The 57,118-nt window shown below is 44.6% G+C and carries 59 protein-coding genes, 1 pseudogene and 1 riboswitch (2 of these 61 only partly in view); of the genes and pseudogenes, 16 read left to right on the top strand and 44 right to left on the bottom strand.

Going from position 1 to position 57,118, the window contains the following annotated elements:
• The 3 genes from QOZ98_RS04425 to QOZ98_RS04415 form a co-directional block, all read right to left on the bottom strand.
• Positions 1-1,320, bottom strand: the 5' portion of a protein-coding gene (locus QOZ98_RS04425) for an MmgE/PrpD family protein (RefSeq protein ID WP_308786294.1). The gene continues 21 nt to the left of window position 1, outside the view; 1,320 of the gene's 1,341 nt are visible here — the first part of the coding sequence; its start codon is at positions 1,318-1,320; its stop codon lies off the left edge, out of view.
• 45 nt (positions 1,321-1,365) lie between these two features.
• Complete coding sequence (locus tag QOZ98_RS04420) at positions 1,366-2,160, bottom strand: enoyl-CoA hydratase/isomerase family protein (protein ID WP_308786293.1); 795 nt, start codon at positions 2,158-2,160, stop codon at positions 1,366-1,368.
• 61 nt (positions 2,161-2,221) lie between these two features.
• Entirely contained in the window at positions 2,222-3,151 is a 930-nt protein-coding gene (locus QOZ98_RS04415) for a hydroxymethylglutaryl-CoA lyase (RefSeq protein WP_308786292.1), read from the bottom strand.
• Between the two features lie 110 nt (positions 3,152-3,261).
• Between QOZ98_RS04415 and QOZ98_RS04410 the strand changes: the two genes are divergently transcribed.
• Positions 3,262-4,185, top strand: coding sequence for an AEC family transporter (locus QOZ98_RS04410; protein WP_308786291.1), 924 nt, complete (start codon positions 3,262-3,264; stop codon positions 4,183-4,185).
• Positions 4,186-4,195: 10 nt separating this feature from the next.
• Here the strand turns inward: QOZ98_RS04410 and pcaC are convergent, their stop codons facing one another.
• Complete coding sequence (gene pcaC / locus QOZ98_RS04405) at positions 4,196-4,579, bottom strand: 4-carboxymuconolactone decarboxylase (RefSeq protein ID WP_308786290.1); 384 nt, start codon at positions 4,577-4,579, stop codon at positions 4,196-4,198.
• A gap of 125 nt (positions 4,580-4,704) precedes the next feature.
• Positions 4,705-5,733 carry a DctP family TRAP transporter solute-binding subunit gene (locus QOZ98_RS04400; RefSeq protein WP_308786289.1) on the bottom strand — a complete coding sequence of 343 codons (1,029 nt, stop codon included), beginning with the start codon at positions 5,731-5,733 and terminating at the stop codon, positions 4,705-4,707.
• A gap of 419 nt (positions 5,734-6,152) precedes the next feature.
• Between QOZ98_RS04400 and QOZ98_RS04395 the strand changes: the two genes are divergently transcribed.
• Positions 6,153-6,653, top strand: coding sequence for a TRAP transporter small permease (locus QOZ98_RS04395; RefSeq protein ID WP_142826901.1), 501 nt, complete (start codon positions 6,153-6,155; stop codon positions 6,651-6,653).
• Complete coding sequence (locus QOZ98_RS04390; RefSeq protein WP_142826900.1) at positions 6,638-7,903, top strand: TRAP transporter large permease; 1,266 nt, start codon at positions 6,638-6,640, stop codon at positions 7,901-7,903. Before QOZ98_RS04395 ends, QOZ98_RS04390 begins: the two co-directional genes overlap by 16 nt.
• A gap of 78 nt (positions 7,904-7,981) precedes the next feature.
• Here QOZ98_RS04390 and QOZ98_RS04385 read toward each other — a convergent pair whose 3' ends face one another.
• From QOZ98_RS04385 to QOZ98_RS04375, 3 genes are all read right to left on the bottom strand, one after another.
• Positions 7,982-9,280: an amidohydrolase gene (locus QOZ98_RS04385; RefSeq protein ID WP_308786288.1), complete on the bottom strand. Its 1,299-nt coding sequence runs from the start codon at positions 9,278-9,280 to the stop codon at positions 7,982-7,984.
• Positions 9,281-9,378: 98 nt separating this feature from the next.
• Positions 9,379-10,908: an AbgT family transporter gene (locus QOZ98_RS04380; protein WP_308786287.1), complete on the bottom strand. Its 1,530-nt coding sequence runs from the start codon at positions 10,906-10,908 to the stop codon at positions 9,379-9,381.
• A 126-nt stretch (positions 10,909-11,034) separates the two neighbouring features.
• Positions 11,035-12,201 carry a M20 metallopeptidase family protein gene (locus QOZ98_RS04375; RefSeq protein WP_308786286.1) on the bottom strand — a complete coding sequence of 389 codons (1,167 nt, stop codon included), beginning with the start codon at positions 12,199-12,201 and terminating at the stop codon, positions 11,035-11,037.
• Between the two features lie 134 nt (positions 12,202-12,335).
• Here QOZ98_RS04375 and QOZ98_RS04370 point away from each other — a divergent pair, with 134 nt between their 5' ends.
• The gene (locus tag QOZ98_RS04370) at positions 12,336-13,568 is read left to right on the top strand and encodes a Zn-dependent hydrolase (RefSeq protein WP_308786285.1); all 1,233 of its coding nucleotides are present in this window, start codon (positions 12,336-12,338) and stop codon (positions 13,566-13,568) included.
• A gap of 79 nt (positions 13,569-13,647) precedes the next feature.
• Here QOZ98_RS04370 and QOZ98_RS04365 read toward each other — a convergent pair whose 3' ends face one another.
• The 9 genes from QOZ98_RS04365 to QOZ98_RS04325 form a co-directional block, all read right to left on the bottom strand.
• A complete protein-coding gene (locus tag QOZ98_RS04365; protein ID WP_308786284.1) occupies positions 13,648-14,226 on the bottom strand; it encodes a TerD family protein in 579 nt (192 codons plus the stop codon).
• 18 nt (positions 14,227-14,244) lie between these two features.
• Entirely contained in the window at positions 14,245-15,327 is a 1,083-nt protein-coding gene (locus QOZ98_RS04360; protein WP_308786283.1) for a toxic anion resistance protein, read from the bottom strand.
• 20 nt (positions 15,328-15,347) lie between these two features.
• Entirely contained in the window at positions 15,348-16,961 is a 1,614-nt protein-coding gene (locus QOZ98_RS04355; RefSeq protein WP_308786282.1) for a YceG family protein, read from the bottom strand.
• Between the two features lie 24 nt (positions 16,962-16,985).
• Entirely contained in the window at positions 16,986-17,801 is an 816-nt protein-coding gene (locus QOZ98_RS04350; protein WP_308786281.1) for a hypothetical protein, read from the bottom strand.
• Positions 17,798-18,907: a cysteine protease StiP family protein gene (locus tag QOZ98_RS04345; protein WP_308786280.1), complete on the bottom strand. Its 1,110-nt coding sequence runs from the start codon at positions 18,905-18,907 to the stop codon at positions 17,798-17,800. The genes QOZ98_RS04350 and QOZ98_RS04345 overlap by 4 nt, the downstream gene beginning before the upstream one ends.
• Complete coding sequence (locus QOZ98_RS04340; RefSeq protein WP_308786279.1) at positions 18,907-20,274, bottom strand: phosphoribosyltransferase family protein; 1,368 nt, start codon at positions 20,272-20,274, stop codon at positions 18,907-18,909. The genes QOZ98_RS04345 and QOZ98_RS04340 overlap by 1 nt, the downstream gene beginning before the upstream one ends.
• Entirely contained in the window at positions 20,207-21,352 is a 1,146-nt protein-coding gene (locus QOZ98_RS04335; protein ID WP_308786278.1) for an HpcH/HpaI aldolase/citrate lyase family protein, read from the bottom strand. The genes QOZ98_RS04340 and QOZ98_RS04335 overlap by 68 nt, the downstream gene beginning before the upstream one ends.
• Before the next feature lie 107 nt (positions 21,353-21,459).
• Positions 21,460-22,038, bottom strand: a complete 579-nt coding sequence (locus tag QOZ98_RS04330; RefSeq protein ID WP_308786277.1) for a TerD family protein — start codon at positions 22,036-22,038, stop codon at positions 21,460-21,462.
• A gap of 15 nt (positions 22,039-22,053) precedes the next feature.
• Positions 22,054-22,665, bottom strand: coding sequence for a TerD family protein (locus QOZ98_RS04325; protein WP_308786276.1), 612 nt, complete (start codon positions 22,663-22,665; stop codon positions 22,054-22,056).
• 314 nt (positions 22,666-22,979) lie between these two features.
• Here QOZ98_RS04325 and QOZ98_RS04320 point away from each other — a divergent pair, with 314 nt between their 5' ends.
• The 6 genes from QOZ98_RS04320 (at position 22,980) to QOZ98_RS04295 (ending at position 29,339) form a co-directional block, all read left to right on the top strand.
• Positions 22,980-23,918, top strand: coding sequence for a glycosyltransferase family 2 protein (locus QOZ98_RS04320; RefSeq protein WP_308786275.1), 939 nt, complete (start codon positions 22,980-22,982; stop codon positions 23,916-23,918).
• Positions 23,908-24,303 carry a GtrA family protein gene (locus QOZ98_RS04315; protein ID WP_308786274.1) on the top strand — a complete coding sequence of 132 codons (396 nt, stop codon included), beginning with the start codon at positions 23,908-23,910 and terminating at the stop codon, positions 24,301-24,303. Before QOZ98_RS04320 ends, QOZ98_RS04315 begins: the two co-directional genes overlap by 11 nt.
• 20 nt (positions 24,304-24,323) lie before the next feature.
• Positions 24,324-26,903, top strand: a complete 2,580-nt coding sequence (locus QOZ98_RS04310) for a YfhO family protein (RefSeq protein WP_308786273.1) — start codon at positions 24,324-24,326, stop codon at positions 26,901-26,903.
• Between the two features lie 100 nt (positions 26,904-27,003).
• On the top strand, positions 27,004-27,654 hold the full coding sequence (locus tag QOZ98_RS04305) for a superoxide dismutase family protein (RefSeq protein WP_308786272.1): 651 nt from the start codon (positions 27,004-27,006) through the stop codon (positions 27,652-27,654).
• 284 nt (positions 27,655-27,938) lie between these two features.
• Complete coding sequence (locus QOZ98_RS04300) at positions 27,939-28,814, top strand: SDR family oxidoreductase (RefSeq protein WP_308786271.1); 876 nt, start codon at positions 27,939-27,941, stop codon at positions 28,812-28,814.
• 132 nt (positions 28,815-28,946) lie between these two features.
• On the top strand, positions 28,947-29,339 hold the full coding sequence (locus QOZ98_RS04295) for a DUF2512 family protein (RefSeq protein ID WP_308786270.1): 393 nt from the start codon (positions 28,947-28,949) through the stop codon (positions 29,337-29,339).
• Positions 29,340-29,403: 64 nt separating this feature from the next.
• Here QOZ98_RS04295 and QOZ98_RS04290 read toward each other — a convergent pair whose 3' ends face one another.
• From QOZ98_RS04290 to QOZ98_RS04270, 5 genes are all read right to left on the bottom strand, one after another.
• A complete protein-coding gene (locus QOZ98_RS04290) occupies positions 29,404-30,099 on the bottom strand; it encodes a YqjF family protein (protein ID WP_308786269.1) in 696 nt (231 codons plus the stop codon).
• Positions 30,100-30,174: 75 nt separating this feature from the next.
• Positions 30,175-30,993 (bottom strand): manganese catalase family protein, encoded by an 819-nt coding sequence (locus QOZ98_RS04285; RefSeq protein WP_142826880.1) that lies wholly within the window; start codon positions 30,991-30,993, stop codon positions 30,175-30,177.
• A 43-nt stretch (positions 30,994-31,036) separates the two neighbouring features.
• Positions 31,037-31,306: a hypothetical protein gene (locus QOZ98_RS04280; protein ID WP_308786268.1), complete on the bottom strand. Its 270-nt coding sequence runs from the start codon at positions 31,304-31,306 to the stop codon at positions 31,037-31,039.
• A gap of 169 nt (positions 31,307-31,475) precedes the next feature.
• On the bottom strand, positions 31,476-31,895 hold the full coding sequence (locus tag QOZ98_RS04275; RefSeq protein ID WP_142826878.1) for an organic hydroperoxide resistance protein: 420 nt from the start codon (positions 31,893-31,895) through the stop codon (positions 31,476-31,478).
• Positions 31,896-31,958: 63 nt separating this feature from the next.
• A complete protein-coding gene (locus QOZ98_RS04270) occupies positions 31,959-32,771 on the bottom strand; it encodes a PAS domain-containing protein (protein WP_308786590.1) in 813 nt (270 codons plus the stop codon).
• A 138-nt stretch (positions 32,772-32,909) separates the two neighbouring features.
• Here QOZ98_RS04270 and QOZ98_RS04265 point away from each other — a divergent pair, with 138 nt between their 5' ends.
• The gene (locus QOZ98_RS04265; protein ID WP_308786267.1) at positions 32,910-33,614 is read left to right on the top strand and encodes a type 1 glutamine amidotransferase domain-containing protein; all 705 of its coding nucleotides are present in this window, start codon (positions 32,910-32,912) and stop codon (positions 33,612-33,614) included.
• A 55-nt stretch (positions 33,615-33,669) separates the two neighbouring features.
• Positions 33,670-33,873 (top strand): hypothetical protein, encoded by a 204-nt coding sequence (locus QOZ98_RS04260; RefSeq protein ID WP_308786266.1) that lies wholly within the window; start codon positions 33,670-33,672, stop codon positions 33,871-33,873.
• Between the two features lie 155 nt (positions 33,874-34,028).
• Here QOZ98_RS04260 and QOZ98_RS04255 read toward each other — a convergent pair whose 3' ends face one another.
• The 7 genes from QOZ98_RS04255 to QOZ98_RS04225 all read right to left on the bottom strand — a co-directional run bounded on the left by QOZ98_RS04255 (position 34,029) and on the right by QOZ98_RS04225 (position 41,631).
• A complete protein-coding gene (locus QOZ98_RS04255; protein WP_308786265.1) occupies positions 34,029-34,265 on the bottom strand; it encodes a hypothetical protein in 237 nt (78 codons plus the stop codon).
• Positions 34,266-34,352: 87 nt separating this feature from the next.
• The gene (locus QOZ98_RS04250; protein WP_308786264.1) at positions 34,353-35,552 is read right to left on the bottom strand and encodes a S1C family serine protease; all 1,200 of its coding nucleotides are present in this window, start codon (positions 35,550-35,552) and stop codon (positions 34,353-34,355) included.
• A 14-nt stretch (positions 35,553-35,566) separates the two neighbouring features.
• Positions 35,567-36,433, bottom strand: a complete 867-nt coding sequence (locus tag QOZ98_RS04245) for a peptidylprolyl isomerase (protein ID WP_308786263.1) — start codon at positions 36,431-36,433, stop codon at positions 35,567-35,569.
• A gap of 129 nt (positions 36,434-36,562) precedes the next feature.
• Positions 36,563-37,966, bottom strand: a complete 1,404-nt coding sequence (locus QOZ98_RS04240) for a HAMP domain-containing sensor histidine kinase (RefSeq protein WP_308786262.1) — start codon at positions 37,964-37,966, stop codon at positions 36,563-36,565.
• Complete coding sequence (locus tag QOZ98_RS04235) at positions 37,947-38,627, bottom strand: response regulator transcription factor (RefSeq protein WP_308786261.1); 681 nt, start codon at positions 38,625-38,627, stop codon at positions 37,947-37,949. Before QOZ98_RS04235 ends, QOZ98_RS04240 begins: the two co-directional genes overlap by 20 nt.
• 104 nt (positions 38,628-38,731) lie before the next feature.
• Positions 38,732-39,745 carry a YcjF family protein gene (locus tag QOZ98_RS04230; protein ID WP_308786260.1) on the bottom strand — a complete coding sequence of 338 codons (1,014 nt, stop codon included), beginning with the start codon at positions 39,743-39,745 and terminating at the stop codon, positions 38,732-38,734.
• Between the two features lie 65 nt (positions 39,746-39,810).
• A complete protein-coding gene (locus QOZ98_RS04225) occupies positions 39,811-41,631 on the bottom strand; it encodes an LTA synthase family protein (protein ID WP_308786259.1) in 1,821 nt (606 codons plus the stop codon).
• 266 nt (positions 41,632-41,897) lie between these two features.
• Between QOZ98_RS04225 and QOZ98_RS04220 the strand changes: the two genes are divergently transcribed.
• Complete coding sequence (locus QOZ98_RS04220; protein ID WP_308786258.1) at positions 41,898-42,521, top strand: flavodoxin family protein; 624 nt, start codon at positions 41,898-41,900, stop codon at positions 42,519-42,521.
• A 54-nt stretch (positions 42,522-42,575) separates the two neighbouring features.
• Here QOZ98_RS04220 and QOZ98_RS04215 read toward each other — a convergent pair whose 3' ends face one another.
• The 4 genes and pseudogenes from QOZ98_RS04215 to ribE form a co-directional block, all read right to left on the bottom strand.
• Positions 42,576-43,106 carry a histidine phosphatase family protein gene (locus QOZ98_RS04215; protein WP_308786257.1) on the bottom strand — a complete coding sequence of 177 codons (531 nt, stop codon included), beginning with the start codon at positions 43,104-43,106 and terminating at the stop codon, positions 42,576-42,578.
• A gap of 187 nt (positions 43,107-43,293) precedes the next feature.
• Positions 43,294-43,758, bottom strand: coding sequence for a 6,7-dimethyl-8-ribityllumazine synthase (ribH, locus tag QOZ98_RS04210; protein ID WP_142826867.1), 465 nt, complete (start codon positions 43,756-43,758; stop codon positions 43,294-43,296).
• Between the two features lie 41 nt (positions 43,759-43,799).
• Positions 43,800-44,402, bottom strand: a pseudogene (gene ribB, locus QOZ98_RS04205) (3,4-dihydroxy-2-butanone-4-phosphate synthase); the annotation flags it as partial.
• A 17-nt stretch (positions 44,403-44,419) separates the two neighbouring features.
• Complete coding sequence (gene ribE, locus QOZ98_RS04200; RefSeq protein ID WP_308786255.1) at positions 44,420-45,049, bottom strand: riboflavin synthase; 630 nt, start codon at positions 45,047-45,049, stop codon at positions 44,420-44,422.
• 338 nt (positions 45,050-45,387) lie between these two features.
• Positions 45,388-45,558, bottom strand: a riboswitch (FMN riboswitch).
• 102 nt (positions 45,559-45,660) lie between these two features.
• Between ribE and QOZ98_RS04195 the strand changes: the two genes are divergently transcribed.
• The gene (locus QOZ98_RS04195; RefSeq protein WP_308786254.1) at positions 45,661-45,984 is read left to right on the top strand and encodes a CHY zinc finger protein; all 324 of its coding nucleotides are present in this window, start codon (positions 45,661-45,663) and stop codon (positions 45,982-45,984) included.
• A gap of 34 nt (positions 45,985-46,018) precedes the next feature.
• Here the strand turns inward: QOZ98_RS04195 and QOZ98_RS04190 are convergent, their stop codons facing one another.
• The 7 genes from QOZ98_RS04190 to msrA form a co-directional block, all read right to left on the bottom strand.
• On the bottom strand, positions 46,019-46,507 hold the full coding sequence (locus QOZ98_RS04190; protein ID WP_308786253.1) for a GNAT family N-acetyltransferase: 489 nt from the start codon (positions 46,505-46,507) through the stop codon (positions 46,019-46,021).
• An 89-nt stretch (positions 46,508-46,596) separates the two neighbouring features.
• Complete coding sequence (locus QOZ98_RS04185) at positions 46,597-47,421, bottom strand: metallophosphoesterase (protein ID WP_308786252.1); 825 nt, start codon at positions 47,419-47,421, stop codon at positions 46,597-46,599.
• A 123-nt stretch (positions 47,422-47,544) separates the two neighbouring features.
• Positions 47,545-47,940, bottom strand: coding sequence for a VOC family protein (locus QOZ98_RS04180; RefSeq protein ID WP_308786251.1), 396 nt, complete (start codon positions 47,938-47,940; stop codon positions 47,545-47,547).
• 135 nt (positions 47,941-48,075) lie between these two features.
• On the bottom strand, positions 48,076-48,861 hold the full coding sequence (locus QOZ98_RS04175) for an ABC transporter permease (RefSeq protein ID WP_308786250.1): 786 nt from the start codon (positions 48,859-48,861) through the stop codon (positions 48,076-48,078).
• Positions 48,858-49,739, bottom strand: a complete 882-nt coding sequence (locus tag QOZ98_RS04170) for an ABC transporter ATP-binding protein (protein ID WP_308786249.1) — start codon at positions 49,737-49,739, stop codon at positions 48,858-48,860. The genes QOZ98_RS04175 and QOZ98_RS04170 overlap by 4 nt, the downstream gene beginning before the upstream one ends.
• Positions 49,736-49,930, bottom strand: a complete 195-nt coding sequence (locus tag QOZ98_RS04165) for a PLD nuclease N-terminal domain-containing protein (RefSeq protein WP_308786248.1) — start codon at positions 49,928-49,930, stop codon at positions 49,736-49,738. The genes QOZ98_RS04170 and QOZ98_RS04165 overlap by 4 nt, the downstream gene beginning before the upstream one ends.
• Before the next feature lie 170 nt (positions 49,931-50,100).
• Positions 50,101-50,781: a peptide-methionine (S)-S-oxide reductase MsrA gene (gene msrA / locus QOZ98_RS04160; RefSeq protein ID WP_308786247.1), complete on the bottom strand. Its 681-nt coding sequence runs from the start codon at positions 50,779-50,781 to the stop codon at positions 50,101-50,103.
• Positions 50,782-50,937: 156 nt separating this feature from the next.
• On the opposite strand from msrA, the gene QOZ98_RS04155 reads away from it, so the two are divergent.
• Positions 50,938-51,522: a protein-L-isoaspartate(D-aspartate) O-methyltransferase gene (locus QOZ98_RS04155; RefSeq protein ID WP_308786246.1), complete on the top strand. Its 585-nt coding sequence runs from the start codon at positions 50,938-50,940 to the stop codon at positions 51,520-51,522.
• A gap of 54 nt (positions 51,523-51,576) precedes the next feature.
• On the opposite strand, the gene QOZ98_RS04150 is transcribed toward QOZ98_RS04155, so the two are convergent.
• Positions 51,577-52,095: a DUF2243 domain-containing protein gene (locus QOZ98_RS04150; protein WP_308786245.1), complete on the bottom strand. Its 519-nt coding sequence runs from the start codon at positions 52,093-52,095 to the stop codon at positions 51,577-51,579.
• 406 nt (positions 52,096-52,501) lie between these two features.
• On the opposite strand from QOZ98_RS04150, the gene QOZ98_RS04145 reads away from it, so the two are divergent.
• Positions 52,502-53,197 carry a DUF2294 domain-containing protein gene (locus tag QOZ98_RS04145; protein ID WP_308786244.1) on the top strand — a complete coding sequence of 232 codons (696 nt, stop codon included), beginning with the start codon at positions 52,502-52,504 and terminating at the stop codon, positions 53,195-53,197.
• An 87-nt stretch (positions 53,198-53,284) separates the two neighbouring features.
• Here the strand turns inward: QOZ98_RS04145 and QOZ98_RS04140 are convergent, their stop codons facing one another.
• The 3 genes from QOZ98_RS04140 to QOZ98_RS04130 all read right to left on the bottom strand — a co-directional run.
• Complete coding sequence (locus QOZ98_RS04140) at positions 53,285-53,476, bottom strand: hypothetical protein (protein ID WP_308786243.1); 192 nt, start codon at positions 53,474-53,476, stop codon at positions 53,285-53,287.
• A 302-nt stretch (positions 53,477-53,778) separates the two neighbouring features.
• Entirely contained in the window at positions 53,779-54,990 is a 1,212-nt protein-coding gene (locus tag QOZ98_RS04135) for a MalY/PatB family protein (RefSeq protein ID WP_308786242.1), read from the bottom strand.
• Positions 54,991-55,128: 138 nt separating this feature from the next.
• Positions 55,129-57,118 carry the 3' portion of a type IA DNA topoisomerase gene (locus QOZ98_RS04130; RefSeq protein WP_308786241.1) on the bottom strand. The gene runs 119 nt beyond the window's last position, so only the last 1,990 of its 2,109 coding nucleotides appear in the window; its start codon lies beyond the right edge, outside the window; the stop codon is at positions 55,129-55,131.

Raw genomic sequence — 57,118 nt, 5'->3', positions numbered from 1 at the left:
GCTGATATTCTCTGTAGATTCCAAATCCATTAAACTCTCCGCTAAAGCCTGCCGCTGTTGGGTTGGCAACTTTGTGGCCATTCCCATAAATTTTTCGAGCAGCTCTTCCGGTGTGACTGCATTTTCAGGATCGCCTTTTGGAAAATCGGTTTGCTTGTGGATCTTCTCCCCATCCTTTAACAGGACACTGACTGCCGCTCCCCATTGTTTCGGGTAGCTGCCATCAATTGCAGGGTCCACCTGCACATTTACTTTCTTTATCAATGACCGAACCCCTTCATCCCACAGCTTGTCCCCATTGAAATCTTCCAGGCTCGCGCGCCCATTCAATAAGGCTAAGGCTGAGCAAAATTGCAGGCTGAATTTCGCTGCGTATTCTGTCTGAGGATCCGCGTCATCGGTAATATTCAGTGCGACTTGATAAGAATCGACTTCCACCGATTCGATGTCTTCCAATGCCGGATGCTGCTCCTTGAATATATCAATCAATAAATCGACAGCATGATGCGTGTGACGACACGATGCATGAATTTTAAAAGAGTTCTCCAAGATCTTGAATTCTTGCCCAAGATTTTCCGTTATTCTTGAAACATCATGTTCTTCACTCATGGCGTTGAAAAAGCCGCGGTCGCCCTCGAGAATTTTCTTCGGTCCCGTAAACCCTTTTTGTGCTAACAAGGCTGCCATCGTGCCATTCATTGCCGCTTTTCCCGTGTGCAGCTGCTTGGTCATGGCGCCATCAACGATGAATTCCCATAATCCCGCTGCTTGTGATCCCGCATTTCCTAAGGCATTCACCAGCTCATCTTCCGATAAACCGAGGAGCTTTCCAGCTGCTGTTACAGCCCCAAAAGTTCCGCAGGTCGCCGTATTGTGCCAGTAATAATAGTGAGACGGCGAGACCGCTTCCCCGATTCTGAAACAGACTTCATACCCTGCCACAACAGCAGTGATCAACTCTTTTCCGCTCAGTTCTTTCCACTCGGCAATTGCCAATGCTGCAGGAATAACGACTGTGGCCGCATGAATAATCGATCCTTTATGGATATCATCCAGCTCCATAACGTGGCTTGCCGCCCCGTTTACCAAAGCCGCGTTTATTGCACTGGATTTCCCACCGGTAAACAGCTTCGCCTGTTCATGGCCACCCATTTCGTTCACAAGTTCACTGACCATTTGAACAGGCTTTTTATCTGATCCTGAAATCGCTGATCCGAAATAGTCGAGAATGCACAGTTTTGTAAACGAAACGACCTCTTCCGGCAAATCTTCATATGAAAGCTCCAAGCTATATCTAGCCAATTGCCTGCTTAACTCCATTTCGGCTCCTCCTTCCACTGAAACGTCGAATGCCTCAGCTGTTTGTCATTTCCCTTGCCAGTCCGGCTTTCGTTTTTCATTAAAGGCCAAAACACCTTCCAGGCGATCTTCTGAATTTGCACATTTATAGTATTGATCCAGTTCAATCGACAGCGCTGTGTTAATATCCGTATGGAGCCCTGTAGAAATGGATTTTTTTATGGACTGCAAGGATAACGGTGCATTTTGTGCAATTTCCTTGGCGATTTCCAGCGTTTTCGGCATTAGCTCTTCTGTGGAATAAACACCGTTCAAAATTCCAGTTTCCAACGCCTTATTCGCGTCTACCTGATTGCCTCTAAAAAGCATCTCTTTTGCCAAACCGACTGGAATGGCACGCGGCAGCAATTGCGTTCCGCCTACCCCTGGGATAATGCCCAGCTTAACTTCCGGCAAGCCCATCTTGGCGTGTTCGGCCGCGTAGCGAAGATCACAGCTCAGCAGCATCTCCATACCGCCGCCTAAAGCAAAACCGTTGACTGCGGCAATGACAGGAAACTTGAAGTTCCGCAGCAATTCATAAGCATCCTCAAAAATGTCATGCTGCTGTTTCCATTGTGCATTGGTCATTCCTTTGCGTTCTTTTAAGTCCGCTCCCGCACAAAAGCTTTTTTCTCCTTTGGCAGTAAGAATCAACACACGCAAGCTTTTTTGCTGTTCGAGTGATGTCAGACATTCAATCAATTCAACTGCCATTTTTGTATTCAGTGAATTCATCGCTTCAGGTCTGTTCAATTCAATCACATAGACATGTTCATCACTATGCTCTTCATTTAAGATCAAGGTTTCCCAGTTGGTCATAGCAGTATCCTCCAAGTTTTCTATAAGAGTTGAACTAAGAACTTTCGTTTACATAAGCTATCTATTTTGCTGCCGGAACTGGATATTTCCGGTCGTATGGCCCTGCCTTTAAGACATAGCCTGGTGTTACGTGTCCCACAAGCTGTTGAAGCTTCTGTGAAGCCTCTATCAACCCTTCCAACGACAGCCCAGTATCGATTCCCATGCTGTGCAGCATATGGACAACATCTTCTGTGCAGATATTGCCTGTTGCTCCTGGAGCAAATGGACAGCCGCCAAGACCTCCTAAAGAAGCATCAAAACGCGTGATGCCCGCCTCGATTGCTCCCAGCATATTCGCCAATCCCATTCCTCGTGTATTGTGAAAATGGAGATTGAATGATTGTTCCGGAAATTTGTTCTTCAGCTCCGAAATCAGATCGTAAACTTGCTGCGGATTTGCCATGCCTGTTGTATCTGCCAGTGTGATGGTTTCTATATGAAGCGGCGTCAACTGCTCAAGGATCCAATGGATTCTTTCCTTTTTCACTTCGCCTTCAAATGGGCAGCCAAAAGTTGTTGCAATCGACACACTCAATACCATGGCATATTCCTTGCAGTAATCGACAATCTCTTTAAGTTCCTCTAAAGATTCTTCCGTAGTTTTTTGGACGTTTTGCTGATTATGTGTATCGCTTGCCGAGAAAACAAAATTTACTTTTTTTACGCCTTTTTCCTGCGCGTTCTTTGCTCCTTTTAAATTCGGAATTAGTGCAATCAGCTTTAATTGCCCGGCTGTTTGAGAAATCAACTCAAAAAATTCACCGCTGTTAGCCATTTGCGGCACTAATTTTGGATGGACAAAAGAACCGAATTCAAGCGTCCCGATATGGGCTTTCACTAACAGATCAAACAAAGCTTTTTTCTCGTCTATCGTCAAGACCTTGTCTTCCAATTGCAAGCCGTCTCTTAATACCACTTCATTTATCTCAATGCTTTTAGGCAGATTCATTAAAATTCTCCTTAGTTTCAAAATTGATTGGTATAATTTTCTTAATGGTGTATATTGTACAGAAACAATATACACCTTTATTTACTTAACGATTGAAAGGAGAGAGTGTTTTGGAGATTTTCAATATTTTCTTGAATATCATTGTCCCCATTCTTATTTTGATTGGAATCGGAGCATTTTTGCATTTAAAGTTTCATTTTGATTTGAACACATTGGCAAAAATCAATATCTATTATTTAGTTCCTGGATTGATTTTCATCCGGCTTTACGAAACTGATTTGGCTTGGGAAATGTTTTTTAAAGTATTGGTGTTTTTTATTTTTTTGTCTTTATTATTGTATTTTGTATCCAAAATAATTAGTAAACTATTTAATTTCAGTAAAGGACTCCAAACGGCCTTTTCACATAGCACTCTTTTCTACAACTCAGGCAACTATGGCATTTCCGTAAATGATTTGGCTTTTCGCCAGGATCCGATTGCCATGGCAGTCCAGGTATTGGTGCTCACTTTCCAGAACTTGCTGGTTTATTCTTACGGAATCATCAGTTTGCAGCGGCTGGACAAATCCAAAATTAAAGCTGCCGTCCCTTATTTTAAAATGCCGGTGCTTTATGCGATGTTTTTCGGTCTGATGCTGAATGCCTTCGACCTTACACTTCCGCAGTTCCTCTACACTCCAGGTTCATACATTGCCGATGCGTTAATCGCACTGGCACTTCTGACTTTGGGTGCACAGGTTGTTCAGTTGAATTTCTCCAAAAACATGTTCACGGTTTACTTAAGTGTAGGCGTCAGGCTCATTATCAGCCCGCTTCTGGCTTTTTTCATCATTCAATTCCTCAACGTCGACGCCATTACAGCTCAAGCGATGCTTATCGCTTCGGCCGTTCCAAGTTCCGTAAACAGTGCCATTATTGCGCAGGAATACGAAAATGAAACTGCATTTGCTGCTCAAGCTGTTCTCGCCTCAACCATTTTCAGTGCCCTGTCTGTTACGATTGTCATTTTCCTATCGCGAATCCTTTTTGTTTAAACGTTTTGGATTACTGTTCTTTATCCATTTCATCAAATACTTCTTTTGCTGTCCTGAAGCTGTCAATTGCTGCCGGCACGCCGCAGTAAATGGCTGTCTGCAGGAAGACTTCTTGTATGTCGTCTCTTGTTAAGCCATTATTGATAGCTCCTCTGACATGCAGCTTCAATTCGTGCGGCCGGTTTAATGCCGTGATCATCGCGAGATTCAGCATGCTTCGTGTTTTTTTTGACAGCCCTGGGCGCGCCCAAACTTCCCCCCAGCAATACTCGGTCACCAATTCCTGCATAGGCATATTAAAATCCGTCGCATTTTGAATCGATTGATCTACGTATTCCGCACCTAGCACACTTCTGCGTATTTGGAGTCCCTGTTCAAACTTCTCTTTGTTCATATCCATTCTCCTGTCTGTAGCTTATTGGCTTTCTTAAACTGCTATACACAATGATGCTTTTTCAAAAATTTAAACTGAAAAAAGTTGGCTAAAAAACAGCCAACTTTTTTAGTTCTCTTCAACTATTATTGGCCCGCTGCTTCACGTGCTGCTTCGTATACATCCGCTCCGATTTGCTCTTCGAACTCATCATAGATCGGCTCCAATGCTGTCCGGAACTCTTCGATTTGTTCAGGCGTCAACTCAACGATTTCAACCAGCCCTCTTTCACGAATCAACTCAAGCGCTTCTTCGTTCAACGTGATTGCTTCCTCCCGTGCCACCGCTGTTCCTTCATCCAATCCGGCCTGTACAATTTCTTTAGTTGCATCATTCATGCTTTCCCAGAATTCAGTGTTAGTGAAAACAGCATAATCAACGCGTGTATGGTTCATGATCGTCATATATTCTTGAACCTCATCAAATTTCTTGGATTCGATATTGCTGAACGTATTTTCCTGGCCCTCTACTACTCCTTGATCCAGTGCTGTGTAAAGCTCTCCAAACGGAATGGATTCTGAACCGGCACCCATAGCAGAATAAATTTCCTCAAGCACTTGCCCGCCTTGTGTACGGAATTTCAGTCCCTGGAAATCATCCGGCGAGTCAATTGGCCGTTCATTGTTGGTAATATGCTTACCGCCATTCGGCCACATGGAAAGTCCAAGCACACCATCGCCTTCAAGGCTTCCTAAGATCTCCTGCCCTTTTTCGCCATCCCAAAACTCAATTGCTTGCTCATCGGTCTCAAACATGAACGGCAGTGCAGGTACGTTGAACTGTGGATTGTTTCCGACAAATTTAGTCAAATCCGGTGCAATAAATTGAACGTTATTCGATGCCAGGTTCTGATACTCGTCTTGATCCCCGAATAACGAACTGTTTGGATAAATTTCAACCTCAATGGCTCCATCAGATTCCGTTTCAATATACTCTTTCATGGCCAACGCGCCTTGGTGCTTCGGTGTGTTTTCAGCTACAACGTGAGAAAACTTAATCGTCATTTCCTGAACACCGTCGCCGCTTTCCCCACCGCTCGCTGCCTCGTCACTGCCGCAAGCAGCCAATGCAAGTACGGACATTAAAAGAGATGCGGAAAAAATGTGCTTTTTCATAATTAAAGAACCCCCTATTGGTTTTTTAAATCTGCAGCATACTTAAAACATTTTTGTAAGGGCTTTCATTTCTAACTGCACCTTCCTTTCTTCCAGCCCTGTTCACCCGGCATACAAAAAATTTTAAGCTGATCTCCTTTAAGTGAATTTTGGATACAACTCACAACAAAATTAGCATAGAAGAAAAAGAATGTAAAGAAAAATTTAAATTTTCTATTTTTTAAACAAATACATTTTTTAAATTTCTTTAGTTAAGCATTACTTCATAATAGAATATCAAAAAGCATAATTTAAACATTTTATCTGCTAATTAATTTTCTGTGAATTCAAAAATTTAACTTGTTATTGAGTTTAACTTGTATTATGATTTGACTAATTCTTCTCGTATCCAAAATACAAAATGATTAAGGGGGATTCAAATGAAATACCTGGATCGTATTGAAAGCGCTTTCTCGATTGTCCTGTTCTTAATTGGAATTGGCATCAGCCTCTACTCCGTCTTCATGCGCTATATTGTTGGCACTTCCCAGAGCTGGGCCACAGAGATTTATACCATGCTTTTAGTATGGGCCATCTTCATCGGCTTTTCTTCAGCTTTAAAAGAAGACAAGCATATTGCGATAGATGTAGTCTATGATCGGTTCGGCCCCAAAATGCAGCACTTCTCGCAAGTGGTTACGCTGTTGATCGGAGCAGCCTTCAGCATTTTCATCATTTGGACCGGAATGGACATGGTGATGACTGCTTACAGCCAGGATATCAAAACGATCGATGTCGGCTTTCCGATCTGGATTAATTACTTGATCATGCCGATTGCTGGAACTTTGTTGTTTATCCGTTTTTGTGAAAAAGCTTATCGTTACTTTGTCAAGAAAGAAAATGTTACGGGCGGAGGAGATGCAGAATGGAAGCAGCTGTAATCGTAATCGTATTACTTTTTGTCTTTGCTTTCTTGCGGGTGCCGATTGCTATCAGCTTAGCGGTTTCCAGTATTGTCGGTCTCTACATGGTAGATTTTTCATTAAACACTGTTATTCAGAGAATGTTTACAGGCGTCAACAGCACCACGTTAATGGCAATACCAGGATTTGTTTTCGCTGGGCTGATCATGGCCAAAGGCGGAATATCCAAATACTTGATTGAGTGCATCCGATCATGGGTGGGCCACACCAAAGGCGGCTTGTCCGTAGTAACTGTCATCACCTGTATGATTTTTGCAGCGATTTCTGGTTCCAGCCCTGCAACAGCTGCTGCCATCGGTGCCATAATGATTCCGATGATGGTCAAAGCAGGCTATGAAAAGAGTTATTCGATGGGTCTCGTTGCTTCGGCCGGAACTTTGGGCATTTTGATTCCCCCATCGATTCCGTTAATTCTTTACGGATCTGTTTCTGAACAGTCTACAGGAAGATTATTTTCTGCAGGTATCCTCCCAGGTCTTTTACTTGGCTTGGCTTTGATTGTCTATGCGGTAATTGTAGCGCACCGAAAAAACTACGGCGGCTTGCCGAAAGTTCCGTTAAACGAACGGTGGCGCCCTACACTAAAAGCTACTTGGGGACTCGTGATGCCAGTCCTAATTCTAGGGAGCATCTATACAGGTATTGTTACGCCGACAGAAGCATCATTTGTCGCTGCTTTATATGCAATTATCGTGTCTATAGTCATTTACAGAGAAATGACCTGGTCCCAGTTTATCGAAATTACCAAAGAGTCCATCAATACTACTTCCATGATCTTCCTGATCATTGCAGCAGCACTTGTTTTCGGAATGTTCCTGACTACTGAACAAGTTCCACAGGATTTCGCAGCCTGGGTCAGCGACAGTGGATTCAACAAATGGACATTCCTTATTATTGTCAGTTTGCTGTTCTTCGTTCTTGGAATGTTCCTGGAACCGACAGCAATCATTTTGATTACCTTGCCGATCTTGTTGCCGATTATTAGCGCGTTGGAGATTGATGTCATCCATTTCGCCATCATTATGGTTGTCAACATGGAATTGGGTATGATTACACCGCCAGTCGGCCTCAACCTCTTCGTGGTCAGTGGGATAACCGGGGAAAAGGTTGAACAAGTTATAAAAGGCGTTATCCCATTCTTTATGATATTCATCATTGTTTTAATACTGGTCATCATCTTCCCTCAGATTTCACTGTTTTTAACTTAATAACAGCTTTTTAAAAATGAGACCAATCATAAATTTATCCATAAGAAAAGACGGCAGAAAATTCCTGCCGTCTTTTCTTTATGCCTTGCTTATTTTCAATGCAGAACGGTACAGCACATCAACTGCAGACAGCATCGATGCTTCATCAAAATCAAATCGTTCATTGTGATGACCTGCCGCCAGATCGCTCCCGACGATGCAATAAGTCGCCAGTCCACCATGGGCTTTTACGTGCTCCATGTAATAAGTCGCATCTTCGGACCCCGCCGAATCGGTGGACCAATCAATGGTTTTAGTAAAGAAAGGAGAGGATTGAGCTATGCTGTGTAAAGTTTCCACCAATTCTTTGCTTGGAATGCTGCTTTTGGCTTCCCCAACTACATCGGTGCTTACTTCTACCCCGTACATTGCTGCTGCGCCTTCCAGCACTGCAAATGCCTGCGTCCGGATATAATCATTGATTTCAGAAGTTTCCCCACGTGTTTCAATTTTCATTTGAGCCGTTGCCGGAATGATATTGCGTCCCGATCCTGCGTTTAAAACACCGACATTAATTCTTGAAGCTCCTGCCGAATGGCGCGGAATTCCGTTCAACCCGAGAATCGCAGAAGAGGCAGCCATCAATGCATTGCGCCCTTCTTCCGGCTTGCCGCCTGCATGAGAAGCAACCCCTTTGAAAACTACGTCCAGTTTGGTAGTAGCCAAGAAGCCGGCATTGCCAGCCACAAATTCCCCCGTTGGCACGCCGGTTCCAAGGTGCATTGCGATAAAGACATCTACGTCATCAACGACCCCTGCCGCTACCATGGATTTCGCACCACGCGTCCCTTCTTCTGCAGGCTGGAAAATCAATTTGATTGTTCCAGCCAGTTTTTCTTTATTGCTCATCAAGGTTTCAGCAAACCCAAGCCCAATCGAAGTGTGCCCGTCGTGTGCACAGGCATGCATTTTATCTGCATTAACGGACTGGAAGCCTTGATCGAATGGTATGTGGCCTTCAGCCATTTCTTCCTGTATGTCTAATGCATCCATATCAAAGCGGTAAGCCAGTGTCGGACCTGGTCTTCCCGTTTCAAGTACAGCGACGATTCCCGTCATGCCGTCTTTGAAGTTTGGCAGCCATTCCAAGTCAGCTCCGTTCGCTTCGGCCCATTTGTAATGCGCAGCCAAAATTTCCTGGCTTGGCATACCCATCCGCTGGTCGGCTTTCATAACTTCTTCTGCCATTTTCAGCGGGTAGCCAAGTCGGGATAACCGGCCGGCAACAAGCGAAGCCGTACGCATCTCCAAAAACCCGGATTCCGCATGCTTATGCAAATCGCGGCGCCAACTGACCATTTGTATTTGCAATTCCTCATTGATTAGTTTCTCTGTCACTTGCGTCCCTCCTGATTTTCAAGTTATTAGTTAATTTTTTTTTATGGTATAGAAAGGCTCATTGATGGGTGTAAAAACCATCAATGAGCAAATCGTTTTTATAAATAAGGCGTAATTCCTGGTCCGAACTGCCACCCAGCGTAGAAGAAAATCAAGAACATGATGATCCAAACAAGCAGGAAGGATAAAGTATATGGAATCATCAATGAAATCAATGTTCCCATTCCCGCTTTTTTATCGTATTCCCTTACAAAAGACAGTACCACGATGAAATATGGATTTAAAGGAGTCACTATATTTGTCGAAGAATCCCCGATCCGATAAGCCATTTGTGTGAAAGCCGGATGATAACCCAATTGCATAAATAGCGGCACAAAAACCGGTGCTTCCAGAGCCCATTTTGCAGACCCTGAAGAAATCAGGAAGTTCAGCATAGATGTAAAAAGGATGTATCCGATAATAAGATATATACCGGTGAAATTGATCTCAGTCAGCAACTCAGCGCCATTCACTGCAATCCACGTTCCAATATTCGTCCACGTAAAGTAAGCAATAAACTGGGATGCGGCAAAAATCAACACGATAAATCCTGACATATCCTTAATGGATTCGCCCATAAAGCCTACAGCATCACGTGAAGTTTTGATTGCACCCGTCGTTTTTCCATAGGCAACTCCAAGCACCAGAAAAAGTCCCAAGATAAATGGAACAATCCCGGTCAAGAACGGAGAGGGTATCAATCCGCCTTCTTCATTGCGCAAACTTGAGCCAGGCCATGCAATCAGTACGACGATAATTGTGAGATACGCCAGTGCCGCCAATCCGGCATTCCGCAGCCCTTTGTTGGCTTTCGGATTTTCTTCTGCGCTAACATCAATTATTTTATCGCCTTCATACTTTCCAAGCTTTGGTTCGATAATTTTTTCAGTTACTAGAGCAGCAACTACGGTCAATACAAAAACAGAAACAATATTAAAGTACCAGTTATCGGCTGGCGTAACGATGATTTGATCATTAAGAATCGCAGCAGCTTCTGTCGAAATTCCTGACAGCAATGCGTCTGTCCCAACAATCAGTAAATTCGCTGTAAATCCAGCTCCGGCACTGGCAAAACCGACAGCCAATCCGGCCAGCGGATGACGGCCAATTTTATAAAAGACCATTGCAGCGAGGGGCGGTATGAGAATTTGTGCCGCATCGGATGCAATATTCCCCATGATTCCTACGAAAGCTATCGCATATGTAACGAGTGAAGCAGGTGCTTTTAAAATAGTTTTACGGATAACAACTTCCAGTAATCCCACTTTCTCAGCTAATCCAATTCCTAACATGATTGCCAAAACGGTTCCCAACGGTGCAAAACCTGTAAAATTCTCCAGCATGGAAGTTACGATATACTGCAGTCCTAAACCTGATAACAAGTTTTGAATGGCCAAAGTTTCGCCAGTACCTGGATGGACAACAGCAGCATCGAATAAACTAAAGATAAATGACGCAACTATTACTCCGAGTGCCAAATACACAAATATCATAAACGGATCTGGCAATTTGTTCCCGAGTTTTTCTACGACATTCAGGAAACGGATAAAAATCCCTTTCTTTTCTCCGTTCTGTTCCGGCTTCTTCATAATACGCCCCCCTCAACTTCTTTAAAATCTTAACTTTTTTAATATTATAGGCAAAAAAACTGCAAATAATCAAGCGATTCCGATAATTAATTCACTTCTTTTTATATTTATACGTGTTTACCAAAATTATCCTTCCAACTTTTTCAATGCATCGACTGTCACTTTCACCATGGTTTCGATTCCTACTTCTAAAGCAGATTCGTCAAAAAAGAATTCTGGATCGTGAAGGGGTTTCGGAGCTTTCTCATCCTCTTTTGAACAGCCGAGCCAATAGAAAGCTCCGGGAATGTTCTCTAGAAACCGGGAGAAATCCTCTCCTGCCATAGATGGATCCACCTCTGGCAAAGCGGCTTCTCCCAGCAATTGCGCTGCACTGCCCCTCACCAACTCTGCCCATTCTGGAGTGTTGATAGTGGCGCCATAGCCGTCCACATATTCAAAATCAATTTGCACTTCGTAAGCGATTTCAAAGCCTTTCACCAAGTTTTCCAGACGGCGTTTTACGGTGTCTTTGGCTTTCTGGCTGTATGTGCGAACAGTCCCTTTTAAAACTACTTGATCCGCTATCACGTTGTAGCGGTAGCCCCCATTGATTGTGCCAATGGTAATGACGGCAGATTCCAATGGGTTTACATTGCGGCTGACAATCGACTGCAGCGATGAGATGAACTCAGCGGTCACGACGATGGCATCTTTTCCTTGATGCGGCATGCTGGCATGCCCACCTGCACCTTTTATTGTGAAAGACAATGTATCAGAAGCGCCCATCATTTCCTTGTCGCGTATGCCAATCTGGCCGACAGGCAGATCCGGCCAAACATGCTGGCCAAAAATGACATCCGGCTTGAATTCATCAAAGAGACCATCTTCCATCATCGGTCTCGCTCCGCCGATTGGCGATGCTTCTTCATTCGGCTGAAAAACCAGCAGGACACGTCCTGGCAGCTGCTCTTTCATTTCCTGCAGTTTAAAAGCTGTTCCTAGGAGCATCGACGTATGCGCGTCATGGCCGCAAGCGTGCATTTTGCCATCCACTTTGGATTTAAAGTCGACAGCTGACTTTTCCAAAATCGGAAGTGCATCAATATCCGCGCGCAATGCTACTGTTCCACCTTCACTGTTGCCCTCAATTACACCAAGAACTCCCGTTTTGGCAAACCCGGTTTTAAATGGAATTCCCGCTTTCTGCAGCTCTTCCTGTATGCGTTTTGAAGTCTCCCATTCCTCTCCACCCAGTTCCGGATTTTGATGCAGAGCTCTCCTGATTTCTTTTACTTGGTCGATAATTGCCATCGCTTTTCATCCTTTCTGTTTTTATTTCTCTTTTCGAGGATATCATAGATAAAAAAAGCTGTGTCGAGTATTCATAATTTAATGATAATTATGTTACTATTGAAGGATAAATTCACATGAAGGGATGTGTATAAATGGAAATTAACATAGACCGTCTGATGGCAAACATTGAAGCTTATGCTACATATGGAAAGGATAAAAACGGCGGTGTAAATCGCCCCAGTTTTTCGGCCGCAGATTATGAAGTGCGCAATCTTTTCACTCAGGAATTAAAAGCGTTAGGCATGAGCGTCTCAGTAGACTCAATCGCCAATATCTGGGGAACTTTACCCGGCTCTGGGGAAAAAGATGTTCCTCTGGTAATTGGGTCTCACCTGGATACTGTACCAAACGGCGGAAAATACGATGGGGCTCTGGGTGTCTTGGCTGCAAAAGAAGTTGTTCAGACTTTAATTGATCATCATATTACATTGGCTCATCCACTTCAAATCGTCTCTTTCACCGCAGAAGAAGCCAATGAATTTAACTTTTCGACCATGGGAAGCCGTGCGATAAGCGGCAAGCTCGTCTCCCAGGAATTACTGGCGGCATCAGACAGGACAGGAAGAACTTTGGCAACGGCAATCGAAAAAGCCGGTGGCGATCTTTCCCTGATGGATGAAGAAGAAAAAGGGGCAATGGCCGCTTATTTCGAACTCCATATTGAGCAAGGAAGCAAGCTGGAGAACGAAAAGCTATCCGTTGGAATTGTCGACAGCATTGTCGGCATTTACCGCGATCTTGTAACAATAGAAGGACAGCAGAACCATTCCGGTACTACTGTCATGAAGAGCCGGAAAGATGCACTAGCTGCAGCAGGTGAAATGGTGGCAGAAGTCCAGAAGCTCACGCTTGCCCTCAATAGCGATACGGTCGCCACTGTGGGGAAGTTTGACGTGTTTCCGAATGCAGCCAATATTATCCCCGGGCGTGTCGAATTTACTCTTGAGGTAAGATCAGCCAATAAAAAAGAACGGGAAAGCCTTGTTCAGCAAATTCATGAGGCATTTCAGGCGATTAAAAACAGGCATGGCGTCAAAATGGCGGTAGCCAACAGCTATAATACACAGGAATGCGATTTTGACAGACAGCTTATAGGCATATTAGAAGAGGCAGCGGCTGAATCTGGTATTCCTTATACAATCTTGCCGAGCATGGCAGGGCATGATGCCATGAACCTGGCGCAAATGACCCCCTCAGTGATGATATTTGTTAAAAGCATCAACGGCATCAGCCATAGTCCAAAAGAATTGAGTATCCCTGAAGACATCGAAAAGAGTGCCAATCTCCTTTTGAACGGTTTGTTGAAAGCCGATCAAATATTGTAAAATAGCTGTTCTATCGTTTCTTAACCATAAAAAAACCGTTTATCAGTTTATAAACTGATAAACGGTTTTTGAATTGTGATCAACCTAAGCCATAGTCATTTACTAATGCTGCAAGACCGCCTTGGTAGCCGCTGCCAATGGCGTTAAATTTCCATTCACTGCCGTGGCGGTATAATTCACCAACCACTAAAGCCGTTTCAATCGAGAAATCTTCTCCCAGATCGTAGCGGATCAACTCTTCGTTTGAACTTTCATTTACAATGCGGATAAACGCATTTGAAACTTGGCCGAAATTTTGGCCGCGGCTTTCTGCTTCGTGGATTGTTACCGTGAAACTGATTTTATGGACATCAGCAGGAACGTTTGGCAGATCGACAATCACTTGCTCATCATCGCCTTCCCCTTCGCCTGTTAAATTATCGCCTGTATGGGTAACTGAACCATTAGCCCCTACAAGGTTGTTGTAAAAGATAAAATCTTCCGGTCCGCGTGACTTGCCGTTTTCTCCTACAAGGAATACTGATGCATCTAAGTCGAAATCTCCGCCACCGCTGTATTTATTGGTATCCCAGCCTAAACCGACGACCACTTTTGTTAGGCCCGGATTTGTTTTCGTTAAGTCGATTTTCTGTCCTTTTGAAAGGTTGATTGTTGACATATTGATTTCCTCCTCCGATTAATTCGCTTTACGTTGCGTGTCTTCGTATTTCTTCTGCAGTTCTTCGATGCGGAGACGTCCCTCTTCACGCATTTTGCGATTTTCCTGCTCAATCTCGCGCGTGTCGTTCATCCCCTGCATAATAGTCTCCCATGTTTGCTCAATGGTTTCAATCTTGATGCTCGGTTGGCCTGACATTCTGGCAATATCAACGCTTTGGCGTGAAATGTCGTTGGCATTGTTCAATAGCATTTCATTGGTACGGCGATCCAATTCGCTCATCGATTCAGCCACCAGATTTTGGCGTTTCGCCGCGATGGCATTGATCAAGCCGGTTTTAAAAATCGGAATAGTCGTAACGAAAGCTGAATTGATTTTCCCAATCAGCTTTGTATTCCCGCGCTGCAGCATGCGGATTTGAGGAGCCGACTGATAAGAAACCTGCTTTGCCATTTCAAGATCGTAGACGCGCTGCTCAAGAAGCTCAATAGCATTTTGCAGGGAATTCAATTCCATTAGTGCCATTTGATCGCCCGATTCTGCTTTTGCCCGGACATCCGGCTCCTTGGCTTTTAATTCCTCTACTTTAATATCACCTGCTGCGATGTACTTTTCCAACTCCATAAAATAATTGAAGTTTTGGTTATACAGTTCTTCCAGCGTCGTTGTTGACTTTTTCATTTCGCCTTCATACTTTGTGATTTCGACGTAAACTTTATCGATTTCACTTCCCATGGTCTGATATTTGTTAAATAATTGCTCGATCACTTTATTGCCCTTGTTGAAAATTTTACTTAGGAAGCCTTTCTTTTCAACAAAATCTTTCTTATCGAACTTATCCATGATTTTGCCGAGCTGCTTCAGCAACTCACTGGATTCCTCCATGCTGTTTGCTTGGACAGAATTCAAAACTTTCCCTGTAAAAGCGGAAATTTCATTGGCAGGCTCACGGCCGAATTCCAATAAAGCAATTTGGTTTTTCGGATCAATTTTAGCAGCCAACTGAAGAACTTCAGGATCTTTTTTCAACTGAACCTTTAATTGATTTTCATCTTTCATCACCAATTCCTGCTGTTCAATTTGATCTGGCATATTGGTCATCCGTTTTCACTCCTTTTTGGCTACAGCCATTTTTTAAATATCTTTTTTACCACTGAAGGTTCGCGGTAAGGCTCGTTAAAGCTTCGTTCATCCAGCCAGTGTGTATCAAATGATTCAGAATCTACCCAGCGCTCGATGTCCTGATGCCCTTGTGGGTTGATGATGATAACATCAAGTCCGAATATGTGGATCAAGGCGATCATATTGGCATCTGCACGGCTCAATTCGCCGTCTTTTTCTTCGTTATAAAACAGCATTGTCGGTACAAACTGCGGGTAATCGAATAACTGGATCAATTGGATTACTGAATCCGGCAGCGACATGGATTGTGAAAAAGCATAGAGCTGCAAATCTTCAATTGACTCGCTGTTTTGAGGCAACAGAATCGGCTTTTCTACATGTCTGGCAATCGCTGCTGCTATCGCAGTCTGGACGCCATCCGGCAATTTATTGTATCTCCACCAATGTGCAGCTTTCATTTTTTCCGGATCCAGACGTCCATCCCTTCCAAGAGCGGCGCGGTAATGGAATTGCTGATTGCCTTTTCGCTCATCGATAAAGGGGAAGCTTCGGATCAATTTCGTATCTTCACGCTCAGTCAAATTGTGGACATTCTCCCAAAAGCGCCGGCGGTCTTTCTCGATGCCCATAAGCTTCGAGAAAACAACTGGAATGTTGACGCTTCCACTCGCAACCGAAAATGATGGCCGAACCATTGCACGCTCTTTGGCAAGCATGAACGCTTCATCCATAGTGGTTTTGAGGCGTACCGAGTGGGTCAAATAGGATTTGAATTGGAAAGGCTTATAAAGCCCGGAATCATCGTGGTGCAGCAAACGATCCACTTCCTGGGTTGCACGGTAAGCGACCGTTCCAACGCGTTTCGGCTTTTCTTCCGGAAAAGGCAAGAGTGATGGAGCATTTACTTGGAAACTGTGGCTGTGCAGCCCTTCTTTTCCAATTGCCTGCTCAAACCAGCCGTCTCCTTTAGGATCATAGACGATAACGTGGAAGCCAAAAGCTGCTGCCAACTTCAAAAACCAGGTTTCGCTTTCTGAAGCGCTGCCGTACCACAAGAAGCCTGGCAACCCTTTTTCCAATGATAATTTTTCAATTTCAGGTTCTAAGTGATTGAACATCCACTTGACCAAGTCTGTCGTGACACGTTTGAAAGAAGAATGGGTGGTATTTCCTCCTGATTGTTCCTGAAAAGCTTTCAGGATATCAATCAGCACTACCCGGAGGCGCCTGTTCATATCCGAATCTTTTAACCTTGGCAGCAGCCCTTTGCCATCGAGAAACGCCACCATTCGGTTTGGCGACAACCCTTTTTCTTTTTTGTTCATTTCGAACAAATCCTGCAATGTCCGCAGGCGGTCCTGCTCAATATGCTTGTTCATCTTATCGGAAAGCCGAATTAATCGTCCTTCCGCTGCCTCGATAACATCATAGATGGCAGCAAAATACTCATCGCCGTCCAGGGTCATACCCTTCACCTGTCCAAGCAGCTGTGGATACGTAATCTGATTTTCTTCAATTTTGGTTTCGCTGTGATCCACAATCGGTTTTTTCAGCCACTCCCCGATCTTTTCCGGATCCCAGGTTTTTGCGGGGATCGGATGCAATTGAACCATCGGAATCTCTCCTTGCTTTGTTGCTTACTTGCGCTGCAATGAAATCTCGGCAACACGGGCCAAGATTTCTTCTCCTGCTTTAATGCCGTGCTTCTGAGTTTGGTGAATGTGCTCGGAAACCGGAACTGCACTTCTTACCGCTTCGCCATGGGAAGCAAGCATGCTGTAATCGGCGCTTTCCAATAAATCGAGATCCAGCAACGAATCTCCGGCAGCAAATACATAACTTGCTCCTAAGCGTTCTTTGACATACTCCATAGCAGCTGCTTTCGTAATGCTTTCCGGCATAAAATAAAGTTTTCGGCCTTGCAGGGACATGCCCCATCCGAGCTTTTTGAAAGTGGTCGTGTAAAAATCAAGCTTATCCTCAGGAAAACGGGCACGGTCAACGATCAGGTAGACGAACCAATCATCTGCCTCTCGTACTTTCAGCACCCAGTCTTCCGAGAAATGGCGTTCAATTTCCGGCAGCAGCTCCCGAATAATAGTTTTTCGGCTGACGCATTGCTGGCGAATCCCATCCGACCACTCTTTAATCGGCTGACCATTTTCCAAAATGACCGCTCCGTTGGATATGACTGCAAAGCGCGGCGACTGGCTTCCTTCAAAAATCCCTGTCACTCGCTCATATTGGGCCTGTGTACGTGTAGTGACCGGTAAAAAGAATGCGGATTCATTGATATTCCATAACTTTGATTGGCTTTTTTTAGTCATGAATGACAAAGGCTTGCCCTCGTAGCGCTCTACTTCGATCAGTTCGTCCTCGGTCACTTCCATACCCATTGAATTGCGGGAATAAATTAACGTCTGATCCAGATCGCTGGCGAATAGAACTGTCATATTTCTTTACCCGATCGGATCAAGCCGATTGCACGATAAAACAAATCAGGAACCACTTCAACCGGCACCTCTTTTTCTTTTGCCAGCATCAAAATATGATGGACATCCGGATTGTCCAAGCTGTTGACCAAAACTTTCCACGGGCTTCTGCGAAGCAGGACACGTGTCGTTTCTCCAACACCCGGTTTGATCAAGTGGTAGTCCGTTTCACTGTACATCTGCTGGCCGATCGCTTCGACCTCTGCCATCCCCTGCCAGGTTCTTTCGGCAGTCACCGGAGTGGAGACAGCGTCCTTCTCGACTCTATCGCGTGTCTCGGCAAAGCATTCAGTAATTTGATCGACAAAATCATTCGATAAATCTTCTTCGAGCAACTCACCGTAAAACTTCGCTCCGTGGAAATCATCTTTGCCGATATACAACTCGTTGAGAATCGTGCGGCTCACCAGTCCTGAGACGGTTGCATTCAGGCAAGCGCTTGGAATAAGGAAATCTTCACGCGTCCCGAATAATACCGCGCAGGCACCCGGGTCAGCCAACACTGCCATATCGTCATACAGGTTCATAGCTTTTTCTTCATTGAGGTTGTTGACCGATTTGGTCAATTCCTTTTGAATAGCCCCTTTGCCGGTCCAGCCGTCCACAAATTGGATGCGGCTTGCGGGATGCGCTGCGCGAATTGAATCGATCGCTTTCTCATCTATTCCTTTATCGCGCAAAATAGAGACACTGTAATGCGGCCAGTCCATATTCATCATTTGCTGCGCGTAGCGGCGAATCAGAATGCCAATTGGGCTGCCGGCACGTGCCAATGATACGAGGATAACATCATCTGTTCCTGCATTCATGAAAATCCGGCGTGTAACCAGCCCTACCAGATAGCTTAATTGCTGCTTGGTTTTTTTTACCGTTTCGTGATAAAGATTTGTGTATTCATCAGAAGGACGGTATTCCATCGGCAGCCGTTCTGCGTAATGTGCGCCAGTTTGAACCGCTTTTTCCCGTTCCTCCAACGTGCTTTCAACAAATGCATCACTGACATCTTTCAATAGGAACGTGATATCTTCTTTGGGATAACTCGTTTTCACTAAATCTGCTGCTATCATTAGATCTTTTCACTCCTTTTGGTGGCGGTCAGGGAAACCCATTCTACGGGCGCTTTTTTCTCCAGATACGCAAGCAGAGGCTGCCATTCGGATGGCTCAATGACAGATTCAGCAAGAAGGTAAATTTGGTCAATGTCCAATTCATTCAGATTGTAGATAAACTGGCTGATCCCTTCTGCATCCGGCAGCTCAAATTTGGCTTTTTCCTTGATAGGATAGCCGGTTGTTTGTGAAGCGAAAATCGGACTGCGTGTGGTGGTCTGTACAACCGGATTTCCTTCTAGCGCTAAGGCGAAACGCAAAGGCAAGTACATATTTTCTCCTACACCTATGACCAGCGCTTTATCGCTTTTCTGTGCAACCAATTTTGCGGCAGTTTCTGCCCAATCGCCTATTTCGTCATGCTCCCTGCTGGTTATGCCAAAGCGCCCTGTATAAGATATGTACTGTTGTCCGGTCTCCGAACCGACAGCCAATTTCTTCCCTGGCAATTCGATATCCGGAAGTCTCGATCCAGAACTGTCCAATGGCATCAAGTCATGTTCTTCCGGTGCTTTGCTGTGAACTAACTCAAATTGGCCGGCCATTAAGGACAGAATATTCAGACGGATATTTCGGTCGTTTGCCATTTTTTCAAATTTTTCTTTCTGGTTGTCGTTTCGCCAATCCAGGATGGACAGAGAAGCATAGTTCTTCCCGGGAAATTGATCATCCAGCGCACAAACCAGATTCAGCAAAGTGTTGCCTGTTGAAATTTCATCGTCGATCAAAACGATGGTTTCTGCCTGTTCAAGCATACCCGAAGGCGCATAAACCTTATGGGATGTTGCGTGGGAATGTTCTTCTTCAAAAACAAAAGACGGGGTGGTGCCAACAATTTCTTCACGAGTTGTGTGGATATAAGCCGCATTCTCAAAATGCTGAAAAACCGAATGCCCAAGGCCGGTTGCGGTTTCCGCCATGCCAATGAAAACTGTTTGTTGAGGCATCGCTTTTTTAAATTGCAGCGATTTGATGGTTTTCTCCTTGTCTATTTTTCCCGTTTCAATCATTTCAACAAGAGAATGTCCATCAGGATACCCTTCCAAACCAGACTCCTCCATCAGCAAGGAAGCTAACAATGTCCCTGTTCCCAGAGCCGCAGAGGGACGAACAGCCAGATGTTTGGCAATTAGATTGCTGACGAATAAAAACTGGCGCTTTTTATTGATGCGCAGAGCTACGGAAAAAAGCGATTCTGGAGAAAGCCCAGAATAAGCATTTTCTACTAAAATATTAATATCAAGGTTATCCCATAGCTTAGTATTGATTTGAAAGCTGGTTGGCCCGGATGTGGTTGAGGACATCGATTTGTTGATAGTTTTCATTCAGCACCCCATAGACTTCCGCTTGAGCGGCAATTTTTTTTGCCCAGCTCAAATGCGGTTTTACTTCGTTCATTTTATTTCGTTTAGGACTTTGCAGGACGCCGTTTCGTTTGCCGCTCTGATTGAGGATCAATTTAGCATCTTCAAAAGTTTCAAGCGATACGATATGGCCGGCATTGACGATTGAGATTTGAGACGGATGGATACAGGTTTTTCCTTTAAAACCATTGAGTACGTCCAGTTGGACTTCTTCCCACAGGGTTTGCTCCGGTTTCGAAGAAAGCCATAATCGTTCCCCACCCGAAAAATGTTCATATACAGGACCCGAAACGGTAAAGCCGTCTTCTGCACGGTTAAAGCGGTTCAAGATTGAAGTCAGGCAATCACGGATGATATGGACATCATAAATTGTCCGTTCCGCAGGACGCCGCAAGCCGTAAAGACTGGAAAAATCCGTTGCGCCTACGCGAACAGTTAACACCCGATAGGCTTCCGATTTCATGATTCCGTGCAATTCAGCTAAAGTCTGTTCACGGGATTCACTGTACAGCACTTCTTTTGTTTCGAGCAAAGGCAGTGCGTAAAGCCCTCTGCCGGCCGCTTCACTGGCACGGTCCAGCGCTTCGAAAAACAACGGCAATGTGGCAGGCAAACATTTTGGGAAAACGATGCCAGTCAATACACTTAATGCATGGCCCGCCTGTTTGATCAATTTTTCTAACTGTTCAGGCGTCCGAATCCGCAAAAATAGGGCTGGGCCGGCTGCCAATTGCTGTGTATTCGCCTTTGCCAGCTTTTTAAACTCGCCTATTACGTTTTGTTCCGCTTGTTCCAACTCTGTATCGGCTACCGCATCTTCGAGGCAGACAATTAAAGTAGTCAGGCCAGAAAATGCACCGCTGCTGTAATCTCCACTTACGATTTTTTGTGCAAAATCCACTCTGGATCCAGGTGTGTAAAGTGCTGCACCTAATGCCAGACCTAAGGTTTCCCGTTCCGTATCACGGTTAAATTCTGCCGGGTAATATTTAAAAAAAGTTTTTAAATCAGAATCTGTCAATCCGCTAAAATGTCTCATGCGTGGTCCCTCCCGGCATGCTGCTGCTACAGCCCGTTCAAATTATCATTTCATATATGAATGGAGAAAAAGCAAGGAGAAAGTCTCCTTGCTTTTCCATCGTTTACTCAGCTGTTTAAGCCAAAGTCTTTTACAAGAGACTCTAAGCCGCCTTGATAACCGCTGCCAATGGCATTAAATTTCCACTCTGACCCGTGGCGGTATAATTCACCCACGACAACCGCAGTTTCAATTGAAAAATCTTCCCCTAAATCATAGCGGATCAATTCTTCATTTGTGTCACCATTAACGATGCGGACATATGAATTGCTTACCTGCCCAAAGTTTTGGCTGCGCCCTTCCGCATCATGGATTGTGATAGCAAAAGTCGCTTTTTCGATTGAAGCTGGAATAGCGAATAGGTTAACGTTAACCTGCTCGTCATCGCCATCCCCTTCACCTGTTTTGTTATCACCAGTGTGTTCTACCGCTCCGGCAGCACCTGTTGTGTTGTTATAAAAGATAAAATCAGCTTCTGAAGCCGTTTTGCCTTCAGCGTTTAGAAGGAAGACTGAGGAATCCAAATCGAAATCCTGGCCTCCGTCATATTTATTGGTATCCCATCCCAAACCTACGATTACTTTGGATAAACCCGGATTGGTTTTCGTTAAATCTACTTTTTGTCCTTTTGATAAGTTAATTGCCATTTTCTACTTCACTCCTTAAGAATATTTGTTTGCGATAGATCCGATATCAGGTTCTGATGCGCCTTCACCGATTGCAGAAAATTTCCATTCAGCGCCTTGGCGGTAAAGTTCACCAGGAATCAGCGACATTTTGCCTGCATAGTTGTCCGTAAGATTGTAATGGACAAGTTCTTCTTTCGACTGATTGTCGACCAAGCGGATAAATGCATTTTCAATCATGCCAAAATCCTGTTTCTTTTGTTTCGCGTTATAAATGTTTACCACGAAGACCAAACGATGTACAGACGGCGAGATTCGCTTCAAGTCGATATTGATCGTTTCATCGTCGCCTTCGCCTTCACCAGTCAAGTTGTCGCCTGAGTGGACAACACTGCCATCTTTGCTTTTCTTATTGCCAAAATAAATAAGGTTTTCTTTTGCTGTCAACTTGCCGTTTTCGTCAAGCAGCAATACGGATGCGTCACAGTCAACATCAGCACCGCCGCCTCCGCCCAGTAGGCCGCTTAGAAAGCCTCCACTTTTTTTAGTTTGGACTGGGTCCCAGCCCAAACCAACCATTATGCTTGAAAGAGATGAACGTCCTTTTGTTAAATCGATTTTCTGACCTTTTACGAGATTGATCGCCATTCTTAACACTCTCCATTCATCAGTATGTATTCTATTTTAATGGTATCGGTCCAACATGTAAAATTCAACGAATAAAGCCTGGCAAAAGACTTGCAGATTCCAGACCCTGGCCATACAGCTCAGCTGGCTGGACGTTTCACAGGCAATCATTTCAAGCTGAATTTTCAGACATATGTTTTCTTAAAACACCTGTCGTATACTAATACGTATGTAATGCTAGGAAGTTTCATTTTCGCAAGGCATACTTCTTAAATGGCTCGGGTAATACAAGCTTTAGGAGACTTTTTATCAACAGCTCGAAAGGGGAAAAAAAAATGAAGCTTATCTCTATCGTTGTTCCGGCTTATAACGAAGAAGCAAACATTGCTTCCATGTACGACAGGTTGGTGCAGGAACTTGATTCGCTTCCATATCAATATGAAATTATGTTCATTAATGATGGCAGCAGCGACGGCACACTCCAGGAAATTTTAAAGCTGGCAGCAGCACATGACAGCGTAAAATATATTTCGTTGACCCGAAACTTTGGAAAAGAATCTGCAATGCTTGCCGGTTTGAAACGCATCAAAGGCGACGCTGCCATTGTTATGGACAGCGACCTGCAGCATCCGCCCACCTTGATCGGGGAAATGGTTGAGGGCTACGAGGAAGGCTTTAACCAAGTTGTTGCCAGACGTTCCCGCACCGGAGACTCTAAAGTACGTTCCTTGTTTTCTTCTCTCTACTACAAACTGATCAACTCCATTACCGATGTAGATTTGCAGGACGGCGAAGGCGATTTCCGGCTGTTAAGCCGAAAAGCCATCAATGCGATTCTGGCATTGAGTGAAAGCAACCGTTTTTCCAAAGGGCTGTTCTCTTGGATTGGCCTCAGCAAAAAAACGATCAACTACGAAAATGTTTTGCGAACTGACGGCGATTCAAAATGGTCGTTCAACAGTCTGGTCAATTATGGCATTGACGGCATCATTTCTTTTAACATGAAGCCTTTGCGCATTTGTTTTTACACAGGCTTCCTAGTCCTATTTCTGTCTCTCATCTACATTTTCTTCACTCTCTATAACATTATGCGGGAAGGCGTCGGAGCCCCGGGCTACTTTACGACAATTACGGCAATCCTTTTACTCGGAGGCATTCAATTGATCAGCCTCGGCGTTATTGGCGAATATATCGGACGCATCTACAACGAAACCAAGCAGCGGCCGCATTTTCTGGTAGATATCAGCAATGTGGATGAATACGATGAACATTAAAGCTTTGAACACGGAGTTTACCCGTTTTGTTTTTGTAGGTGTAGTCAATACCTTAAGCTACTACAGCATTTACTTGCTGCTCCACAATGTCTTTTCCTGGCCTTACCTGTTGGCGCATGTAATTGGCTTTCTGATCAGTTTGAACATTTCTTTTTTCTTGAACTGCTATGTGACGTATCGCATCAGGCCAACTTTTAAAAAATACTTGTATTTCCCTTTGACTCAGGTCGTTAATATATCTGTCTCCACAGCCCTGATTTTCATTTTCGTTGAATTTTTGCAGTTCAACAGCAATATCGCACCTTTTGCGGCAGTATTGTTTACGATTCCCGTAACCTTTGTCGTATCCGGGAAGATTCTTAAGGATACGGCTCATCCAAAATAAGCAAAAAAGACGGTGACTCTATGCACAAACTACGCCCTGTTCTTCTTCTGGGAATCATCAGTGTGCTCCTTTCGGCAATTGGCCACGCTGTTTTTCTTTATCAATGGTCACGCGGCCATTTCATGGTCGGCATTAATGACGGCCTTTCCCAAATGATGCCTTTCAAGCATCTTCTATTTGAGCAATACACTCGCGGAGAATTTTTCTACTCGTTTGATTTTGGTTTGGGGGCAGGCACGTTCAGTGAACTGTCTTATTATTTTTCTACCTCTATTGTGTTCCTCGTGTCAGTGGTGATCGTGTCCATACTCAAGGCCATAAACATTGTTCAGACAACAGATGTGCTGTTTTGGGCAAATGCCGCGGTCTTTATAAGCATCATCCGTCTGGCTGCCATCTTGTTCATCACGACGCGCCTGTTTATGTATATGAAGATTTCCAAGCCGGCAGCCTTGCTGGGCGCTTCCCTCTATGGCATCTCAGGTATGTACTTCCGCCATGTCACGTATTGGGAATTTTTTGCGGATGCTTTTTTATGGCTGCCGATTCTCCTGTTTGGTGTTGAAAAAATCTTCCGTGAACAAAAACCAGGCTGGTTTTTGGCGGCTGTCGCTGTCTCGATGATTGACAACTTCTATTTTGCTTATATCAATTTTTTATTGACTACTCTTTATATTCTTTTCCGCTTGTTCATTCCGCTTCAATCAGATGAACAGGACAGAAAAAAAGCATTTATGAGTTTTGTAATTGCCGGCCTTATCGGAGCCGGCATCAGTGCGATTTCCTTTATTCCTGCTGTATATGCATATTTGAACAATCACCGGCCAGCCTTTCAGCAGGAAATCCCATGGGTTGATGTAACGGACAACATTTTATTCGACAGCCGCTTTATCGTGTTGCCGGCAATTTTTATCCTGCTGTTATTTTGTTTCTTTTTGTATCGCAACAAAACGTTTCGTCTGTTCGCGCTGCTCGGAATCGCCGGGATCATCATGCACCATAGCCCATTGGTCGGCAGCGCCTTTAATGGCTTTTCAGCTCCACAATACCGATGGGAATATTTTTTATCCCTGGTGATTGGAGGGGCTGTTGCTGCAGCTTTCGACCAATTGCCCAAGTTCACAGTTCGGCGTTTGTTGGTTGCATCAGTTTTTGCAGTTTTTTGTTTTGCATTGTATGCATCCTGGGATGAAGATTTTGCGATCGATTCGCAGGCCTCGCTGTTCGCAATCGGTAGCCTGCTACTAACGGTCCTGCTGTTGTTTTTGTATGCCCGATTCAAAAAAACTGTGTTCAAAGGATTGCTGATGGTTTTCCTGTTTGCATGGGCTTTGCTGTTCGTCAACCTTTATCAATTGGAAAAAATTCTCGAAGACGGCGATATTGCGCAGGTCAATGAAGAGTTGATAACCGGTGCCGAATATGACGATCCCGAAATTGAAGAGCTTCTGGAGCTTATTCATGCCAAGGAAACCGGTGGGCCTTATCGAATTGAATGGATGGAAGGCGTCCGCAATAATACACCGATCGTACAGGATTTCCAGGGTTTGAGTGCCTATTCCAGCATCTTGAATAAAAATTTACTGTTCTTTTACCTATACGACCTTGAAATCGATATGGAACGTGAAAGCGTAAGCCGTTATGCGACTTTGGGCAATCGCGCCAATTTGTACAGCATGCTTCAAGGAAAATACCTTATCCGTCCAAACGGGGACCACGATATTCCATTCGGCTTTACAGAAATTCACACCTCAGAAAACTACACTGTCTATGAAAATGAATATGTGTTGCCGTTTGCACGTTCCACTTCTGCGGTTTATCAGGAACAGCAATTAGCCGAAATGCCTGTAATCATGCGTGAGCAGGCAATGTTAGAGGGCATTGTGCTCGATCAGGCTCAAGACGGTGAAAGCTTGGCCCCAAGTGATGACATTACAGTTGGTTATGAAATTGCTGAAGTAAATTCAAACTATGATGGCAGCCTCCTTGAGGTTACCGACAGATTGGGCGGTTTAACTTTAAATTTGGATACTCCGGTCGAAGACAATGCTGACTTGTTCGTCTCTTTCCATTTGGAAAGCATGGCAGCCGATGAAGGCTTTGCCCTTCAAGTCAACGGCTATGAAACGACCAGAAAATCCAATCAATCCGTCTATAAGACATTTGTCGATGATCTCACCATCCGTGTTCCCGCTGACGGACAAATTGATATCCTCCTTCCTGAAGGGACTTATGAATTATCTGGAATCGACCTTTATTCAGAGGATTACGGAAACTTATTGGAACAGGCCGAAAAGCCGGATAGATCCAGCGACCTGCTAATCGATGGCAGCAAAGTAAGTCTTGATTACGACAATGCTGAAAATGATGAATACTTGAAGCTGTCGATGCCCTATGAACAAGGGTGGCGGGCTTATGTAAATGGACAAGAAACAGAAGTGCTGAAAGCAGATTACGGTTTTGTCGCCCTTCCTTTGGAGGCAGGAAACAATAATATTTCCTTGATTTATCGACCGCCTTTTTATAAATTATCGCTTATCATCAGTGTTCTCTCAGCAATACTTGGATTGTTGTTTATCTTTTACAGGAGAAGAGCTTAAAGTTTCTTCTGCTACAAAAGAATCGATTCCAGAAAATTGTGTTTATTATGCAATGGATAAGTGTAATGTAGAATAACACGATTACGAGGGAGGAGTTCGGATGAAGCGTTGGCTTTTGCTTATTTTCATACTGGCGTTTTTATTGGTTTTGGCTGCCTGCGGAAATGAAAGTGCAGAAGATCCGCCAACAGAATCAGATGGGGCAACAGAGCAGGAACCGGAAGATGATGGAGATGACTTGCCCCAGCTGGGAGATGAGACAGACGAAGAGTCTGAAGACAGTGGCGAAGAAATTTTGATGCTGACTGTGGAGATAATGAACAGTGACGGAGATGCGATCGGGACGGCAGAATTGTCCCAGGAAGACGCTGGAGTCGGCGTTGTACTCGAAGTTGAAAACTTGGAGGAAGGCATGCATGGCATCCATTTTCATGAAGCGGGCATGTGTGAAGCTCCAGACTTTGAATCTGCCGGTGCTCATTTTAACCCAACAGACACCATGCATGGCATGGACAACCCCGACGGGCCGCACGCTGGAGATTTGCCGAATATAGAAGTAAACGATGACGGCACGGCCACACAGGAGTTTACAGCTGAAAATGTGACGCTCGCAATCGGCGAAGAAAACTCCTTGCTTAAAGAAGGCGGTACGGCGCTGGTCATTCATGAGAGTGAAGATGATCAAACTACCGACCCATCTGGAGAATCCGGTGATCGGATTGCTTGTGGAGTTGTCACGGGTGAATCCTGATCATTTTCTAAAACAGCTTTCTTATAAAAACGGAGATGCCTTTTCCATTCAGGCGTGTCCGTTTTTTGCTTTTCTGAGACCAGAGCAGAATCATTTTGATATGAAGCAAAACTGCAGAGACTCAGCAGGAAACAGAGCGACTGAGGAGGCTTGGCATTTCCTCACGGCAGGTACAACTGTTCTGCTGTGAAAGATTATTGGTTCAACCCATATAGTTGTGTTTAAGTGAAACGCCAACGGGAATAAGAACCATGAAGTTACTTACTTTCTAAGGAGGATTCAGTATGGCTAAAGATAAATTTGAAGAAATCGATGAACAGGTAGATCCACAGGAACAGTCACAACAACCCGGTTCAGAAGAGCAAATGAGCCCTGAACCGATTTATGATGATAAAGACTATAAAGGCTCCGGGAAACTGGAAGGGAAAGTTGCCCTTATTACAGGCGGCGACAGCGGAATTGGCCGTGCAGTAGCAGTGGCTTACGCTAAAGAAGGTGCCCATATTGCCATTGCTTATTTGGACGAACACGAAGATGCTGAAAAAACAATAAAAGCGATTGAAGGCTATGGCGTCAAAGGCGCAAAATTCGCCACAGATATCAGCGATGTAGAAAATTGCAATCAGCTGGTAGTGGATGTCATTTCTGAATTCGGTCAATTGAATATTTTGGTCAATAATGCTGGAAAACAATTTCCTCAGGATGACTTTTTGGCGATTAGCCCCGATCAGTTGATGGAAACTTTTTCGACCAATATCTTTAGTATGTTCTATTTGACGCAGGCGGCCCTGCCGCATCTCCAAAAAGGAGACAGCATTATTAACACATCATCCGTTACAGCGTATCGCGGTTCGCCTGAGTTGATCGATTATTCATCAACCAAAGGAGCCATTACAAGCTTTACCCGCTCCTTATCAGCCAATATCGCGGAGCAGGGAATTCGTGTAAATTCCGTTGCACCGGGCCCTATCTGGACACCTCTAATTCCAGCGACTTTCGGAGCTGAAAAAGTCGGCAAACATGGTGGAGAAACACCAATGGAGCGGCGCGGTCAGCCATCTGAAGTGGCACCTGCCTACGTATATTTAGCTTCGAAAGATTCGACTTATGTGACAGGACAGGCGATTCATATAAACGGCGGAGATTTCATCAGTTCCTGACCATCGGCAGACCCGGCAAGCTCGGGTCTGTTTTTTTATTTTCTTGAACTTTTTTATAGGTTTTTGGAATTGAAGAGCTATTACTGGGTATACGAAAAGTAAAAGCTGACGATTATTAAGGAGGTGAAATACTTGAAGTATTTAGAGGCCTTACTCATCAAGTTCGCCATGGTATTCTCAGTAGTGTTTATCATTCTTGGGCTTGTTTATGGAGTGGGGATTTTTGACATCTTCATTCTAAGTTTACTCGTTGCTGTAATCGGATTTGTCGGAGATCTGGTCATTTATCCGAAAACATCTAATAAAGTGGCGACCGGAGGCGATTTTGTCCTTGTATTTCTCATTGTCTGGCTCGGTGGATTGTGGTTTATTGAAAATCCCGATTTCTCGCTTATAATGTCAGCGCTATACACAGCAGTGCTCATTGCTGCCGGAGAATGGTTTTTCCATATCTATTTGACAAAACGTGTCTGGGCGCATAAGGAAACTTCCCACACATTAAAACAGGAGCCTAATCAGAAATAATGCTAAGCAAAGAAGCCAAGGCCGTGGCCTCGGCTTCTTTTTTTTTGGTTTTTGAATCTTCTTCCTAATGCTCTTTCACTGGTGCATAAAATCTTACTTTCTGTAATTTTGAATAATGGGCCATTGGCCGATAATGATGCAAAGAAAACGGTAGATAGGAAGCCATGGTATTTTGATAGATCTGTCCTTTCAGATAATACAGCCTCCAGGGCAAATGGGTAATATCCACCCGGTAAAGTTGATCTTTTGGTTTTGTCCACAAACAATAACGTTCCGTCAGCCACCGTTCTAATCGGCTTGGCTCAATTGAATCAGAACAAGGCTTGTAGGTCATGCAGAAAGATTCAGGGAACCGTCCCGATTCGATTCGCCTGCTGGAAAAACACCATCTTTCCACCCTTTTTGCCATGCTCATATCAGCATAGCAATAAGGCAGAAATCCTCCCTGTGAAGCGGCTTTAACTACAAGCCGATTGTTTGCGTCCAAGCTAAAAAAATAAACGCCTCTCCGTTTTCCATACTTCACGTATGTTCTAACATTCAGTTCCAGAAAAGAATGTGCTCCCGGAACAGGCGGAAGTAGCCGAGGGCGTGTTGATTTTGCCTGAAAACAGACTACACCCAGCCATGCCTGATTGCCATACAAATCGATTTCTAACTCTTCGGGTACAAATTGGCATAGCCATTCTACTTTGACAGGCCAATGCAAAAAAACAACGTCCTTCCATTCCTGCTTCATAAGCCAAGGCTTCGTAGCCATTTCTTTCTCTCCTTTCTCAATAAAAAAAGACTGTCCTGAAAGCCAATTTTCATGACTTCAGGACAGCCTCAATTTTTATTTCAATTTATCTTCAGGCAATGAATTGTGTGCTTCTGGCGGCGCTGGTTTTAGTTCAGGTTTCACGCTGAGCGGTTCAGGCTTGCCAAATGTAAATTTATGGCCATCAGGTGCAGGCTCATTCATCCACTTCAACTCTTTGCTGCTTTCGGAATTTGTGTAAAGGATATGAGAGTATTCGGTTGCTTCCCACTCAGGCGGAAGTGTTCCAGGCACGATTGGGCCTTCTTTTGCTTCCAGTTCTTTTATAGCAGCGAGCCACTGATTCTGGTGCATCGTGTCGCGCGCCAATAGGAATGAAAACAGATCTTTTACGCCTTTATCGTCTGTCATGCTGTAAAGGCGGGCTACCTGCAAACGGCCCTGTGATTCTGCATTGACGTTGGCACGGAAATCAGCCAGTAAGTTTCCGCTTGCTACGATGTAACCCGCGTTCCAAGGGACGCCGTTGCTGTCTTTTGGTGATGCTCCCAATCCATGAACGATGGCGTGCTGCGGATTCATGCCGCCCATAATTGCTCCAACAATCGGATCGCTTGCAGCTTTTTCCTGCTCGTAAACAGGTGCCCCCTCAAGGAGCCTTGCTACCATAGTTGCCAGCATTTCAATATGCCCCAACTCCTGCGTTCCTGTATCCATCAGTAAATCTCTATATTTTTCGTTTCCTCTTGTGCTCCATCCTTGGAATAAGTATTGCATGGCAACTGACATTTCACCGAATTGCCCGCCAATCAATTCCTGAACTTGTTTTGCGAATACTGGATCTGGAGCATCCGGCTTAGCGTGGTATTGAAGTTCTCCTGTGTGAAAAAACATAAATAAAACCTCCTGTTTGATTTTAGTTTTTTATCTTTGGAGCCTACTTGCCTTTGTTCTTCGGATGGACATCTTCTGGATGCCCGCCGTCGTAATCAGAGTCATTTCCGCCTGAGTTATAGGAATCATTGGTTGAATCCTCTTGCTGCATTTCATCAGGCTTGCGGTTTTGAACTGAAGCATCTTCAGGGTGCCCGCCGTCGTAATCGGAATCGTTACCGCCTACATTGAAGTGTGTCTCCTTGTTACTCGAATTCGCCGAAGCAGATTTGAGTTTCTCAGAATTCTGCTGCTCGTTTTCCTCTTTACCCATTCCTCCATCCTCCTCAAACTTTGTCATAACTCTGCACTCTCTTTTTACCCAACACTATGTTTTTAAAACCATATTTTGTATTTTCCAGCCTCTCTTTAGGTTTTCTATTTTAGTTTTAATCCATAAGAAAAAGCCGGAAAGATTTCGCTTTCCGGCTTTTTGAAAGTTCTTAAACTATTTTCAATTCCACTTCAACATTGCCTCTTGTTGCTTTAGAATACGGGCAGAATGCATGTGCTTTTTCGACAAGATCTTTTGCAGTCGCTTCATCGACGCCCTCTAAATGAGCGTTCAAAGTGACACCAATTTTGAATCCGCCATCGGCTTCATCTTTTAGGAAATGGACATCTGCTTTGATGGATGTACTGGAAACTTCCGCTTTTTCTCTTTTAATGATTAGGTTTAATGCTCCATCAAAGCAAGCAGAATAGCCTGCCGCAAATAATTGTTCAGGATTTGTACCTTCTCCTCCGGGACCGCCCAATTCTTTTGGCGAAACCAATTGAAGATCCAATACATTGTCTTCGGAAATAACTCTGCCCTCACGGCCGCCAGTGGCTGTGACTGTTGTTGTAAATAATGCTGACATTTTTCCAACCTCTTTCCTGATTTGTATTTGGGAACAGGTAAAACTTAACTCTTCTCTTATTCCTTAGTCAACTGATATGTTCTTTCCGCCTGATTGGAGTGTGATAAAATTCAATGCTTTCTCAATTGTTGAAAAAGTGGTCAACCGGCTGTCACGTTCTAAATCATTGGCAAATTGCTGGGCGGCAGCAGGTGAAATACCCGTTACATAAAGCTTGCTTCCCATAATCCGAAGTGCATCGTAAATTTGCGTAAACCAGTAGAGCGGTGATTTTTCATTCCATGACAGCCCTGTAATATCAATAATGGCATGCTCGATGCGATGTTCCTGGACATATTCACAAATTTTCACTTTCAAAGTTTCAAAGCGCTGAAAATTCATCGTACCCACCAGTGCTACCGTCGCTACATTTTCTTGCACGGACAAAATAGGCAGCATCAGTTTTTCAATTTCACTTTCATTCGCCATAATCGCTTGTTGCTGAGCGCGCTCCAGTGTAATGTCTGTTTGGGTTCCAATAAAATACAGCTTGTCTTCTATACGGACTGGTTCAATAGCCAGCCGATTCCAAAAAGGAGAGCCATCCTTGCGATAATTCAATAAAGTCAGCATGATTTTTTCTTCGTTGGCAATAGCTTTTTTCATTTTCCCAATATCTTCTTTCGCCGTATCGGGTCCTTGCAAAAAACGGCAATTGCGCCCAATCACTTCTTGCTGTGTATATCCAGTCATATCAATAAAGGTTTTGTTTGTGTAGATAATGGGATTATCTTTCTGTGACGGATCGGTAACAATCGTTCCTACTTTACTGCCATCAATCATAGCTTCAAGTAAGGTTACTTGTGTTTTTTGGGTTAACTCTTTCAAGCGGCACACCTCGTCTTTCATTTCATTTAATAAATGTAGCATAATCTTGAAGTCATTTCCAAGCCCGCACCAATTGTCACGTTTCAGGATTTTTCTTACAGGGTAAGTGAAGAAACAAGGAAGTTTTAAAAGTAGGAGGAAGATACGATGGCAAAAGTACTAGCGGTATTATCGAATGGCTATACAGATGAAGAAAATAATTATGTGACTGGTTGGTGGGCGGAAGAACTATTCGCACCGGCCTTAGAACTTGAAAAAGAAGGACATGTTGTTGGACTTGCATCCATTGATGGAGGCAAACCTGTTGTCGATCCGCTCAGCCTCAGCAAAGATTATGATCCCGATGGAATTTATAAAAAACAATATGACTCAGGCATGGCGGATAAAACAACGCCAATTGTCGATGTCAAGGCCAGTGAATATGATGCGATCATGATTGTTGGCGGACACGGAGCTATGTTTGACCTGGCGCACAATGAAGATTTGCATGCCGTGATTAATATTGTCCATGAACTGGGCGGTATCGTTTCGGCTGTGTGCCACGGCCCGGCTCCACTTGTATATACGAAAACTAAAGATGGCCGAGGAATTCTTGAGGGTCTTAAAGTCACTGGCTATCCAAACGCCAATGAACCCAAAGAAGTGGTGGATTTATTGCCATTCAGCCTCGAAGACGAATTGAAAAAAGTTGCAGACTATCATGAGGAAAAAGACCAGGATGCTTATGTGGTGTGGGGCAGCAAGCAAATTCTTACAGGCCGTGACCCACAATCTTCGCAGTTGTTTGGGCGCGAATTGGCACAGAAACTGTCTCAGCGTGAGTTGCAGTCAGAAGAAAAATTCCGGGATTGAATCTACTCCATATAGGGTAAATACAAGTAACAGCAAGTTCGAGGAGGCCATTCAAATGAGTAATAATGACAAAGATGATTACATGAAAGAAACCAAAGAAGAAGCAAAGAACCATCCGCCAGAGGAAAAAGAAGGAATACAGGAACCAAGAACCACAGGCTACAAGCCATTGCAGCTAGGCATCATCATATTTGTCGTTTTGGTTCTTATCCTTGTCGGATTTGGAATTGCAACTGACTGGTTTGGAGTTTTCAGCTAAGTATCTGACCCTATCATTTATTTTTTAAGTTTTCTACACAAAAAGGCTTCCCGAAAAATGGGAAGCCTTTTTGTGATCTACATTATGTTGAACAAAAGAAGCCAATCTTTGCCCGTCGCTCCAGGTCTAAGCCAGCCCCTCGAGTCGCTTCATCCTTACCAGCAATGGCAAAGAACGCCATTACTGGCAAGGCTTCCAGCGCTTGTCGGGGCTAAACGGCTGCTTCCGCTTTTCTTTGTCCAGACTCCAGCGCCCAGCTCCTCGAGTCGCTTCATCCTTACCAGCAATGGCAAAGAACGCCAATACTGGTAAGGCTTCCAGCGCTTGTCGGGGCTAAACGGCTGCTTCCGCTTTTCTTTGTCCAGACTCCAGCGCCCAGCTCCTCGAGTCATAAGCCAACCCAGCTGTGCGGCTGAAGATAAGCCACTTCGCTGGTCTGTCTTATGCCCGTCAGAGCTGCATGGGCGCTTCCGCTTTTCTTACTCAATACTCTCTGTCAGTGGGAGTTCGAAATCCATGAGTTCTCCATTTCTGTAGGCCTTCACTTTCAGCGTATCCCCAACTTCGGTTTCGTTGTAGAGGTATTGGCGAAGTTCGAGTACGGAATTAACTGCTTCGCCATTCATTTCGACGATAACATCATAAGCTTCCATTCCTGCCGTAGCTGCTCCAGAACCTTCAACCACCGATTCAACCACGATGCCGCCTTCCACTTCTGCCGGCAAATTCAACTGGCTGCTGCGGTATTGTGCTGGCACTTCAGCCAAATCCAAAATCGCGACGCCCATCGACGGACGGTCTACAGCCCCTCCTGTTTCCAGATCTGAAATAATTGGTATTGCTGTGTTAACAGGTATAGCCAAACCGATGCCCTCTACCGCGTCCTGGGCAATTTTCATTGAGTTGATGCCGATGACTTGTCCCTCGGCATTGATCAATGCACCCCCACTGTTTCCTGGGCTGATGGCCGCATCGGTTTGAAGAACTTCAGACTGCCAGTCTTCTATGCCGTCCTGGTTTACATCAATCGGTACCAGGCGCTCAGTTCCTGAAATGACTCCCGTAGTTACCGATCCAGAAAACTGAAGTCCTAGTGGATTCCCAATAGCAATTACCGGCTCACCTGCCTGCAATACAGACGAATCCCCAAACTCAGCTACCGTTGTAATGCTGTCTCCTGGAACTTCCAAGACAGCCAAGTCGGTCCAAATATCCGTGCCCAGCACCTTAGCGTCAAGTTCCGTGCCATCCGACAAAGTAACCATTACTTCTTCTGCGCCTTCCACAACATGGTTATTGGTGACAATGTAAGCAGTGTCGCCATCTTTTTTGTAAATAACGCCAGAGCCTACTCCAGCTTCCTGCGATTCTGCATCCTCATTAGTTTGTGAAGCAAACGGATTTTGCTGTGCTGTCTGCAAGTTGGAAACGCCGACCACAGCGTCAGTCGTTTGTTCCACAATTTCTGTTACATCTGTAGTGACAACAGTGGACGCGGTTTGCAGCCCGCTGACCGATTCAGTTGGGGAAGAAGTTGACTCAGCGCTTCCGAGCTCCATATCAGTCACACTCGGAAGAATGACCCCTACCATTAATGCCCCTGCAATGAGACCTGTAAAGCTTGAAGCGAAGTAACCCTTTTTATTCCCTTTCGGTTCGTTCGAATTATAGTAGCCCATGTTTATTTCCTCCTTTATTCTGCCAATGTGTTGACGATGTCATATGATTCGGTTTTCTCTGCCAACCATTCTGCATATTTTGTATTCAGTGCTTCGTCAAACAAGGTTTCCTTGATCTGTTCCTTGCTGTCTTCTAAGTTGGCTTCAACGGCTTCAGTTTTCCCAGTCACTTGGATGATGTGGAAACCGTAATCTGTTTGGACAGGATCACTGATTTCATCTACTTCCATACTAAATGCAGTTTCTTCAAACTCCGGCGCCATTTCCCCTGCAGCAAACGCTCCAAGTGCCCCGCCGCTCTCGGCATTAGCAGTGTCTGTAGAATACTCAGCTGCCAGTTCGGCAAAATCGCCTCCGTCATCCAGCTTCGTTTTAACTTCATCTGCTTCTTCTTGAGTGGCTACCAGGATATGGCTCGCCTCTACCTGTGAAGGCTGCTCGAATGATTCTTTGTTTTCTTCGAAATACGTATTGATTTGTTCATCCGTTATCTCGATATCCGGACCGATGATTTTTTCAACCTTTAAGTAAACTTCCATTTCCTCTTCCAGATCAGCTATCGTCATGCCACTTGATGCCAGCGCTTGTTCAAGTGCCTCTGCACCACCGTAACTTTCTTCGTAGACCGCCATTTCCGCATCAAGCTCTTCCTGCGTCACCTTGACATCTGCGTTTGACGCCTCCTGGTTGACGACTTCATTGGAAATCATAGCGTCGAGTGTTGAGGCTCCAGCAGAAGCCACCATTTTGTCATACAGCGCATCTTTTGTTATTTCTGTATCGCCTACTGTTGCGACTGTCTCGTCTTCTGAAAATGCCACCATCATAAATATTGCTGTTGCTGCCAGTACGCCAATCGCAATGTATAAAAGTTTTTTCATGGATAATTCCTCTTTTCCTAAGTTCTTATACATAGCTTATCAAGCAATTATGAATAAACTATGACCAGAGTTTTAACAAAAATAAAAAGTTTTCCAAACAAAAAATGACTCAGGATTGTTTCTCCCAAGTCATTTTTTATGCGGCAAGCGGATGATGAATTTTGTCCCTTGCCCTTTTTCGCTTTCTACATGGATCTCTCCGTCGTGCAGCGTCACTAATTGCTTGACGATCGATAAGCCCAGTCCAAACTGGCCGCTCCCGCGTGACAAATCCGCTTTGTAAAACCTGCGCCAGATCAAATCGATTTCTTCTACGTCAATTCCTGCCCCGTCATCTTCCACTGTAAGGACCATGTGATCCGTTTCAGAATGTGTCGCCAATGAGATGGTGCCCTGGTCCGTAAACTGAATGGCGTTTTTAACGATGTTCATCAAAATTTGAATCAGGCGGTCCATGTCTCCAAAGATGACATCACCTGGATTGGCATGGATGACAATAGTATCGCCTTTCTCTTCTGCCTGCAGGTAAAGCTGTTCCTGAATAATTTCCAGAAGTTCGTCTGCATCGATTTCCTCTTTCGTCAGCTCTACCTGATTAGACCTTATTTTCTCATAGTCCAGGTTTTCATTGACCAGGCGCATCAGCCGCTTTGTCTCCTCGCTTGCCAAGCGGATGCCTTTTTCCCGCTGGCCTTCTTCAATCATATTGTTTCGCAGCCCTTCTATAATACCGGCGATCGTCGTCAAAGGCGTCCGCATTTCATGCGAAACGTCCGCCATAAACTGGCGCCGGCGATTTTCAAGCCGGTCGATTTCCTCGTTGGACTGCTGCAGTTTTGCAGCCATTTTGTTAAAGTCATGCGCCAAGTCACCAAATTCGTCAAAATTCGATTCCGGCAGATTAACATCATAATGGCCTTCACTGATCATGGAGGTCGCTTTTCGCATCCGCTGAATCCGGCTGACATGCAATTTCGACAACCACAGGCTAAGCAGCAGTGCAATCGCCAGAGCGATTAAAATAGTGGTGATCAAAGTTTTATTCAATTCCGCAATCATTTCGCTGATCCCGCTGACAGGAGAGGCAAGCAACACGCCGCCAGCCAATTGGTTATTTTCAAAATACGGCATGGCTACGAATGTTACTGTAAATTCAAATCGTTCGACGTCGCGATTGACCACAAGCGTTTCTCCCTGTTCAATGACATTCCATTCTTCCTGTGTCAGCTCTACAGGGGGAAATGCACCAGCTACCGGATACAGAATACGGCTTTGCTGATCAAAAACGATAAAGTTTATATTCTGAGCTTCTAAAATGGAGACATAGGCTTGCAGGTTGGTACCCGGCCGCGGCCGTTCAAGCTCGGCAATAATCTGTTCGCCATAGGTCTCCAGCTCCTCCGCTTTTTCGTTGTAAGCAAAATCATCAACATAGCGGACGAATAAAATGCTTAAAATCAAAAAAGCGATCAGCAAAATACTCATATGGCTGGCAATCAGCTGATAGAAATACTTAAATCGCGTGTTCTTCAAATTTATAGCCAACTCCCCATACCGTATGGAACAGCTTGTCCCCGCCATCGATTTTCTTGCGAAGGCGTTTGATGTGGACGTCTACTGTCCGCTCATCGCCATAAAACTGGTAGCCCCATACTTGCTCCAATAATTGTTCACGGCTAAACACCTGCTTCGGGTGCTGCAGGAAGAATACCAGCAAATCGAATTCCTTGGGAGTCAGGCTGTCGACTTCCTGGCCGTCCTTCAAGATATCCCGTGTTTCCTTATTGACAGTAAAATGGGCGGTTTTAATAAGGTTCGAGATGGGCTCCGCCTTCTGGGTACGGCGCGTAACCGCTTTGATTCTGGCCATCAGTGTCAGTGGGCTGAACGGCTTTGTCACATAATCATCCGCCCCCATTTCAAAGCCGATGACCTGATCCGATTCGCTGTCTTTAGCCGTCAGCATGATGATCGGGACCGCATTGCCTTCTTCCCGGATTTTGCGGCACAGCGCGATGCCGTCCATTCCTGGAAGCATCCAGTCCAGTATCAGCAAATCGTGCGAGCCCTCTTTATATTTCTGGTAACCTTCCAGTCCGTCAGCTGCAAACTCGCCCTGAATGCCTTCTTTTGAGAAAAACAGTTCGAGCATGGAACTGACGCTCGGGTTATCTTCCACTACCAATATCTTCATCCCGCACCTCCGCCTATCTTTCTCCTAAAGGTAAATGACAAATCCGAAAGACGCAAGCAAATTGAAAACCGCCCTTCTATGCAAGAAGGGCGGTTCGGCAGTCGTCAGGCTTTTTTCTCGCGTTTTTTCAGTTTCTCGAACAAATCGCCGATCATGTCATAGTCAATGGCGATATTGTTTTCGTAAGCATATTTCACGCCATAGCCAAGCGCCAATGTCATGGATGAAGCGACAGTTCCACCAATAATAGAACCTGCTCCAGGAATAAACTTCAACGCCTGGCGGTAAAGGGTATGGCCGATCGTTTGTGTAGCAGTGATGACAATCATGTCTTTGGCTGCTTTTTTGGTTAACGGTTTATCATAAAGATTCGACAATTTGATAATCAAGCCAACTTGCAGCGTTGTCAGCGGCAGTACGTCTGAACCTGGGATAGGCGATGCCCCGATGACCCCGGCTGAAATGCCGGCACCAATAATCCACCGTGTAGCAGCCGAGGATTTTTCTTTCATGCTTTTGGCGAAGAGCAGGTCCTTACCCTTCTTTTCGAGCAAAAAAAGAATTTCCTTCTTTAAGGTTTCCAGGTTTTCTTCTGTTTTTGAAGAAATAGGAATGACTTTATATTTATGTCCTGTATGATCTTGGACAAATTTGATGATAGACGGAATATTTTCCGCCGCATCGATTTTATTTAAAACAATTAAGATGTCTTTATTGTGCTTTTCAATTTCATTGAACTTTTCTTTTTCACTTTCAGAAAACACTGTGCCGGCTGCATTCAGGAAAAACAATACAACATCGGATTTCTGCACAAACTCCAAGGTTTTTTTAGGATTTTCATCGTTCGGATCGTTCAATCCGGGTGTATCCATAAACTTGATGTTTTCCAGGCCACGGATATTATAGGGATCCACACTGACTGTTTCTCCGGGCATCGGGTTGGTGCTTGCAATATCCTCACCGATGATTTTATTGACGGTGGAAGACTTGCCGGCATTGACTTCGCCGATCATAGAAATCAAAAGCTCTTGATCCAGTGCATCGTTTACTTTTTTCATTTCATTTTCAAACATTTTGTCCATTGCTTGCATGACTTCTTTTTCAAATTCTTTTACCATAGACTGTTTTCCCCCTCATCTCTAGCTTACTGTCTATTATAATGGTTTCTCTTTGCCTGAGGAAATTATTCCTCTATATAGTCTTTCAATAGCAAATCCGCATAATTCATCAAGGTTTCAGTATCTTTGATATGCTTTTTAGCCTCGCTGTTTTTGCTGCGTTCCTCCATGGTTTTCAAATCGTACAAAACTTCAGGCAACTTTGCACCGGGTGCTTTATAGAATTGTTCCGACTGAATATAAGATCCGCCAGGCAAATAATAGCGCATGCCCAATAGATTTTTTTTGTATTGGAACAGGTTATGGCCCATCATCGGCTCTTCATGTTCGACTCCGAGCAAGGCCAACAGCGTCGGCATAATGTCTGTCTGTCCAGCAAGGCGTGTCATTTCTTTCTCTTCGAATAGATTTCCGCCTGTAAAAATCAGCGGAATGGTGTATTGATCTTTCAAGGAATAGTCATGCCCCAAAAAATCGCCCAATAACAATTGATCTTCTTCCGTTACCAACGTTCCGTGCATACCGGAATGATCTCCGAAAATCGCAATCAGGGATTCGTCATAAATTCCCTGGTCTTTTAATTCCTGAATAAATACACCGATCTGTTCATCTGCGTAACGGATTGACTGCAAGTAATTCCCAATATACATGTCCTGGTATTCTGAAGGCAGGTTTAAATGCTGCATGGATTCCGGCATTTCGAATGGCGTATGGCTCGTGACTGTCACAATATTGGCGTAGATGCGCTCATAAGTCTCCAATTGCCGGGGCAATTCATTTGCCGCAAAATCAAACAGCACTTCATCGGCTGGACCGAAACCGACATTTTTGATATCTGGAAGATCATCAATTGAGAAAATCTCTTCATAGCCAAGAACCGGATAAAGAACGTCGCGGTTCCAAAATGTTACATCGTCCGCATGATAAGTGGCAGAGCCGTAACCCTGCTCTTTCAATGTCCGCGCCAATGAAGGTGCTTCTTTACCGGAAAGGCTGTTTGCTGTAGGAATCATGCCTTGCGGATACAGTCCTGTATTGGTCATCCATTCGGCATCAGAAGTTGTGCCCGCTCCCACCTGCTGAAAGACATTGGAAAAATAAGCACTTTCAGTTAACAGCTTATTGAGGTTGGGCGTAATTTCCTGGCCGTTCAATGTTCGGCCAATGACAAAATTCTGCAAAGATTCCACTTGAATAACGAACAGATTGCGGCCTTCTGCAACTCCAAAACTTTCCTGTTCACTGACCTTTACAAACTCATTGCCTTTTAGCTCTTCCAGCTCTTTTGCGGAGAGTTTGCTCGAAGAGGCATGGGCAGTTTCAGTTGAACGGTTATACAATTGAACCACTTGGGACTGCAAAAAACCATTTTCTTTTGCAAAATAGGAAACGTCGATGATTGGCTGCTGAAGCGCATAGACAACCGTAACTGTGCATATTGCTGCCATGCTTACCGCCACGTACTTCATTGCAGCTGGTTTCACTGGCTGTTTCCAGCGTCGCACAAGGAATAACAGCAAAACTGCATCCAGGAAAAAAAGAAAATCCCATGGGGTCGACAGCATTGTAATCGTACCGCTGACAGAGCTTGACTGATTCAACTGCTGCAAATCGTAATAGGAAGGAATAGTAGAATAATAGCGGATATAAAGTGTGACTACGAAAAAGATGACGGAAGTGAGCAAGTTAAAAATCCAAACTGCAAGCCAAAGCTTCTTTTTAGCTAACAGCAAAACAACTGACAACAAAAAAGCCCACATCGGAAACTCAATCAACGCAATGTGTAAAATGGATTTGGTATCAAAAATAAGCACGCGAAAAACACTCACTTTGATTAACAAAAAGAGAAAAATCAATACATAAGGCAGCCCATCTGTTTTTTTCATTTGAAACACCTCTTTTCTACAGACGATTACCCATATCGGATGTTGCATAGATTTTTTAAAAAAGGGAATAGAGAATTGTACAAGTTGAACTAATGATCCCTGCCTGCCGATATTTCGGTTTTCACCATCATATCCTTTATGAAAACGGCTGGATAATCCAAGCTTGCCATTGGGACACCAGTTTTATAATAACAGCACATGCATTGTGTGGGGAGCAGATTCATTAGCTCAATTTATTAGCCTGACAAACCAGAAGGAGCGATAAGATGCAGACATTAAAAGCGATTTTTCTAAACACTTCATTAAAAAATTCAAAAGAGCCCTCTCATACAGAAGGGTTTATTCACGATGTACAAGTCCACTATAATCAGTTGGGTGTTGAATCCGAGATTATTCGTTTAGCGGATTACGACATTGCCTACGGCGTGCAGGAAGATATGGGTGAAGGGGATCAATGGCCACAGATTCTCAAAAAAATATTGGCTGCAGATATTGTCATTATTGGGACACCTCTCTGGCTTGGAGAAAAAAGCTCACTGGCCACCCAAGCAATTGAGCGCCTATATGGCAGCAGCAGTGTCACCAATGACAAAGGGCAAGCCATTTTCTATAACAAAGTCGGAGGTGTGGCCATTACCGGCAATGAAGACGGCGCCAAGCATGCTGCGGCTTCGATTCTCTATGGACTTTCACATATCGGCTTTGTCATTCCGCCTAATGTTGATGCCTATTGGGTTGGTGAAGCAGGACCCGGCGACTCCTATATGGATGCTGGACGAGACAATGAATTCACCAAATCAGCCATCCAGCGACTTGCCTACAACACCTATCATTTAGCAGGTCTGCTTAAAAACAATCCGATTCCAAATGAAGGCAATACACTTGAATAACAGAAGGCAATTCAGCCGGCAGCAATTCTACACGCTGTCGGCTTTTCTATGGAGTCAGCTCCACACTCGCTTTACAATTGGGGTGCCGTCTCTTATCTCCACTTCATAGACATCCGGGTTTGTCAGCCTTCTCCATTCTGAGAAGCCATAGCTTGCATCAATTTGCTTAAGCAGCAATCCCAATAAATTTCCATGGGTCACTGCTGCGGTCCGGTCTTCCATTTCAGTCAGTACTTCCATTGCGCGATCGGTAGCTTCTTTTCCCGATTCTCCACCAGCGAATTTCAAATCCGCATTATTGAAGGATTCCTCCAGCTTCTCCATCCAATCCGGTAAATCTTCAGAACTTAGTACACGCTCAGCCAATCGGTCATCAATTTCTATTGGCAAGTTCAGGCGATCTGCTGCCGGTTCGATAGATTGGATAGCGCGTGTAAATGGGCTCGAGATGAAATGAATCACCTGTCGATTTTGCAGGAATTCTGCCAAGTCCAGTGCCTGTTTTTTTCCTGCTTCGGTCAATTCTGCGTCGGGTGCCTGCCCAGCCGCCTGGCAATGCCTGATCAAATAAATCGTTTTGTTCATAATTCCCCACCTAACTCAATTTTGTTTCCCACTTTTCAAGTCCTATCACCCAGAAAATGTGTTAGCACTCATCTATGTTCATACTATCAATGATACGGCAGACCTAGTGCTGTTATACACCACATTCCCTTAAAACTCATTTTTTAATCTTGAAAAAACCCCTGAGCAGAAGCCCAGGAGCCGGATATTATAATTTTTTCATAAGATTCGCCATTTCAATTGCGCCTGCTGCTGACTCCCAGCCTTTGTTGCCTGCTTTTGTTCCTGCCCGCTCAATGGCTTGTTCAATAGAGTCGGTTGTCAATACACCAAAAATGACAGGAATGTCTGATTGGTCACTTGCTCTGGATACGCCTTTAGCAACTTCGCTGCAGACATAATCGAAATGAGGCGTAGCGCCTCTGATAACAGTCCCTAATGTGATGACTGCATCATAGTTTCCACTCATCGCCATTTTTTTCGCAACCAGCGGAATTTCAAAAGCTCCCGGCACCCAAGCGATTGAAACATCATTTTCTCCAACGCCATGGCGCTTTAGCGCGTCTTCCGCACCGCCCAGCAATTTGCTTGTGATAAATTCGTTAAAGCGTCCGACAACGATGCCGATCCGCAGCCCTTCACCGTTTAAATATCCTTCAAAATGTACAGTCATGCAATTCCATCTCCTCTGGTAGATTAATAGGCTGTCGTGTTTTGGTTCTCTTGCTGGTATGATACCAAGTCTTTAATGGTGAGAATTCCAAGCTCGAGCCGCTCTGCTACTTTCAGCAAATCGTCCACTCTTGCCATTGTGCCATCAGCATTCATGATTTCACAGATGACTCCTGCCGGCGGAGAGCCTGCCAGCTTCGCTAAATCAACAGCTGCTTCGGTGTGTCCCGTGCGTTCAAGCACACCGCCGTCTTTAGCAATCAATGGGAAAATATGGCCTGGACGTTTAAAATCCGCCGCTTTCGCATCCGGCTTTACCAAACTGGTGATGGTGTGGGAACGTTCATAAGCGCTGATGCCTGTCGTCGTATCTTTATGGTCAATACTGATGGTAAAAGCTGTGCCAAATTCATCCGTATTGTCATCGGTCATAAGACCAATTTCTAATTTTTGAGCGATAGATTGGGCAACGGGCACGCAAATCAGCCCTCTTCCTTCAGTCGCCATCAAATTGACGATTTTGGGTGAAGCAAACTCAGCCAGTGCGATAAAATCGCCTTCGTTTTCTCTATCTTCATCGTCAATGACGATGATGGCTTTGCCATTTTTCAAATCTTCGATGGCTTTTTCTACTGTGTAGAACATCTCTGCTGCGCCTCCCTTTAAAATCCGTTTTCAGCCAGCCAGCTTCGGCTGATTTTCGGTTCTGCTGTCTGAATGCGTTCGGTATACTTCGCCAATAAATCGCATTCAATATTGACCTTGCCGCCAATGCCTTTATCTCCTAACAACGAATCTTCCTGCGTAGTCGGAATAAGGGAAATGGCCACCGTATTATGGCCAAGTGCAAAAATGGTCAGTGAAGTCCCATCGACGGCAATCGATCCTTTCAGCATCATATACTTCATTAGCCGAGGTTCAAGCTCAATTGTTTTGGTCACGGCATTTGCTTCTTTTTTCACCGAACGGATTACGCCGACACCATCAATATGGCCGCTGACAAAATGGCCGCCAAAACGTCCGTTGGCCGGCATTGCACGTTCTAAATTTACGCGTGATCCTGCTTTTAAACCGATCATTGTCGAAGACTTGACTGTTTCCGGAATGACATCAACTGTAAAAGTGTGAGAGTTGAATGTCGACACAGTCAAACAGACGCCATTAATGGAGATGCTGTCTCCACGTTTGACGTCCTCTAGGATCAACTCGCAGGAAATGGTCAATTCCATCGCCTGCGGTTTAGAACGGACTGAGGCCACGTGGCCAACTTCTTCAACTATGCCTGTAAACATTTAGCCACACTCCTCCGTTCCGGTCGCATGAATAGATTTGATTGGGGTCGTACGGGTAATTGGGTGCTTTCCACCATGGGGCGTATGGGTGGTGAGGAAAGGAAATTTCTGTAGGTTGGTCTGTGCATGTGCCCTGCTTCTTTATCAAGATGGCCGGTTTTCCGGCAGTTTTTCGTACCTTGAAAAAGCTCTTTTTCCACAGAGGAAAGGAGCAGGATTAAAGATGGTCGCCTTGTAATTTCAGGGACTGGTCCCTCATAAAGGTTTTTGGTCATACAAATTCCTCCTTCCAATTTCAACTCAATTGAAAAGAAGAGGCACATAACGAAGCCGATCTCTAGATTCTTCTCCCATCCAGACTGTAACTGTCGGTGCCGGAATTTCACCAGCTCCACCGCTTGGACGCGCTCAGCATAGTGGCCTATGCCTGCATTCGTCTAACCGGGTCACGGACTTGCAGTTTCCTGCTCACCGCCGGTAAGGAATTTCACCTTGCCCCGAAGAATTAGATTCGTAGTTTCGTCCCTTTCATAGTAGCATAGAAAGAACGCAAACCATATAAGTTGAACCACTCAAATTATCTGATTCCGTTTCAGAAAGGGAGATTTGATATGCCACATCATCAAACTGTAAAAGGCATTAGCGTGGATGCCGAAACACGATGCGCTCATTACCATTCATCCATCGACCGGATAGCCATCAAATTTTTTTGCTGCCAGGAATATTTTCCGTGTTTTGAATGCCACGAAGCCGCTGGATGCGGCAAGCCACAGGTTTGGCCCAAGGAACAGTTTCATGAAAAAGCAGTGTTGTGCGGAACATGCGGACATGAGCTGTCAGTCGACGGCTATTTGGCCTGTGCATCTACTTGTCCAGTCTGTTCTTCGCCATTCAATCCCGGCTGCACCTTGCACAAGCATCTGTATTTCGAATAAACGCAAAAAAGCCAAGTGATAGGCATTACTGCTCTCACTTGGCTTTTTTGATGTATAAGGACATCACATACTGCTCACCTTTTGACCGCATGATCCGCCGGCCGGTATCTTTAAATCCCGCTTTTTGATACAGCCGCTGCGCCGGGATATTGCGCGCATTGACGCCCAAAACCACCTCGTCAAAATCAGGGAACTCCTCTTCCATAAATTCCGGCAATGCATAAATAGAACCTGTTGCAATGCCTCTGCCCTGAAATTTGGGATTTACAGAAAACCCTCTCAGCAGCAAAGCATGGGGATTATCAGAATACTTTTTGCGGTCTTCCGACTCGTCCAATTCAAAAAATCCTGCATCTTCGCCGCGCGCTTTAATGATGATAAAATGTTTTAACGGATCTTTCGCATCTTTTTCAATAATTTCTGTAGGCAATCGGGTAAATTCCAACTGATTTGACGGCAAATCGTAGTCAATTGACACTTTCGAGGAATACCGGTGCAATGTAACTTCCTTTTTCTTAATCACGGTGAGCAGCCTCCTTATTTACAGTAAATATCCCACTAACAATATGGATTCAACTATAGCAAACGCCTGAAAAACTGGCTGCAGCAGTGCTATTCCTTTTCCAATGTCACAACGACAATTTCCGGCAAATTGAAAATGCGCACAGGAAAAGTGCTGTTGCCAAGCCCACGGCTGACAATCATTTGAGATTGGTCTACTTCAAATATTCCTTCGGTCACTTTGGGAAACCACCCTTGTCCCGGGGAAATCAAACCGCCAAGTCCCGGTATGCGTATTTGTCCCCCGTGAGCATGTCCAGAAAAGACGACATCCACGCGATCTTCGGCGTAAATGGGAAAGTGCTCCGGACGATGGGCAAGCAGCAATGTAAAGTCATCTGTCATTTGTGCACGATCAAGGCTTTGGCGTGTTGCTTCTTCTTCATGGATATCAGGCTCCATCAATGGGTCATCGATTCCCGCAATCTGAATCGATTCTCCGTCCCTTTCCCATTCCACCGAATCGTCTGCCAAGACGTTTACGCCCCTTTGTTGCAGAGCAGCCGTAATTTCTTCCACCTGATTGGAAGCAACTTCATGGTTTCCTGTTACAAAATACACATTGCTCATCTCAACCAGTGCATCCACCAGAACCAAACTCGCCTCCAAATCATAACGATTGCTGTCAACAAGATCTCCTGTCAAAAAAATGGCATCCGGATCAGCCGCTTCCACTTTTTCTATCAATGACGATTGATTTCTTCCGAAAGTCGCATTATGCAAATCAGACACCTGAACAATTTTTGAACCGTTGAAAGCTTCTGGCAGTTCTTCAGACGCCACCGTATATTCAGTGGTTTGCACCGACTTATTGCTGTACCAGATACCACTCCATACCAATAGCACGAGCAGTATAAATACTGCGAGTTTCTTCATAACATATTACCCTCTATTCGATTCTTATTAAATCATTTGGGTCTACACGCTCCCAAACATTTTTCCTGAGCTTCCTGACGCACGTCAAGTCAAAAAAGATCCAACTTTCCTCGTCAAATATGGTCAGCCTTTTTCATCGGGTGCTGTAATCTCAATTTTTAAGCGATCAGGACTTTCCAGAAAAACCGCATAATAATCCGGACCTCCTGCAAAAGGATGGAGATCTTCATACAGCACTCGCGCTCCCCATTGTCGCATTTTTTCAGTCATCTCGTCCACTTGTGAGCGTGAAGCTGCATGAAAAGCTAAATGGTTGAGTCCTGTTCGTTTGCGGTGATATGGAATCTGAAGAAACTTTTTTTCAGTTTGTACAAATACGATATACGTGGGTCCAGACTTGTAGCTAAATCCTTGTTCCCACTCTTGAAACAATGCATAGCCAAGCGGCGGCAGCAATTCACTGTAGAAAGATCTGGATTCCCTTAAGTTTGAAACGTTCAGTTCAACATGATGGAGCATTTGATGCAACCCCTTTTTAAAATTTCAACAGCTCATAGCCTGCTTTCCTGGCTTATCGCGGGAGCCGTGCCCGAAGCGGTTAAGAAAATGATAATTCATAAGTTCAACTTATTCAGCAGTTTTCCCGCTCCTCAGCTAAACTTTAGTTTTTGCTTTATTTTTCCAAGATATCCAGCTGCCGAAAACAAGTAAGGCTAAAATGATAAGAGCAGCAATTCCAATTGCCCCTGTGAGGCTGCCGCTGTCCGGACTGTCTGCCAGCCAGGCTGCTGCATATTGGGGCAGCTTTACCGGCGAGATGGACCAAGCTGCCCCAAATAAACCGTCTGTCAGTTGAAGAATCAGGTAGATGGCAAATGCAACAGCCGCTGCAAGCCCGCCATTCGGCATAGCTGCACTCGCCGCCACTATAATGGAAACGATGAGCAGCACCCAAATGCTGTAGGTTCCAACCATTTGAAAGAGCTCCATCCCTTCAACTCGATCAAAAAATAATAAGGTATAGTAATAGCCCGCCAGAAAGCCAACCCAAACGCTCACTAAAGAAATGGCCGACGCCACTACCCATTTGCTTAGAAAATAGGCTGGAAAAGAAAGTGGGCGTACGTACAGCAAAGTAGCTGTTCCGCTTTTACGTTCTCCTGCAACGGTTCCCATGTACGCAAGAATCAGCACAGCCATCCCGATTGTTTGAAATTGTTCCATGACTGCGGCTAAAATCTGTTCGGGAGGCGGTGTTGGAAATTCAAACACAGCTCCTTCCGGCAATCCACCGGATGACTGAAGAATTTGCGGCAGAAAGAAATTTACCACGGGCTCTGTGATTCCCAAAAGAATGAAAATGGCAGGTACCCAGTAAATCTTATAGTTCCGTATATTTTCCCGCCATTCTTTTTGCATCAGAATGCTGAATTGTTTCATTTGGCAGCAACCACCTTCAGAAAAATTTCTTCCAGAGACGCTGTTTGGTAATCGACTCCCAGAATATCCTGTTTTTCAGAAGACAGAACTTCAAGCACTTGCTGCATGCTTGGTCCGTTCTTATAAACCGGGAGAAAAACAACAGCTCCTTTAAGCTCGCGCTCCCACGTCAGCCGGCCTGCGAACTCTGCCGCTTGGTTGGGGTTGGCAAAACGGATTCGGATATGCGGACTGGCATGCCGTTTCTTCACGTTATTCAGCGAGCCCTGCTCAATCAAACGCCCGTCCTTCATAAAGAGCAGCTGGTCAGTCATTTCTTCAGCATCATTTAATATATGAGTAGAATACAGGATCGTTGTATCCCGTTGCAGGGCTTTCAATAAGTCCATAATTTCCCTGCGTCCAGTCGGGTCCAGCGCTGAAATCGGTTCATCCAGCAAGAGTAGCTTGGGCTGATGGACAATTGCCTGAGCCAGGCCCAAGCGCTGCTTCATTCCACCTGAAAAAGTGCCTGTTTTTTTATTCATCGCACTCTCAAGACCTACAAATCCTAAAGTGCGTGATGCCTGCAGCCTGGCTTTCTTGGACTCGATGCCACTTAGTTTCGCAGCCATCTCTGTAAATTCAAGCGCTGTCAGCCACGGAAAGAATTGCGGATACTGAGGCAGAAAACCAATTGTCAGTCCTTCAGCCACTGTAATTTTGCCGCTCGAGGGAGACAACAGGTCAGCCAGCATCGATAAGCTCGTCGTTTTGCCTGCTCCATTTGGGCCAATCAATGCCGTGGCAGTCTCTTTCTCCAATACAAAAGAAAGGTCTTCCACTGCGCTTTCCTGTCCATAACGTTTTGTCAGTTTTTCCACTTCCAGTATGCTCAATAATTTCTCCTCCCGACAACAAAGTATAAAATAGGACCAATGATATTGATAACGACAATCAGTATGCCCCACATCCATTTGGGTCCATTTGGATTGGGATTTTTTATCAAGTCCACCAAAGCGAAAATCATTAATGCGAATTGAATGATGAGAATCGGCAGCAATGCCAAAACCAGTGTTGTTTGATCCATGAGATGTCACCTCTTTTTTTATTTCCTTGGTAAGTTCCCTACTAGATTATGTTCTCTTCATTCTCCCACATCTCCTTTATTGTCAACGCAAAAACACCGAAGCCGCTGTTCCTTCGGTGTTGGCTTTTTTCATGCCATGACAGACTGCCCCAATCAGAATCTCCTGCTATTTACCACTTTAGTTTCAAGAAAAGTTCTATCAGATAGGCCTTTTCCGCCTCTCCAATGTTCCATTGCGTGATTTCTTTCCGTACGCTGTCCTTTGTGCCAAAGCCTTTCACAAACCCGTTTAACCGGGCAGCGAAAGTTGAATCCTCCAGCAGCTCTCTTTCCGGATAAATTTTTGCCAGCTGCTCCAACGCCTTCGGATATCGCTTCAAATAATATTTTTGATGGCGTTCTTCAGCCCGGGTAAATCCGGTAAAAGGTGAAATTTCCGTTTCAATCGGCTCTTCCAATTTTGCTTCCATTTCTTTTCGAATAAGGCCGATTGTTTTGTGCTGCTGTTCTGTATGGTAATGCAATAAAGAAATATATTGTCTTCCTTTGTAATTATCACGATTCGGGTAGTGGTGTCCCCAAAATTCCCTCAGTATTTCTTCGTAACTGATTACCGATGGATCAAACTCGATTTGAACTGTTTCCGTATGGTCGCCCATCTTTCTGTAAGTAGGCGCTGGCTCCCTTCCTCCTGCAAAACCGACACGGGTTTGAAGCACACCCGGCATACCGCCAAATCTCGCCTCCGGCCCCCAAAAGCAACCCATGCCAAACGTGGCGAATTCCAATCGGTCGTCACTTTGATGGAGCCCTTCTTCAATTTGCTTGATAGCCATTTGAGGAACTTCCACTTTTATCCCCCTTTCTTTTTATCTATCGATTCCGTTTCAATTACTATACAGGGTGCTGCTATTTCCTTAAAATTAATGTAACAAGACTGCTTAGAAATTGCATGATTCCGCACTTCTATTTGCTCAAGCTAATTTAAAAGAAAGTGGGTGTGTGTGGTGAAAAGCCAAAGAAAAGAAATCATTTCCTATTTCCGGCAGATGGACCGCAGTTTTTTTATGGACTCCAACAAAGAGCTGGCCATCTTTGACCATGCCTTGCCAATCGGATTTGAACAAACCATCTCCCAGCCGTCCCTCGTTCTCGAAATGACATTGGCGCTCGACCTACAGCCAGATCAGAAAGTATTGGAGCTGGGGACAGGGTCAGGCTTTCAAACCGCTTTGCTTGCGGCTTTTTCCGGTTCTGTCTACACGATCGAGAGAATTGAAGAACTGCAGAACCGTGCACAAGAACGGCTTGGCCAATTAGGCTTTCAAAACATCCATTTCAAATTAGGCGATGGAAGTGAAGGCTGGTATGAACAAGCCCCGTTCGACCGGATCATGGTGACCGCGGCTGCATCTGAAGTACCGAAAGAGCTTTTGGAGCAGATGAATAAAGGAGGCAAGATGGTCATTCCCGTTGGCAGTTCTTTCAGCCAGGAACTGCGATTGATTGAGAAAGACAAAAGCGGCAAGCTGCATACCACTTTATTGAATGAAGTATTGTTTGTGCCATTAAAAGGTAAATATGAAAACTAAAAGATGCGCTCTACTTGGCTTCTGCCATGCTAGAGCGCATCTTTGTCCGCTGAATCAGGTGCTTTCTTCACGGTTGCCGTTGGGCTTTGCCGGTGTATTGGGAGTTTGCCACAGCAAAATCAGCCCCGTTAACAACAGCAGTACGGCTGCTATATTCCAAACGAGATCATACGGCAGCAAGTCTACTCCATACCGGATTTGGTGTAACTCCAATAGTTTATGGTGTATGATGCCATCGTACAGCTGAAAAGCTCCGGCACCGAGCAGCACACCGCCTAACCACCGTTTCGGCCACCAGGCTTTACGCCGCTGAAGATCAGCCAACAGAAACAAAGACGCTACGGTCGCAAACCAACTGAAGGCGTGAAAAAACCCATCCGAAACCAATCCCATATCCGTAGTAGAACGATCATAGAAATGATGCCAGTGCAGAAGTTGATGGAATACCGCTTCATCTATAAACGCTACTAAGCCGATGCCAAAAAGGAGTCCCGACCAGACATTTCTTTTGGAATGGACCCTTCGGTTTCTTTCTTTTGTGTAATCAGTGGTTTTGGCTGTAGGTAAAGGCATAGAATCCCCCTTTCGTGTTCGATCGGCTGGTTTAGGAGTCATATAAATCCGTTGCAGCTTTTTCCAAATAATACCCTTTCTATACTGGCACAAAACAAAAAAACTGTTGGAAAAACCTTAATTGTGATGCAATACGACTAATTTCATTGTGCAGATCTTCTATTTTTCACAAAATAAATGAAAATACCATCAAAATCCCAATATCTTTTATTCATTTCTTTATATAATTACGGAAATCCCGTATAATTAAGCCCACTAAGCTGAGTGTCTTTTACAGAAACTATTCTTGATTTCAGAGGTAAATTGATATGCTTGTTTCGAGCAGATTAAGCCTATAGAAGGGCATGCACTACTATAAGCTAACAGGCTACACAGGCCGCAGCTATAGACTAAAGGAGACCTAATCATGTCTAATGAAAAAGCAATACATACAGAAGTCGGCAGTTATATTTCCACTTTATTGCGCGACCATTTTGGAAAAGGTCCAACATCGGTATTTGTTACAGTAAAACCGCCCTTTATCTCCATCCATCTTCGTGGCTTTTTAGCTCCAACTGAAAAAATTCTGCTGAAGCAGCAGGAACATCGGAGAGTTTTGGAAACACGTGACCTATTGATGAATCAGCTGGCTGCAGATATTAAGCTGGATTTATGGAAAATCGGCAAACTGGAAGTTGATGAAGTATACGCAGACTGGAATTTAGATGATCACACAGGCATGATTTTGGCAATCATGGCAAACAAATCGCCTGCCAAAGATTTTGAATGGGAATCCGACATTGAAGTAGAAGGCATTCGGAGCGAAGTTAACGAAGCCAGCCGAAAAGCACAAAAAACGCCAGAATCGACTGAGCTGTATTGGTTGAACAACCGTACACTGTTGATCGAGAGGTCAGGAATTTTCGTTGAAATCGAAAAAGAGCTGATCCGCGGCGGGTTTATTGAAGAATTGAAATTGGTCAAGCGGCCGCTGGAACGAAGATTATTATTGCAGACTCGTTTTGAAGCTCTTTTAAAGCAGCCCATCGCAGAAGTCTTCCTCGACTGGAACTTTATCACAGACAAAGGCTATATTGTTGTGCTGCTGGATCCTGCTAAATAATAAAAAAGCCAGCTTTCCGCTGGCTTTTCAGATCAGAGACACGCTTTAAGCTGCCTCTTTTTTTTTATGGAGTTTAATGGAACTTTTTCAGCTGATAATTTGAACTTGCTGGCAATGAGGACAAAATTCATACAAATCTTTTGCCTCCAACTGTTTGATGTAATCAGCTTGATTAGTAAATTCTCTTTTTTCTACAGGTGTTTCCACAAATCCGCACCGGTCTCCTGCAAACTGCCGTTGATGAATCTTCTTTTTCTTATGATCGACGAAGTAATGCATAAAAAATCGCTTCCCTTCTTTTTTCAGGAACAAAAAAGCAATAGAAAAAGCCGAAAAGAACCGCCTTGTTTCAAGGCACTCTTTTCGGCTTTTATATCAGCTCAATCGTCTGAAATATTTAACCAAGATATAAAATTAAGTTTTGTATGGGCTACGGCCATAAAGTCAGTAAATAAATTTTCATATCAGGTTCGGAAACGCTATTGTTTTCCAAGTCTTTCTATTATATCAAACTGTGCACTAAAGGTAAAGAATACAAAAAAATTCAATTTTCCATCACTTCTGATAACTTATTTGTTCATCTACTTTTCTGCCAAACCTTTTCCCGAGATATCTTTAAATTCCTCAGCGATTCTTTCCAAAGCTTCCCGAATAAGCGGCCGTGGAGAAGGCGTGCAGATCCGTTGATAGAATTCGCCTTCTTCACCAAACATGCTGCCGTCCTCCAATAAAACATTGGCTTTGTTGTAAATCCGGTCATGAATCTCTTTAGCCGAAATGCCATATCCACTGAAATCCAGCCACATGATATAGGTTCCTTCCGGAATAGACACGTTCACTTCGGGCATTTTCTCAGCAAAAAACTCTTTTATGTAGGACATCGTCCCATCGACATAATCGGTCAGCTGTTCCAGCCAGTCTTCCCCTTCGTTATAGACTGCGATTAAAGCCGCAATAGCAAATGGGGAGGCCAATTGCATACCCATTTCAGTCGCAAACTTGGTACGCAGCTCTTCGTCCGAGATGATGACATTGGTACAATGCAGACCGGCAACATTAAAGGTTTTGTTGATCGCTGTGCAAGTAATGATATGACCGGTCTGATCGGCTACTTTCGCCATCGGAACAAATTTCTTTCCGCGGCGCAGCAGATCTCCGTGGATTTCATCAGCGACAATCAATACATTGTTTTCAAAACAAATAGCAGCCATCTTTTTCAGCTCTTCTTCGTTGAAAACTCTGCCTGTCGGATTATGCGGATTGCACAAAATGAACATTGTCGTATCGTCATCTTTTGCTTTCGCTTCAAAATCTTCGAAATCGATGGAGTAGTAACCTTCGTCATCTATTTTCAGCGCATTGTTTACCACTTTGCGGCCATTGCCTTCAATCACTGAAGTGAAGGGTGGATAAACTGGCCGTTGGATGATAATGCCTTCTTCCAGATTTGTAAATGCCTTAACTGCAATATTCAGTGCATGAACAGTTCCCGGGCTGTAAACAATCTGGTCTTTCTCTACTTTCCAGCCATGCCGTTTTTGCAGCCATGACTGAATGGCATCAAAATACTCCTCAGGAAAAACAGAATAGCCGTAAATCCGATGGTCCACTGTTTTGTGCAATGCTTCAACCAATGGCTGCGGAACCGGCAAATCCATATCGGCAGTGAACAGTGGAATGGTTTCCGCGTCGTACCTTTCCGTCAGTCCGAATTGCTTAATCAGTTCTCCTCCATCCCATTTCATGGAGTAAGTTCCTCTTCTGTTAACAGTCTCATCAAAATTATATTTCATGCGAAACTCCCTTTCCTTTGGATGTTATGCCTTGCCTTCGCTTTTCATTATTAAAGAAAAACTTGAACCATTGCAACCAAACAAGCTTTTGGATTTATCCCATCCCTCGAAAGTTACTTCTGTAGTATCATGTACAATTTAAAACTCCATTTTCAACTTGCCGTCTTCCAGCACCAGTTTGGCGTTGAACTTCTTGCCGTTTTTCGAAATAAATCCTTTAATGACAGGGGTCTTTCCTCTTGTGCACAAGTATTCAATCTGCTTGGCCGTCAATCGCTTTTTCAGAAAAGTGGCTGGAAACGATTGCTTGCAGCCATTGTCATATTCGGTGCAATTGTACGAACCTCTTCGTGATACGATCATCCCTTTTTTGCACCTGGGGCAAACGGCAATTTCATCTTTGGCGTCCGGCGTCGCCATCTTGTCCGGCAACCCGTTCTTTTGCATTTGTGCCGGGACTTCATCGAGCAGTTTCTGGATAAATTTTCCGATCGTAGCCAGGAACACTTCTGATGACCCTTCACCCTTGCCGATTTTCTTTAAATAAGTCTCCCATTTTGCGGTCATGGAGGGGCTGGACAGTAAATTCCCTTCGATCGATTGGCAAAGAATGCGTCCTTTATCCGTAATCGAAACGATATTTTTGGTGACTGAAATATATTCATGGCGTTTAATCGTTTCAATGATGCCGCTTCTTGTCGCTTCCGTACCGAGTCCTTCAATTTCCTTAAGGATCTCAGTATCTTCCACATCTTCGACAAACTTCCCACAGGTTTTCATCATGGCAATCAGTTGACCCTCCGTATAAGGTTTTGGAGGCAGTGTCATGCTTTCTTTTATATCGATTTTGCTCTTCACCCGCTCCTGCTCCCGCAACTCAGGCAAAGAGGGTTCCTGCTTCGCTTCTTTGGCAACAGGAAATAATTCTCTCCAGCCTTTTTCAAGCTCTGTTTTTCCGGTAGTGAAAAACGCCAGCCCTTTGACGTCTGTGGTCACTTTGGTCTCGGCATACCGGTAATCTTTATGGAACATTGCCAATGTTGTCCGCAGCACTTCTTCATATAGATTGCGCTCATCTTTTGCCAGCCCTGCCAGTTTTCTGGCTGTCGGTATGGTTTTTGTCGGGATGATGGCGTAATGCTCCTGAACTTTGGAACTGTCCACAAATCGCTTTTTCGGCGTTTTGGAAGCAATCGGGAATGGAGCTTCAATCAGCTGTTGGTATTTTTCAACTTGCCCTGCCAAGTAGCTAAATTCGCCCGGTGTAACATGCTGGGTGTCAGTTCTGGGATAGCTGACAAGTTTTTTTTCGTACAATCCCTGCATGACAGACAATACTTTAGCCGGACTGTATTTCCATTTCCGGTTGGCCGCTGCCTGCAGCGTCGATAAGGAATGAAGCTGTGGCGGCGGTGTGCGCTTTTCTGTCGTCTTTACTTGTGCCACGATACCATCTTCTTTAGCGGCAATAGCATATTTGGCCAACAACTCTTCGGCTTCTTTTCGCTCTTTTGCCCGCAGTTTTGCCTTTCCTTTGTAGCGGCCTTTTTCCGCGTCAAACATACCTTCAATTTCATAAAAAGGCTCCGGCACAAACGCTTCAATTTCTTTTTCGCGCTGATAGATCAGAAACACGGTCGGCGTCTGGACACGCCCGATAGCAAAAACCTCACGAATGCCCTTTTCCTGAAGCAGCAAGGAATACAGGCGGGAACCATTCATGCCGACCAGCCAATCGCTGATTTGGCGTGCTTTGGCTTCCTGATACAACAGGAGATCCTGACGGTTGTCCCGCAGCTCCTGAAAGCCTTTCCTGACTTCGTCCGCCTCCAGTGAATTGATCCACAAACGCTGAATCTTTTTGTTTTTAGCGCCTGTCTGATAGTAAATGCTATAAAATATATTGGACCCTTCCCGGTCTACGTCACAAGCGTTAATGACCGTATCGGTTTGGAAAATCAATTTCTTGATGATGCCAAATTGCTGTGCTTTGCCTCTTGCCACTTGAAACTGGTAAGTATCCGGCAAAATCGGCAGCGCAGCCAGCGACCACTTGCCCCATTTCGGGTCATAGGCCTTTGGCTCTTTCAATTCCACAAGATGCCCGATGCCCCATGTGATGTAGGCA

This window comes from Planomicrobium stackebrandtii (genome assembly GCF_030814955.1).
GTDB lineage: Bacteria > Bacillota > Bacilli > Bacillales_A > Planococcaceae > Planococcus > Planococcus stackebrandtii.
Note: the sequence above shows the minus strand (reverse complement) of the source record. Positions and strands in the feature narration are given on the sequence as shown.

Coding starts and splice junctions, on each gene's coding strand:
- QOZ98_RS04420 (WP_308786293.1), bottom strand. CDS start 2,160: ATGACCAACTGGGAAACCTTGATCTTAAATGAAGAGCATAGTGATGAA.
- QOZ98_RS04415 (WP_308786292.1), bottom strand. CDS start 3,151: ATGAATCTGCCTAAAAGCATTGAGATAAATGAAGTGGTATTAAGAGAC.
- pcaC (WP_308786290.1), bottom strand. CDS start 4,579: ATGAACAAAGAGAAGTTTGAACAGGGACTCCAAATACGCAGAAGTGTG.
- QOZ98_RS04400 (WP_308786289.1), bottom strand. CDS start 5,733: ATGAAAAAGCACATTTTTTCCGCATCTCTTTTAATGTCCGTACTTGCA.
- QOZ98_RS04395 (WP_142826901.1), top strand. CDS start 6,153: ATGAAATACCTGGATCGTATTGAAAGCGCTTTCTCGATTGTCCTGTTC.
- QOZ98_RS04390 (WP_142826900.1), top strand. CDS start 6,638: ATGGAAGCAGCTGTAATCGTAATCGTATTACTTTTTGTCTTTGCTTTC.
- QOZ98_RS04380 (WP_308786287.1), bottom strand. CDS start 10,908: ATGAAGAAGCCGGAACAGAACGGAGAAAAGAAAGGGATTTTTATCCGT.
- QOZ98_RS04375 (WP_308786286.1), bottom strand. CDS start 12,201: ATGGCAATTATCGACCAAGTAAAAGAAATCAGGAGAGCTCTGCATCAA.
- QOZ98_RS04370 (WP_308786285.1), top strand. CDS start 12,336: ATGGAAATTAACATAGACCGTCTGATGGCAAACATTGAAGCTTATGCT.
- QOZ98_RS04365 (WP_308786284.1), bottom strand. CDS start 14,226: ATGTCAACAATCAACCTTTCAAAAGGACAGAAAATCGACTTAACGAAA.
- QOZ98_RS04360 (WP_308786283.1), bottom strand. CDS start 15,327: ATGACCAATATGCCAGATCAAATTGAACAGCAGGAATTGGTGATGAAA.
- QOZ98_RS04355 (WP_308786282.1), bottom strand. CDS start 16,961: ATGGTTCAATTGCATCCGATCCCCGCAAAAACCTGGGATCCGGAAAAG.
- QOZ98_RS04350 (WP_308786281.1), bottom strand. CDS start 17,801: ATGACAGTTCTATTCGCCAGCGATCTGGATCAGACGTTAATTTATTCC.
- QOZ98_RS04345 (WP_308786280.1), bottom strand. CDS start 18,907: ATGATAGCAGCAGATTTAGTGAAAACGAGTTATCCCAAAGAAGATATC.
- QOZ98_RS04340 (WP_308786279.1), bottom strand. CDS start 20,274: ATGAAAACTATCAACAAATCGATGTCCTCAACCACATCCGGGCCAACC.
- QOZ98_RS04335 (WP_308786278.1), bottom strand. CDS start 21,352: ATGAGACATTTTAGCGGATTGACAGATTCTGATTTAAAAACTTTTTTT.
- QOZ98_RS04330 (WP_308786277.1), bottom strand. CDS start 22,038: ATGGCAATTAACTTATCAAAAGGACAAAAAGTAGATTTAACGAAAACC.
- QOZ98_RS04325 (WP_308786276.1), bottom strand. CDS start 22,665: ATGGCGATCAATCTCGTAAAAGGTCAGAAAATCGATTTAACAAAAGGA.
- QOZ98_RS04320 (WP_308786275.1), top strand. CDS start 22,980: ATGAAGCTTATCTCTATCGTTGTTCCGGCTTATAACGAAGAAGCAAAC.
- QOZ98_RS04315 (WP_308786274.1), top strand. CDS start 23,908: ATGAACATTAAAGCTTTGAACACGGAGTTTACCCGTTTTGTTTTTGTA.
- QOZ98_RS04310 (WP_308786273.1), top strand. CDS start 24,324: ATGCACAAACTACGCCCTGTTCTTCTTCTGGGAATCATCAGTGTGCTC.
- QOZ98_RS04305 (WP_308786272.1), top strand. CDS start 27,004: ATGAAGCGTTGGCTTTTGCTTATTTTCATACTGGCGTTTTTATTGGTT.
- QOZ98_RS04300 (WP_308786271.1), top strand. CDS start 27,939: ATGGCTAAAGATAAATTTGAAGAAATCGATGAACAGGTAGATCCACAG.
- QOZ98_RS04290 (WP_308786269.1), bottom strand. CDS start 30,099: ATGGCTACGAAGCCTTGGCTTATGAAGCAGGAATGGAAGGACGTTGTT.
- QOZ98_RS04285 (WP_142826880.1), bottom strand. CDS start 30,993: ATGTTTTTTCACACAGGAGAACTTCAATACCACGCTAAGCCGGATGCT.
- QOZ98_RS04280 (WP_308786268.1), bottom strand. CDS start 31,306: ATGGGTAAAGAGGAAAACGAGCAGCAGAATTCTGAGAAACTCAAATCT.
- QOZ98_RS04275 (WP_142826878.1), bottom strand. CDS start 31,895: ATGTCAGCATTATTTACAACAACAGTCACAGCCACTGGCGGCCGTGAG.
- QOZ98_RS04265 (WP_308786267.1), top strand. CDS start 32,910: ATGGCAAAAGTACTAGCGGTATTATCGAATGGCTATACAGATGAAGAA.
- QOZ98_RS04260 (WP_308786266.1), top strand. CDS start 33,670: ATGAGTAATAATGACAAAGATGATTACATGAAAGAAACCAAAGAAGAA.
- QOZ98_RS04255 (WP_308786265.1), bottom strand. CDS start 34,265: ATGACTCGAGGAGCTGGGCGCTGGAGTCTGGACAAAGAAAAGCGGAAG.
- QOZ98_RS04250 (WP_308786264.1), bottom strand. CDS start 35,552: ATGGGCTACTATAATTCGAACGAACCGAAAGGGAATAAAAAGGGTTAC.
- QOZ98_RS04245 (WP_308786263.1), bottom strand. CDS start 36,433: ATGAAAAAACTTTTATACATTGCGATTGGCGTACTGGCAGCAACAGCA.
- QOZ98_RS04235 (WP_308786261.1), bottom strand. CDS start 38,627: ATGAAGATATTGGTAGTGGAAGATAACCCGAGCGTCAGTTCCATGCTC.
- QOZ98_RS04230 (WP_308786260.1), bottom strand. CDS start 39,745: ATGGTAAAAGAATTTGAAAAAGAAGTCATGCAAGCAATGGACAAAATG.
- QOZ98_RS04225 (WP_308786259.1), bottom strand. CDS start 41,631: ATGAAAAAAACAGATGGGCTGCCTTATGTATTGATTTTTCTCTTTTTG.
- QOZ98_RS04220 (WP_308786258.1), top strand. CDS start 41,898: ATGCAGACATTAAAAGCGATTTTTCTAAACACTTCATTAAAAAATTCA.
- QOZ98_RS04215 (WP_308786257.1), bottom strand. CDS start 43,106: ATGAACAAAACGATTTATTTGATCAGGCATTGCCAGGCGGCTGGGCAG.
- ribH (WP_142826867.1), bottom strand. CDS start 43,758: ATGACTGTACATTTTGAAGGATATTTAAACGGTGAAGGGCTGCGGATC.
- ribE (WP_308786255.1), bottom strand. CDS start 45,049: ATGTTTACAGGCATAGTTGAAGAAGTTGGCCACGTGGCCTCAGTCCGT.
- QOZ98_RS04195 (WP_308786254.1), top strand. CDS start 45,661: ATGCCACATCATCAAACTGTAAAAGGCATTAGCGTGGATGCCGAAACA.
- QOZ98_RS04185 (WP_308786252.1), bottom strand. CDS start 47,421: ATGAAGAAACTCGCAGTATTTATACTGCTCGTGCTATTGGTATGGAGT.
- QOZ98_RS04180 (WP_308786251.1), bottom strand. CDS start 47,940: ATGCTCCATCATGTTGAACTGAACGTTTCAAACTTAAGGGAATCCAGA.
- QOZ98_RS04175 (WP_308786250.1), bottom strand. CDS start 48,861: ATGAAACAATTCAGCATTCTGATGCAAAAAGAATGGCGGGAAAATATA.
- QOZ98_RS04165 (WP_308786248.1), bottom strand. CDS start 49,930: ATGGATCAAACAACACTGGTTTTGGCATTGCTGCCGATTCTCATCATT.
- QOZ98_RS04150 (WP_308786245.1), bottom strand. CDS start 52,095: ATGCCTTTACCTACAGCCAAAACCACTGATTACACAAAAGAAAGAAAC.
- QOZ98_RS04145 (WP_308786244.1), top strand. CDS start 52,502: ATGTCTAATGAAAAAGCAATACATACAGAAGTCGGCAGTTATATTTCC.
- QOZ98_RS04140 (WP_308786243.1), bottom strand. CDS start 53,476: ATGCATTACTTCGTCGATCATAAGAAAAAGAAGATTCATCAACGGCAG.
- QOZ98_RS04135 (WP_308786242.1), bottom strand. CDS start 54,990: ATGAAATATAATTTTGATGAGACTGTTAACAGAAGAGGAACTTACTCC.